50 protein-coding genes and 1 pseudogene (2 of these 51 cut by a window edge) are annotated in these 57,671 nt (G+C 61.1%); 21 read left to right on the forward strand and 30 right to left on the reverse strand.

Translation table 11 applies throughout. The annotated features are described in order from the left end of the window. The 4 genes from ACY8D3_RS12985 to ACY8D3_RS13000 all read left to right on the forward strand — a co-directional run. Positions 1-601, forward strand: the final stretch of a protein-coding gene (locus ACY8D3_RS12985; protein ID WP_462379186.1) for a pyridoxal phosphate-dependent aminotransferase. It extends 611 nt beyond the left edge of the window; 601 of the gene's 1,212 nt are visible here — the last part of the coding sequence; its start codon lies beyond the left edge, outside the window; its stop codon occupies positions 599-601. 18 nt (positions 602-619) lie between these two features. Continuing rightward, positions 620-1,042 (forward strand): hypothetical protein, encoded by a 423-nt coding sequence (locus ACY8D3_RS12990; RefSeq protein ID WP_462379187.1) that lies wholly within the window; start codon positions 620-622, stop codon positions 1,040-1,042. Between the two features lie 142 nt (positions 1,043-1,184). Continuing rightward, positions 1,185-2,057, forward strand: coding sequence for a protease HtpX (gene htpX, locus ACY8D3_RS12995; protein ID WP_462379188.1), 873 nt, complete (start codon positions 1,185-1,187; stop codon positions 2,055-2,057). An 82-nt stretch (positions 2,058-2,139) separates the two neighbouring features. Then, complete coding sequence (locus ACY8D3_RS13000) at positions 2,140-2,784, forward strand: DUF2959 family protein (protein WP_462379189.1); 645 nt, start codon at positions 2,140-2,142, stop codon at positions 2,782-2,784. 33 nt (positions 2,785-2,817) lie between these two features. Here the strand turns inward: ACY8D3_RS13000 and ACY8D3_RS13005 are convergent, their stop codons facing one another. Beyond that, on the reverse strand, positions 2,818-3,474 hold the full coding sequence (locus ACY8D3_RS13005) for a thiopurine S-methyltransferase (RefSeq protein ID WP_462379190.1): 657 nt from the start codon (positions 3,472-3,474) through the stop codon (positions 2,818-2,820). Between the two features lie 98 nt (positions 3,475-3,572). Between ACY8D3_RS13005 and ACY8D3_RS13010 the strand changes: the two genes are divergently transcribed. After that, the gene (locus ACY8D3_RS13010; protein WP_462379191.1) at positions 3,573-4,340 is read left to right on the forward strand and encodes a DODA-type extradiol aromatic ring-opening family dioxygenase; all 768 of its coding nucleotides are present in this window, start codon (positions 3,573-3,575) and stop codon (positions 4,338-4,340) included. A gap of 60 nt (positions 4,341-4,400) precedes the next feature. Here the strand turns inward: ACY8D3_RS13010 and ACY8D3_RS13015 are convergent, their stop codons facing one another. Further along, positions 4,401-4,742 carry a ribonuclease E inhibitor RraB gene (locus tag ACY8D3_RS13015; RefSeq protein ID WP_462379192.1) on the reverse strand — a complete coding sequence of 114 codons (342 nt, stop codon included), beginning with the start codon at positions 4,740-4,742 and terminating at the stop codon, positions 4,401-4,403. A 226-nt stretch (positions 4,743-4,968) separates the two neighbouring features. On the opposite strand from ACY8D3_RS13015, the gene ACY8D3_RS13020 reads away from it, so the two are divergent. Beyond that, on the forward strand, positions 4,969-5,865 hold the full coding sequence (locus tag ACY8D3_RS13020; RefSeq protein ID WP_462379193.1) for a DNA-3-methyladenine glycosylase family protein: 897 nt from the start codon (positions 4,969-4,971) through the stop codon (positions 5,863-5,865). A gap of 1 nt (position 5,866) precedes the next feature. Next, positions 5,867-6,346, forward strand: a complete 480-nt coding sequence (locus ACY8D3_RS13025) for a methylated-DNA--[protein]-cysteine S-methyltransferase (protein ID WP_462379194.1) — start codon at positions 5,867-5,869, stop codon at positions 6,344-6,346. Positions 6,347-6,467: 121 nt separating this feature from the next. On the opposite strand, the gene ACY8D3_RS13030 is transcribed toward ACY8D3_RS13025, so the two are convergent. The 12 genes from ACY8D3_RS13030 to mtnA form a co-directional block, all read right to left on the reverse strand. Continuing rightward, a complete protein-coding gene (locus ACY8D3_RS13030) occupies positions 6,468-6,659 on the reverse strand; it encodes a PLDc N-terminal domain-containing protein (protein WP_462379195.1) in 192 nt (63 codons plus the stop codon). Between the two features lie 51 nt (positions 6,660-6,710). Continuing rightward, positions 6,711-7,382, reverse strand: a complete 672-nt coding sequence (locus ACY8D3_RS13035) for a DNA-3-methyladenine glycosylase I (protein WP_462379196.1) — start codon at positions 7,380-7,382, stop codon at positions 6,711-6,713. 192 nt (positions 7,383-7,574) lie between these two features. Beyond that, on the reverse strand, positions 7,575-7,880 hold the full coding sequence (locus ACY8D3_RS13040; protein WP_462384372.1) for a ComEA family DNA-binding protein: 306 nt from the start codon (positions 7,878-7,880) through the stop codon (positions 7,575-7,577). A 222-nt stretch (positions 7,881-8,102) separates the two neighbouring features. Beyond that, positions 8,103-8,387 carry an integration host factor subunit beta gene (gene ihfB / locus ACY8D3_RS13045; protein WP_003243558.1) on the reverse strand — a complete coding sequence of 95 codons (285 nt, stop codon included), beginning with the start codon at positions 8,385-8,387 and terminating at the stop codon, positions 8,103-8,105. Positions 8,388-8,780: 393 nt separating this feature from the next. Then, a complete protein-coding gene (rpsA, locus tag ACY8D3_RS13050; RefSeq protein WP_462379197.1) occupies positions 8,781-10,460 on the reverse strand; it encodes a 30S ribosomal protein S1 in 1,680 nt (559 codons plus the stop codon). A 133-nt stretch (positions 10,461-10,593) separates the two neighbouring features. Then, positions 10,594-11,283 carry a (d)CMP kinase gene (gene cmk, locus ACY8D3_RS13055; protein WP_462379198.1) on the reverse strand — a complete coding sequence of 230 codons (690 nt, stop codon included), beginning with the start codon at positions 11,281-11,283 and terminating at the stop codon, positions 10,594-10,596. Further along, a complete protein-coding gene (locus ACY8D3_RS13060) occupies positions 11,280-13,520 on the reverse strand; it encodes a bifunctional prephenate dehydrogenase/3-phosphoshikimate 1-carboxyvinyltransferase (protein ID WP_462379199.1) in 2,241 nt (746 codons plus the stop codon). The genes cmk and ACY8D3_RS13060 overlap by 4 nt, the downstream gene beginning before the upstream one ends. After that, entirely contained in the window at positions 13,517-14,623 is a 1,107-nt protein-coding gene (hisC, locus tag ACY8D3_RS13065; RefSeq protein ID WP_462379200.1) for a histidinol-phosphate transaminase, read from the reverse strand. The genes ACY8D3_RS13060 and hisC overlap by 4 nt, the downstream gene beginning before the upstream one ends. Positions 14,624-14,779: 156 nt before the next feature. Beyond that, positions 14,780-15,877: a prephenate dehydratase gene (gene pheA / locus ACY8D3_RS13070; RefSeq protein WP_462379201.1), complete on the reverse strand. Its 1,098-nt coding sequence runs from the start codon at positions 15,875-15,877 to the stop codon at positions 14,780-14,782. A gap of 1 nt (position 15,878) precedes the next feature. Next, positions 15,879-16,961, reverse strand: coding sequence for a 3-phosphoserine/phosphohydroxythreonine transaminase (serC, locus tag ACY8D3_RS13075; protein ID WP_462379202.1), 1,083 nt, complete (start codon positions 16,959-16,961; stop codon positions 15,879-15,881). 112 nt (positions 16,962-17,073) lie between these two features. Next, positions 17,074-19,899 (reverse strand): DNA gyrase subunit A, encoded by a 2,826-nt coding sequence (gene gyrA / locus ACY8D3_RS13080; protein WP_462379203.1) that lies wholly within the window; start codon positions 19,897-19,899, stop codon positions 17,074-17,076. Between the two features lie 125 nt (positions 19,900-20,024). Then, a complete protein-coding gene (gene mtnA, locus ACY8D3_RS13085) occupies positions 20,025-21,098 on the reverse strand; it encodes an S-methyl-5-thioribose-1-phosphate isomerase (protein WP_462379204.1) in 1,074 nt (357 codons plus the stop codon). A gap of 108 nt (positions 21,099-21,206) precedes the next feature. Here mtnA and ACY8D3_RS13090 point away from each other — a divergent pair, with 108 nt between their 5' ends. The 5 genes from ACY8D3_RS13090 (at position 21,207) to ACY8D3_RS13110 (ending at position 25,881) form a co-directional block, all read left to right on the forward strand. Then, complete coding sequence (locus ACY8D3_RS13090) at positions 21,207-22,535, forward strand: TRZ/ATZ family hydrolase (RefSeq protein WP_462379205.1); 1,329 nt, start codon at positions 21,207-21,209, stop codon at positions 22,533-22,535. Between the two features lie 67 nt (positions 22,536-22,602). Then, positions 22,603-23,301, forward strand: coding sequence for a bifunctional 2-polyprenyl-6-hydroxyphenol methylase/3-demethylubiquinol 3-O-methyltransferase UbiG (gene ubiG, locus ACY8D3_RS13095; RefSeq protein ID WP_462379206.1), 699 nt, complete (start codon positions 22,603-22,605; stop codon positions 23,299-23,301). Further along, complete coding sequence (gene mupP / locus ACY8D3_RS13100; protein ID WP_462379207.1) at positions 23,301-23,972, forward strand: N-acetylmuramic acid 6-phosphate phosphatase MupP; 672 nt, start codon at positions 23,301-23,303, stop codon at positions 23,970-23,972. The genes ubiG and mupP overlap by 1 nt, the downstream gene beginning before the upstream one ends. Before the next feature lie 47 nt (positions 23,973-24,019). Further along, positions 24,020-24,757, forward strand: a complete 738-nt coding sequence (locus tag ACY8D3_RS13105) for a YciK family oxidoreductase (protein ID WP_462379208.1) — start codon at positions 24,020-24,022, stop codon at positions 24,755-24,757. Between the two features lie 191 nt (positions 24,758-24,948). Beyond that, positions 24,949-25,881: a GGDEF domain-containing protein gene (locus ACY8D3_RS13110; RefSeq protein ID WP_462379209.1), complete on the forward strand. Its 933-nt coding sequence runs from the start codon at positions 24,949-24,951 to the stop codon at positions 25,879-25,881. Between the two features lie 24 nt (positions 25,882-25,905). Here ACY8D3_RS13110 and rluB read toward each other — a convergent pair whose 3' ends face one another. The 4 genes and pseudogenes from rluB to ACY8D3_RS13130 form a co-directional block, all read right to left on the reverse strand. Further along, positions 25,906-27,042: a 23S rRNA pseudouridine(2605) synthase RluB gene (gene rluB, locus ACY8D3_RS13115; protein WP_462379210.1), complete on the reverse strand. Its 1,137-nt coding sequence runs from the start codon at positions 27,040-27,042 to the stop codon at positions 25,906-25,908. 92 nt (positions 27,043-27,134) lie between these two features. Continuing rightward, positions 27,135-27,785 (reverse strand): bifunctional 4-hydroxy-2-oxoglutarate aldolase/2-dehydro-3-deoxy-phosphogluconate aldolase, encoded by a 651-nt coding sequence (locus ACY8D3_RS13120; protein WP_462384373.1) that lies wholly within the window; start codon positions 27,783-27,785, stop codon positions 27,135-27,137. Positions 27,786-27,974: 189 nt separating this feature from the next. Then, positions 27,975-29,444 (reverse strand): glucose-6-phosphate dehydrogenase, encoded by a 1,470-nt coding sequence (gene zwf / locus ACY8D3_RS13125; RefSeq protein ID WP_462379211.1) that lies wholly within the window; start codon positions 29,442-29,444, stop codon positions 27,975-27,977. 282 nt (positions 29,445-29,726) lie between these two features. After that, positions 29,727-30,080, reverse strand: a pseudogene (locus ACY8D3_RS13130) (OmpA family protein); the annotation flags it as partial. Between the two features lie 429 nt (positions 30,081-30,509). On the opposite strand from ACY8D3_RS13130, the gene ACY8D3_RS13135 reads away from it, so the two are divergent. Continuing rightward, positions 30,510-31,007 (forward strand): DUF6231 family protein, encoded by a 498-nt coding sequence (locus tag ACY8D3_RS13135; RefSeq protein ID WP_462379212.1) that lies wholly within the window; start codon positions 30,510-30,512, stop codon positions 31,005-31,007. After that, positions 31,007-31,477, forward strand: a complete 471-nt coding sequence (locus tag ACY8D3_RS13140; RefSeq protein WP_462379213.1) for a YchJ family protein — start codon at positions 31,007-31,009, stop codon at positions 31,475-31,477. The genes ACY8D3_RS13135 and ACY8D3_RS13140 overlap by 1 nt, the downstream gene beginning before the upstream one ends. 15 nt (positions 31,478-31,492) lie before the next feature. On the opposite strand, the gene ACY8D3_RS13145 is transcribed toward ACY8D3_RS13140, so the two are convergent. Beyond that, entirely contained in the window at positions 31,493-32,014 is a 522-nt protein-coding gene (locus ACY8D3_RS13145) for a hypothetical protein (protein ID WP_462379214.1), read from the reverse strand. A gap of 127 nt (positions 32,015-32,141) precedes the next feature. Between ACY8D3_RS13145 and ACY8D3_RS13150 the strand changes: the two genes are divergently transcribed. The 4 genes from ACY8D3_RS13150 to ACY8D3_RS13165 all read left to right on the forward strand — a co-directional run bounded on the left by ACY8D3_RS13150 (position 32,142) and on the right by ACY8D3_RS13165 (position 36,247). Further along, positions 32,142-32,654 (forward strand): LEA/WHy family protein, encoded by a 513-nt coding sequence (locus tag ACY8D3_RS13150; RefSeq protein ID WP_462379215.1) that lies wholly within the window; start codon positions 32,142-32,144, stop codon positions 32,652-32,654. Beyond that, the gene (locus ACY8D3_RS13155; RefSeq protein ID WP_462379216.1) at positions 32,654-32,845 is read left to right on the forward strand and encodes an SEC-C metal-binding domain-containing protein; all 192 of its coding nucleotides are present in this window, start codon (positions 32,654-32,656) and stop codon (positions 32,843-32,845) included. The genes ACY8D3_RS13150 and ACY8D3_RS13155 overlap by 1 nt, the downstream gene beginning before the upstream one ends. Positions 32,846-32,963: 118 nt before the next feature. Beyond that, entirely contained in the window at positions 32,964-35,507 is a 2,544-nt protein-coding gene (locus tag ACY8D3_RS13160; protein WP_462379217.1) for a penicillin acylase family protein, read from the forward strand. A gap of 254 nt (positions 35,508-35,761) precedes the next feature. Beyond that, complete coding sequence (locus ACY8D3_RS13165) at positions 35,762-36,247, forward strand: thioesterase family protein (RefSeq protein ID WP_462379218.1); 486 nt, start codon at positions 35,762-35,764, stop codon at positions 36,245-36,247. A 50-nt stretch (positions 36,248-36,297) separates the two neighbouring features. Here ACY8D3_RS13165 and ACY8D3_RS13170 read toward each other — a convergent pair whose 3' ends face one another. Genes ACY8D3_RS13170 through ACY8D3_RS13200 form a run of 7 tightly spaced genes read right to left on the reverse strand, consistent with a single transcriptional unit; the run spans position 36,298 to position 46,730 of the window. After that, entirely contained in the window at positions 36,298-37,236 is a 939-nt protein-coding gene (locus ACY8D3_RS13170; RefSeq protein ID WP_462379219.1) for a peptidylprolyl isomerase, read from the reverse strand. An 11-nt stretch (positions 37,237-37,247) separates the two neighbouring features. Continuing rightward, positions 37,248-37,928 (reverse strand): respiratory nitrate reductase subunit gamma, encoded by a 681-nt coding sequence (gene narI, locus ACY8D3_RS13175; RefSeq protein ID WP_462379220.1) that lies wholly within the window; start codon positions 37,926-37,928, stop codon positions 37,248-37,250. Positions 37,929-37,931: 3 nt separating this feature from the next. Further along, positions 37,932-38,672 carry a nitrate reductase molybdenum cofactor assembly chaperone gene (narJ, locus tag ACY8D3_RS13180; RefSeq protein ID WP_462379221.1) on the reverse strand — a complete coding sequence of 247 codons (741 nt, stop codon included), beginning with the start codon at positions 38,670-38,672 and terminating at the stop codon, positions 37,932-37,934. A gap of 2 nt (positions 38,673-38,674) precedes the next feature. After that, the gene (gene narH / locus ACY8D3_RS13185; RefSeq protein WP_462384375.1) at positions 38,675-40,213 is read right to left on the reverse strand and encodes a nitrate reductase subunit beta; all 1,539 of its coding nucleotides are present in this window, start codon (positions 40,211-40,213) and stop codon (positions 38,675-38,677) included. A 10-nt stretch (positions 40,214-40,223) separates the two neighbouring features. Further along, the gene (locus ACY8D3_RS13190) at positions 40,224-43,985 is read right to left on the reverse strand and encodes a nitrate reductase subunit alpha (RefSeq protein WP_462379222.1); all 3,762 of its coding nucleotides are present in this window, start codon (positions 43,983-43,985) and stop codon (positions 40,224-40,226) included. A gap of 56 nt (positions 43,986-44,041) precedes the next feature. Beyond that, a complete protein-coding gene (locus ACY8D3_RS13195; protein WP_462379223.1) occupies positions 44,042-45,454 on the reverse strand; it encodes a NarK family nitrate/nitrite MFS transporter in 1,413 nt (470 codons plus the stop codon). A 4-nt stretch (positions 45,455-45,458) separates the two neighbouring features. Continuing rightward, complete coding sequence (locus ACY8D3_RS13200) at positions 45,459-46,730, reverse strand: MFS transporter (protein ID WP_462379224.1); 1,272 nt, start codon at positions 46,728-46,730, stop codon at positions 45,459-45,461. Between the two features lie 232 nt (positions 46,731-46,962). Here ACY8D3_RS13200 and ACY8D3_RS13205 point away from each other — a divergent pair, with 232 nt between their 5' ends. Together ACY8D3_RS13205 and narL are read left to right on the forward strand one after the other, a co-directional pair. Next, positions 46,963-48,792, forward strand: a complete 1,830-nt coding sequence (locus tag ACY8D3_RS13205; RefSeq protein WP_462379225.1) for an ATP-binding protein — start codon at positions 46,963-46,965, stop codon at positions 48,790-48,792. Then, positions 48,789-49,439 (forward strand): two-component system response regulator NarL, encoded by a 651-nt coding sequence (narL, locus tag ACY8D3_RS13210; RefSeq protein WP_462379226.1) that lies wholly within the window; start codon positions 48,789-48,791, stop codon positions 49,437-49,439. The genes ACY8D3_RS13205 and narL overlap by 4 nt, the downstream gene beginning before the upstream one ends. 8 nt (positions 49,440-49,447) lie before the next feature. Here narL and ACY8D3_RS13215 read toward each other — a convergent pair whose 3' ends face one another. From ACY8D3_RS13215 to nirB, 4 genes are read right to left on the reverse strand one after another with little or no spacing between them, the layout of a single operon-like run. Continuing rightward, a complete protein-coding gene (locus tag ACY8D3_RS13215; protein ID WP_462379228.1) occupies positions 49,448-51,172 on the reverse strand; it encodes a protein kinase domain-containing protein in 1,725 nt (574 codons plus the stop codon). Then, the gene (locus ACY8D3_RS13220; protein ID WP_462379229.1) at positions 51,172-52,383 is read right to left on the reverse strand and encodes a NarK family nitrate/nitrite MFS transporter; all 1,212 of its coding nucleotides are present in this window, start codon (positions 52,381-52,383) and stop codon (positions 51,172-51,174) included. The genes ACY8D3_RS13215 and ACY8D3_RS13220 overlap by 1 nt, the downstream gene beginning before the upstream one ends. A 35-nt stretch (positions 52,384-52,418) precedes the next feature. Continuing rightward, entirely contained in the window at positions 52,419-52,781 is a 363-nt protein-coding gene (nirD, locus tag ACY8D3_RS13225) for a nitrite reductase small subunit NirD (RefSeq protein ID WP_462379230.1), read from the reverse strand. After that, entirely contained in the window at positions 52,781-55,342 is a 2,562-nt protein-coding gene (gene nirB, locus ACY8D3_RS13230) for a nitrite reductase large subunit NirB (protein ID WP_462379231.1), read from the reverse strand. Before nirB ends, nirD begins: the two co-directional genes overlap by 1 nt. 589 nt (positions 55,343-55,931) lie before the next feature. Between nirB and ACY8D3_RS13235 the strand changes: the two genes are divergently transcribed. After that, positions 55,932-57,671 carry the beginning of a molybdopterin-dependent oxidoreductase gene (locus ACY8D3_RS13235; RefSeq protein WP_462379232.1) on the forward strand. The gene runs 2,277 nt beyond the window's last position, so 1,740 of the gene's 4,017 nt are visible here — the first part of the coding sequence; it begins with the start codon at positions 55,932-55,934; its stop codon lies beyond the right edge, outside the window.

The raw sequence follows: 57,671 nt of genomic DNA on the forward strand, positions 1-57,671 counted from the left end.
CTCTGACGAGATCTACGACAAGATTCTCTATGACGACGCCGTCCACATCTCAACGGCCTCATTGGCGCCCGACGTCCTGTGCCTGACCTTCAATGGTCTGTCCAAGTCTTACCGCGTGGCGGGCTTCCGCTCCGGCTGGGTCGCCATTTCGGGGCCGAAGGCCCGTGCGCAAAGCTATATCGAGGGAATCGACATCCTCGCCAACATGCGCCTGTGTGCGAATGTGCCAGCGCAACATGCCATCCAGACCGCGCTGGGTGGCTATCAAAGCATCAATGACCTGGTACTGCCGCCGGGACGTTTGCTGGAGCAGCGCAACCGGACCTGGGAGCTGCTAAACGACATTCCTGGGATCAGCTGCGTCAAACCGATGGGCGCGCTTTATGCCTTCCCCCGCATTGATCCGAAGGTTTGCCCCATTACCAACGACGAGAAATTCGTGCTCGACTTGCTGCTTTCCGAAAAACTGCTGATTGTCCAGGGCACCGCCTTCAACTGGCCATGGCCCGACCATTTCCGAGTGGTGACGCTGCCGCGCGTCGATGATCTGGAAGTTGCCATCGGCCGAATCGGCAACTTCATGCGAACGTATCAGCAGTAACGTCGGCCCGGATAAGCCATGGACCTGCAGATCGATGATTTTTACAAGGACGTCGCCAGCGCACTGGTTCTCTTGTACCAGTCCTTTCCCCGCCGCGTTCCTGTTTATGTCGAAGATCTCATCGGCCGCGAACCGGTCGATGAATTCGGTCTACCCAGCAAGCGGCACCAAAGCTGCCTTGCGGCATTGCTCTGGCTCGCCGACGAGGGCTACCTGCGCTACGAGACGCGAATACACTACGAAGCACTCGACCAAGCCGTCCTGACGGAGCGAGCCGTGATTCGGCTCACCTCACTCGTCGGAGCTGACCTTCCTGCCGATGTGCCAGCAGGCGTCCATCGGGTACGCGGGAGTCTCGCTCATGCCCTGCGCGAAGCATTGGCCGCTCGCGACAGCGAGCGCATCGCCACTACCGCGAGATGTTTTCTGACGAAATCTTGAACTGCTTGCCAGCCTGCAGGCCCCGCGGTTGCCGCCATCAGGGGACATAGTTTGAAATAGTCGCCAGTTGAATCACACCCAGCCGAACCTTATATAGCCGGGCATACTAAACGCGTTCGAGTCCGTAGGAGATCGCAATTCCATGATGCGTATCGTGCTGTTCCTGGCCACCAACCTGGCTGTGCTGGTGATTGCCAGCATTACGTTGAAGTTGCTGGGTGTAGACCGTTTCACCGGCCAGAACCACGGAAGCCTGCTGGTCTTCTGTGCAGTCTTTGGCTTCGCCGGCTCCTTCGTTTCGCTGTTCCTCTCCAAGTGGATGGCGAAGATGAGCACTGGCACTCAGATCATCACCCAGCCGCGCACTCGCCACGAACAATGGCTCGTCCAAACCGTTGCCGAGCTGTCGCGCGAAGCCGGCATCAAGATGCCCGAAGTGGGTATCTTCCCGGCGTATGAGTCGAACGCATTCGCCACTGGCTGGAACAAGAACGATGCACTGGTAGCCGTTAGCCAGGGATTGCTGGAGCGCTTTTCGCCGGACGAAGTCCGCGCCGTGCTCGCGCACGAAATCGGTCATGTTGCCAATGGCGACATGGTGACCCTGACGCTCATCCAAGGCGTGGTGAACACGTTCGTCATGTTCTTCGCACGTATCTTTGGCAATTTTGTGGATAAGGCGATTCTCAAGAACGAAGACGGCCACGGTATTGGCTACTTTGTTGCCACCATCTTCGCTGAGTTGGTACTGGGTATTCTGGCGAGCATCATCGTGATGTGGTTCTCGCGCAAACGCGAATTCCGCGCGGACGAAGCAGGTGCACAGCTGGCCGGCACCGGAGCGATGATTGCAGCGCTACAGCGCCTGCGCGCGGAACAAGGCGTCCCTGCGCAAATGCCGGACAGCCTGCAAGCCTTCGGCATCAACGGTACGCTCAAGAATGGTCTAGCCGGCCTGTTCATGAGCCACCCGCCCCTGGAAGAGCGCATCGAGGCGCTCCGTCGTCGCGGCTGACACCAGGCAGATGTGTAAGGGCGGCCTCGAGCCGCCCTTGTTTTTTTGTGGTCCAAGGAAAATCCGTCAGCTGAGATTTCTTATGCGCGCGTTTTCGATCGCCTTTCTTTTTCTGCTACTTACCGGATGCAAGAGCTTCTACTACGATGCGCTCGAACATACGGGCATTCATAAGCGTGACCTGCTGGTGCAACGTATTGAAAAGGTCCGCGACGCCCAGGCCGAAGCCCAGAAACAGTTCGAGACGACGCTACTTGAATACCGCAGCGTCGTCCTGTTTCAGAGCGGCGATCTGAATAAGCGGCAAGCACAATTGGAACAGGATTATCGGGCCGCCCAACTCAGGGCGCGTAACGTGCGCTACCACCTTCAAGGCGTCGACTCGGTAGCAGACGACCTCTTCGCTGAATGGAAGGCAGAGCTGAGAGACTACCGCAGTCCACAATTGCGGCAGGCCGCAGAAGGGGACTACGACAGGACGCGTCAGCAATACGAAGCACTACGCGAGCAATTGAATGGGACCGAGGCACGTTTCGAACCGCTGCTGGATCTCCTGGGCGATCAGATGCTCTCGCTTCGGCATAGCCTGAATGCGCGTGCCGTCTCTCAATCCAATGACGCTTACACGCGTCTGGAAGAGGACATGAAAAGCCTTTTCGAGGAGATGACACGTGCCAACAACCAGGCCGACATGTTCATCCGAAGGCTGCGTGATCGAACGACATGACTTGCCTCGGTTGCGGCAACGTGACCATGCGCACTAGTGACGTTTCAGGCGGTACACTCGCTCAATGAGGTGACTGACACCGGCATCGCGAAAGCGCTCGTTTCGATGCAGCATGTCGTCCTCCCGAAGCGTTTCCACTGTCCAGCCATGGCTGAAAAGCGCACGGACCTCTTCATCGGGCACGCAAAAAGGTGGCCCATCCTTCTGGTGCTGCGGATATTCGAGCGCGATGAGCAGACCTTGAGTGCCGGAACGCATAAGGTTGGTGAGATGTGAAACGTAGCGTTGACGCATCTCCATAGGCAGCGCGATGAGTGCCGCGCGATCATAGAAAGCTGTGATGGAGGCCGTGTCAGCAGGCGTCAGCTTGAAGAAGTCCCCACAGAGCAGACGCATCCGTTCCAAATCGAATGCTATGAAGTGCCCAGACTCATAGCGCTCCGCCTTGAGTTGGTTTTCGAACAAGAAATCATCAATCGCCTGCTCGGCGAGTTCGACACCGATTACAGAATGGCCTTGGTCCGCCAGCCATAGCATGTCCCGGCTCTTGCCACAGAGCGGCACGAACACTGATGCATCGCGTGAAAGCGCCAGGGTTGGCCAATAGGTTTGTAAATACTCGTTGATACGGCGCTGGTGAAAGCCTATCTGACGTTCTTCCCATCGTTTTTTCCAAAAACTAGCGTCCATAAATATCCCTGTATTCGATTATTCAGGTCGAAATAACGCGCTTAATCTTCCGTCAGAATCGATAGATCATCATGCCCTCGTTTCCCGGAGGCTCAACCATGCTACCCAGTGTCTTCATATCCCACGGCTCGCCCATGCTGGCGCTCGAGCCCGGCGAAAGTGGCCCGGCATTGCTGACGTTGGCGAACACCTTACCCCGTCCTCGCGCCGTTGTGGTGATGTCGGCCCACTGGGAGAGCCGCGGCATTCAGATCATGTCTTCACCATTACCTGCGACATGGCATGACTTTGGAGGATTTCCTCCTGCGCTCTATGCGCTGCAATACCCGGCGCCGGGCGAACCCGCCCTTGCTGCGACCGTGCAGACGCTTCTCCGCGCCGATGGGCTGGAGGCGGCACTGGATGCACGTCGTCCCTTGGACCATGGTGCCTGGGTACCACTTAGGCTGATGTACCCGAACGCCGATATTCCCACGATCGAAATATCATTGCCGAGTCAGAAGGGCCCGGCACTGGCATGGCGTATCGGTGCCGCGCTCGCGGAGTTGAGGAAGGATGGCGTATTGCTGATTGGTTCTGGCAGCATTACACACAACCTCGGGGAATTGGATCGGCAAGGGGCTGGCGGGGCTACGGCCCCTTGGGCTCTCGCCTTCAAGAACTGGGTCGTTGATCGCCTCGAAGCAGGTGACAGAGACGCCCTCTTTGATTATCGCCATCGAGCGCCTCATGCCGTGCGCAACCACCCGAGCGACGAGCACCTGTTACCCCTGTACTTCGCCATGGGCGCGGGTGGGGGCTTCGGGTTGGTCCATACGGGATTCACGCTCGGCGCGCTCGGCATGGACATTTACCGATTCGATTGAGGATTGGCTGGCTGAATAGCAAAAAGCACCCGGCTGGGTGCTCTTGAGGTTATGGAAAACCTATTCTGGAGGAACCGTGACCTCTTGCGTCACACCCCATCCGTCCAGAACGCCGCCGAGTGGCTCGACGACGGATTCCATGTCCTGCTCGAAATCGTCGATACCGACACGCGTCGCGTGCATCACTTTGCTGACCTGCAAATGCCAGGTACTGTCATCCCGCTCCGATACCTGCGCGTTCATTGACTCCCCCTTGAATCGGGTCGCGGCTTCCCTTGCGCATCCTTCATCAGGGAAGATCGCGAAGAAGTCGATCGGATGCACCCGTGTGAAGTCAAAACCGCCCTCCTTCATTCGGCGCAGTACGGTAACGCTGACATCATCTTGGAAGGCTGCACTCATGGAACTACCTCCTTTCAGGCGATGAATTCGGTGTCGTACCACTAGTTTAGTTCGCGCCCAGCGCACGCGGTTCCTTTCGGCGGAAGAACGTCGACATATCCAGATCCATGGCGGCACGGCCACGATGCTCCGGAAATCACGGCATGCGGTTCGGTCAAAACAATAGGTCAGTTTGAAGAGCAATATCGAAGCGCCGTGCGGCGATACCAGGAGTAACGTGAACGACATGACGCCAAACCGTTTCGTACTTCCCTATACCCCTCCCTTTCACTGGGCACAATTTCAGGCGTTCTTCGCGCTCCGCCTGCTGCCCGGCGTCGAAGCACTGGACGAGCGCGGCTATCGCCGTATCTATCGCCGCCAAGAGGGCGCTGGCTGGTTTGAGGTGAGCCCGGCTATCGAGCGATCCGAGCTGGTGCTGACCGTATACGGCGCGGAGACAGACAACCAATGGTTAAGGACGCACGTTCGGCATATGTTCGATCTCGATGTCGACCCGGACGTCATCCAACGTCACTTCGAGCGGGATGACACTATGGGTCCCCTAGTCAAGCGGAGCCCAGGTCTCCGCCTCCCTGCGGCGTTCGATCCCTTCGAACAGGCGGTGCGTGCCATTGTAGGACAGCAAATCAGCGTCAAGGCGGCGGTGACCATTACCGGTCGTATCGTGGAGCGGCTCGGTGAGCATGTCGATTCACCGCAAGGCATGCCCCATCGATTATTTCCAACAGCGTCGCAGATCGCCGACGGCGATCTTTCAAGCATTGGTATGCCTCAGAAACGCGCGGACGCCTTGCAGCGCTTTGCCCGAGGTATCGCTGAAGGCACATTGGATCTGAGTATCGACGACACGGCGGATGCGCTGGTCGAGCGCCTTTGCCAGCTCCAAGGGATCGGACCGTGGACAGCTCAGTACATTGCGCTTCGTGCGTTCGGTGCAAAGGATGCCTTTCCAGTATCCGATCTCGGCCTGCTGAAGGCGCCGGTCTGGGGAGACGGCGGGATTGACGCGCGAAGCCTGGCCGATCACGCCGAATCATGGCGGCCTTACCGCGCGTACGCGGCCATTCACCTTTGGCAGAACTATACGCCGGTGCCCCTGGGGTCGGCTTCGGTACAGTGACGTGTACTTTACCTATTACGAGAGCCCCGTCGGCCGCTTTCTATTGGTCCACAATGGCCACGCTTTGCTCGTTTGCAGTCCCGAGGGTTCGCGGTATCACCACGTTAGGGAAGATTGGAAATACGACCCGAACCCTCTGCTCGAAACCATCGAACAACTCGACGAATATTTCGAAGGAAAGCGCCAAGCTTTTAGCCTTTGCTGTGCGCCGCTAGCAGGCACCGCATTCCAACGTCTCGTCTGGCAAGCGGTCAGCGAGATCAGGTATGGCAGTACGGAGACGTACGGCGCGGTTGCGACCAGGATCGGCCGCCCGACCGCGGCCCGTGCAGTCGGTGCGGCCAATGGCAGGAACCCGTTGTGCCTTGTCGTACCGTGCCACCGCGTTATCGGATCGGCTGGATTACTGACGGGATATGCCGGCGGGATCGACCAGAAGACTGCGCTGCTAGCGCACGAGCGCGCAATACAACCGTTCTAGTTTTTCGCGAAGAGTCGTCGCGGGGGATCATGCAAGACTAGGCGCAGCATCACCGAGCGCAGGCGCTTTTCGCAAAAGCCTGGAGGAGACCGCCGTAAGCGGCGTCGGTCCCCTCCATCAATTACACTCGGGCGCGATTGCTACGCGGCCCCATTAGGGCCCAGATGATCAGTCCTATCACAGGCAGGATCACAATAAGCAGGACCCAGAGCACCTTCTTCCCGGTCTCGGCACTGCTACCTATCACATTGATGATCGCCCAGATATCCAGGGCCAAAATAATGAGCCCGAACAAACCGCCAAATGCATCCATAACGACCTCCTCGTCAGTACATACATTCGAACGCAGCCCCGCCGCCTGGGTTCAGTGGTTGACAGTATGTGCCAGCATCACCGAAAGCTGGCAGAGCGGACGGTTGCTTTGGGCATGCCAATGGTTGAACGCATCCTGCATCGCACTTAGCGTCTTCTGGCTCATCGTGAACTTGTCTATTACGCCTTGTGCCTTCAACGCGGCCGCAACGTCCGTAGTCGGAACAAATGTGTCCTTACCGACCATCCGCAAAAAGCGAGGTAGCGACAGCCCCCCGAGCTGATCGCCCTGACGTGCCAGCTCACGCCAAAGCGTTACGATTTGATCGGTAGGGTACTCGGCAATAAAGGCAGCGAAGCTTCCGTGGGTGCGCTGGATATCGAGGATCATCTGAGCATTGCGCGGCACGCTCCGCAATTTGCCCAAGTGCCGAATAAGCGCCGAGTTTTGCATCAGACGCTCGATATGGTCGCCACCCATCAGCGACACCTTTTCCGGATCGAACCCAAAGAAGGCCTTCTCGAACTCCGGCCACTTCGCGTCCACAAGGCTGTGTTTCAGTCCGGCCCGAAAGATCCGTAGCGTGAGCGTCGACAAGTAACGATCATCCGACATTGTCGCCAATGCCTTTTGAGACCGCGGTACAGGCAAACGTGCCTCTAGGGCCTTAACCGAGCCAAAACGGTTGACGCAGTACTCATACATCCACTGAAAATCGCGCATTCCACCTGCTCTTTACGGATTCAACACCCTTATATGACCCAAATCATGTGTGAAGGTCGACATCTCGGCAAACGGAGGGTTGTCACTCAAGACATCGGCCATGGGTGGAGGGTTTTATTCCTGTGCGAAGGTGAACAGTGGAATGAAAAAGCCGGTCCTGAGACCGGCTTTCTTGCTCTTAAAGCGCTGGTGTCACAGCTGCAGGCGGCTACGGTTCTTTTCGAGAATTGCCGCGCCAATGCCCTTCACTTCCAACAGTTCGTCTACAGATTGGAACGGGCCATGCTCGTCGCGATAGGCCACGATCGCTTTGGCTTTCGCTTCACCGACACCCGCCAGTTCGCGGTGCAACTTGTCCGCATCCGCTGAATTGAGGCTGACCATGGCAGCCTGCTCCGATTGAGCCGCGCTCGCGCCGGAGCCGGTTTCGTTGGCAACGCTCACAGCTGAAACGGACGCCAAAACAGAAAACACAACAGCGGAAATGTACTTGCGCATTTGGAAACTCCTTATTGATGTGATCACGGCTTTCCTGCCGCAACCGGACCATAACGCCGTGTCGGCGCGAGACAAAGGAGAAATCCGAGCAATCGGCGGGTTCGTGATGAGGGCCGCGGATCTGTCGTGCGCAACGCCCCACTTTCTTTGGGAAGAGGAAATAGAGAATAAAATCATCATCGGCCGCTTGGGCCGATGCAAGAGGACGTGGAGCGAAACGGACTATTCGTCCTCGTTCACCCGGTCACGTAGCTCTTTGCCAGGCTTGAAATGAGGAACGAACTTACCATCGAGACGGACAGACTGGCCCGTCTTTGGATTACGTCCAACACGGGGCGCTCGGTAGTGAAGCGAAAAGCTTCCGAACCCCCGGATCTCGATACGGTCGCCCGTCGCCAGCGCCTGAGACATCTGTTCCAGCATCGTTTTGATAGCCAGTTCGACATCCTTTGACGATAGCTGACCCTGGTGGGTGACGATGCGCTCGATCAACTCCGACTTGGTCATGATTTTCCTTTCTTTTTCAAGCGGCTAGACCAGTGTCCTAGGGTTTTAGCACGCCCGTTCCGTTTTGAATAGCCCTCATATTCATGACGTTGTTTCGACAATTTGACCCAGGCGCATGCGTCCTCCAGCAGTCACCAACCGGGGCTGCCCCTACCGAAAAGCACCCAAAGCAACACCGGTGACGTTCTGCTTCGACATATCGAGCAGATAAGGCGCATTACCAACCGGACCTACGGGCTCTCGCCAGGCGCGCCAAACCTAGCACGCCTCGAGCCTGAGGCCAGAAGGCGAGCCGCTACACTTACGTATCGTCGGCAGCGTCAGGTGTGTGTAAGAGACAGCAAAAAAGGGCGGCCGAAGTCGCCCTTTTTTCACGATGGAATCAGAACTGGATTAGTTCTGGTTCTCCATCTGAGCACGGATCAGATCACCAATGGTGGTCGGGCCCGTAGCTTCTACTTCCTGCTTACGCAGTTCTTTCATCGCGTCCTTCTCGTCATCAACGTCCTTGGACTTGATGGACAGGCTGATAACGCGAGACTTGCGGTCGATGCTGATGATCTTGGCTTCGACTTCTTCGCCTTCCTTCAGAACGTTACGCGCGTCTTCGATGCGGTCACGGCTGATTTCGGAGGCTTTCAGCGTTGCTTCGACTTCGTTACCCAGATCGATGATGGCGCCTTTGGCGTCAACTTCTTTCACGGTGCCACGAACGATAGTGCCTTTCTCGTTGAGGTTCGCGTAGTTGGAGAACGGATCGTCTTCCAGCTGCTTGATACCCAGGGAGATGCGCTCACGCTCCGGATCGACCGAGAGGATGACGGTGTCTAGCTCGTCGCCCTTCTTGAAGCGACGAACAGCTTCTTCGCCCACTTCGTTCCAGGAGATGTCGGACAGGTGAACCAGACCGTCGATGCCGCCTTCCAGGCCGATGAAGATACCGAAATCGGTGATCGACTTGATGGTGCCGGAAATACGATCGCCCTTGTTGAAACGGCCAGAGAAGTCTTCCCATGGGTTGGACTTGCACTGCTTGATGCCGAGGGAGATACGACGACGCTCTTCGTCGATGTCCAGAACCTGAACTTCCACTTCGTCGCCGACCTGAACGACCTTGGACGGGTGGATATTCTTGTTGGTCCAATCCATTTCGGAGACGTGGACCAGACCTTCAACGCCTTCTTCCAGCTCAGCGAAGCAGCCGTAGTCGGTCAGGTTGGTCACGCGCGCCATGACGCGGGTGCCTTCTGGGTAACGCGCCTTGATAGCAACCCATGGGTCTTCGCCCAGCTGCTTCAGGCCCAGCGAAACGCGGTTGCGCTCGCGGTCGAACTTGAGAACCTTGACGTCGATCTCGTCGCCAACATTGACGATCTCGGACGGGTGCTTGATGCGCTTCCAGGCCATGTCGGTGATGTGCAGCAGACCGTCGACACCGCCGAGGTCCACGAACGCACCGTAGTCGGTGAGGTTCTTGACGATACCCTTGACCTGCTGGCCTTCCTGCAGCGATTCCAGCAGCGCTTCGCGCTCGGCGCTGTTCTCGGCTTCCAGGACGCTACGACGGGAAACGACAACGTTGTTGCGCTTCTGATCGAGCTTGATGACCTTGAACTCGAGCTCTTTGCCTTCGAGGTGCGTGGTGTCGCGCACAGGGCGCACGTCGACCAGCGAACCCGGCAGGAACGCGCGGATGCCATTGACGTCGACGGTGAAACCGCCCTTGACCTTGCCGTTGATGACGCCCTTGACGACTTCTTCAGCAGCGAAAGCAGCTTCCAGAACGATCCAAGATTCAGCACGCTTGGCTTTTTCACGGGAGAGCTTGGTTTCACCGAAACCGTCTTCGACCGCGTCCAGCGCTACGTGAACCTCGTCACCCACCGCAATGGTCAGCTCGCCTTGTTCGTTGTAGAACTGCTCGACCGGGATGACGCCCTCGGACTTCAGACCTGCGTGGACGGTAACCCAGTCACCGTCGATGTCGACCACGATGCCGGTGATGATGGCACCCGGCTGCATGTCGAGGGATTTCAGGCTTTCTTCAAAAAGTTCTGCAAAGCTTTCGCTCATGTTGATTCCTGTAAGGCGGGCGGGGATTCGCCCTTCTCCGCATTCCAGCACTGCGGGTTCGTTTATGTAAAAAAAGGCCTGCGGGACTATGACTGGTCTCCCGCACGCCTCCTTGTCGGCCTTAAGTCAGGCACTATCCGGCGAGTCCGCGCTGCGTCACTTCGCCGAGAATTCTTTCCATTACCTGCTCGATGGACAGCGTCGTCGAATCGAGCTGTATGGCATCTTCTGCTGCTACCAGCGGCGCAACTGCCCGCTGAGAGTCTCGTTCGTCGCGTTGACGAATCTCCTCAAGAAGACTCGCGAGATTAACATCTTCGCCTTTGGCCTTCAACTGCTGGTAGCGCCGCCGGGCACGTTCGTCCGCGCTTGCCGTCAGGAATATCTTGAGCGGCGCGGACGGGAAAACGACCGTTCCCATGTCCCGTCCGTCGGCAACCAGCCCAGGCGGCTCGTGAAATGCCCGCTGACGCTGGAGCAAGGCGTCACGCACCGCTGGCAGTGCCGCGACCTGCGAAGCGCCAGCACCGACCTGCTCGTTGCGGATCGCCTGAGTCACGTCCTCACCTTCGAGCACGATGCTTTGCGTTCCGCCTTCTGCGCCAGACAGAAATTGCACATCCAGATGAGCGGCCAGGACCTTGAGGGCTTCTTCGTTAGTGAGATCTACTCCATGGTTCCGGGCCGCGAATGCGAGCAGACGGTAAAGGGCGCCGGAGTCAAGCAGGTTCCAACCCAACTGGCGAGCCAGCAGGCCGGCTACCGTGCCCTTGCCGGATCCGCTTGGTCCATCGATGGTAATGATGGGGGCCTGGCTGATCATGAAATCGATCCCTTCGAGACGCGCATTCCCGCCTGCGTAGCGAGCGTCAGGAAGTTCGGGAAAGAAGTCGCCACGTTAGCGCAGTCATGAATATGGATAGGCCCGGTCGCTCGCAGTGCGGCCACGCTGAACGCCATCGCGATGCGGTGATCACCATGACTATCCACACTGCCGCTGCCCAGGATCCCCCCCTCGATCACGATGCCGTCCGGCGTCGGCTCGGCCTGGATGCCCAACGCCTTTAAGCCATCGGCCATGACCTGGATACGATCGGACTCCTTCACGCGTAGCTCTTCCGCACCGCGAAGCACCGTACGGCCTTCGGCACACGATGCTGCAACGAAGAGCACTGGAAATTCGTCGATGGCGAGCGGTACCAACGCCTCGGGGATATCGATCCCGCTGAGCTTCGCATACTTGATGCGGATGTCCGCTACTGGCTCGCCGCCTACTTCGCGCTCGTTCTCCAGTGCAATGTCAGCGCCCATGAGGCGAAGGATATCGATCACGCCGGTACGGGTCGGGTTGATACCCACATGCTCCAGGAGCAGGTTCGAGCCTTCAGCGATGCTCGCAGCGACCATGAAGAACGCCGCGGACGAGATGTCAGCCGGCACTTCGATTTCGCTACTCTTCAAGCGATGGCCACCTTCGACAGTAGCGGTGCTGCCAACCACTTCGACCGGGTAGCCCAGCCCGTTCAGCATTCGCTCGGTATGGTCGCGCGTCGGCGCCGGTTCGGTGACCGACGTTTTGCCCTCCGCGTACAGCCCCGCCAGCAACAGCGAGGATTTCACCTGAGCGCTGGCCATCGGCATGTCGTAATGGATGCCCTTCAACCGCTGGCCGCCCTTAATCTTGAGCGGTGGACGCCCGTCCTGCCCGGTCTCGATGACCGCGCCCATCTCGCCGAGCGGCTTCGCGACACGATTCATCGGCCGCTTGGACAGCGACGCGTCGCCGGTCAACTCGGTATCGAAGGCTTGTGCCGCCAGTAGCCCAGACAGCAGACGCATGGACGTACCGGAATTACCGAGGTACAGCGGACCCGGTGGCGGTTTGAGCCCTTGCAGGCCTACGCCATGGATCGTTACACGGCCATGATGCGGTCCTTCAATCACGACCCCCATGTCACGAAAGGCCTGCAACGTCGCGAGTGCATCCTCGCCCTCTAGAAAGCCGGACACTTCGGTGGTCCCTTCCGCGAGGGAACCGAGCATGATGGAGCGGTGCGAAATGGACTTGTCGCCCGGTACACGGAGATGCCCAGTCACGGTTCCGCCCGGCTGCGCGATGAAAATCATGTCGTCGTTGGAATGCATGGTATCCACATAGGCTCTGCGAGCCAGAATCTTGCCGAAATGTTCACGGGCCACCCGAGCGCGCGTGAATACGCCCAGTAATGCGTGCCCATCCCCTGCGTCGACCGCCGCTCGCAATGCGTCCAGATCGTCGCGATAAGTGTCCAACACACGAAGCACGGCCTCGCGGTTGGCCAGAAAGATGTCATGCCACATGACAGGGTCGCTTCCTGCGATCCGGGTGAAATCGCGGAACCCGCCTGCCGCGTAGCGGAAGATTTCCAGATTTTCGTTACGTTTGGCGAGTGAGTCGACCAGATTGAATGCCAGCAGGTGAGGCAAATGGCTCGTTGCTGCCAACACCTGGTCGTGATGTTCAACCTCCATATGCTCGACATCTGCATCGAGTAGCTGCCAAAGCGTATCAATCAGCCCCAAGGCTTCCGGGTCGGTATCGGCTACGGGCGTAAGGATCACCTTGTGGCGCGCAAACAGATCTATCCTGGCCGCCTCCACACCGCTTTTCTCCGAGCCGGCAATCGGATGGCCCGGCACGAAACGAGTCGGCATGCAGCCGAACGCCTGGGTTGCGGCACGAACCACGTTGCCCTTGGCGCTGCCGACATCCGTGATCACCGCTTGCCCTAGATTCAATGCGGAGAGCGTGCTCAGCACCCGCTCCATCGCAAGGATGGGTACAGCCAACTGGATAACGTCAGCTCCGGCACAGGCGGCGGCCAAGTCGACTTCACAGCGGTCGACCACGCCTTGCTCGACGGCCTGGGCCCGGGAAGTGGCGTCGAGATCAACGCCTACAACTTCATCGAAACACCCTTGCGCCTTGATGCCCTTGGCGAACGACCCACCAATGAGGCCCAATCCTACAACAACGAGGCGGCCCAACCGGGACTTGGGCGAGTAGCGGGTAGACGTCACGAGCCAAGGACCTTGGCCAACGCCTCAAGGAAGCGAGCGTTCTCCTCAGGCAGACCAATGGACACCCGCAAGAAGGTCGGCAGGCCGTACCCCGCCACCGGCCGAACGATGACGCCTTCACGCAGCAAGGCTTCATATATAGGCGCAGCGTTGCGATCCATATCCACAGCCAGGAAATTCCCGCGCGACGGTATCCAGTCCAGGTCGAGCTTTCGAAGGCCCTCTTCAAGTTGACGCATGCCTTCGGCATTGGCGAGGCGGCTGCGCTGCAGATAGGCATCGTCCGCCAGGGCTGCACACGCCGCCGCCAGCGCCAGGCTGTTCACGTTGAACGGCTGTCGAACACGGTTGAGAACGTCCGCGATCTGCGGGGAGCTGATGGCATACCCAACACGCAGCGAGGCAAGCCCATAAGCTTTCGAGAAGGTCCGCGAAATCAGTAGATTCGGATGGTCCTGCAGATAGTCGAGACCGTCAGGGAGGTCCCCCGACGCGTATTCAATGTATGCCTCATCCAGGACCACCAGCACGTCGGGCGGCACGCGCGACAGGAAGGCATGCAAGGCGTTGGCCTCGAACCAGGTACCGGTTGGATTATTGGGGTTTGCGATGAATACGACGCGCGTATCGGCGTCGACCGCTGCCGCCATGGCGTCCAGGTCGTGCCCCCAGTTATGAGCCGGCACAGCACGGCCCTCGGCACCGATGGCCTGCGTGACCAACGGATACACCGCAAACGCGTGCTGGCTGAACACTGCATTGCAACCAGGTGCAAGGTAGGCACGCGCAGCCAGCTCCAGGATGTCGTTTGAACCGTTACCGAGCGTAATCTGGTCCAGCCCGACCCCGTAGCGGGTCGCCAAGGCTTGCTTGAGCTCGAAGCCATTGCCATCCGGGTAGCGGGTCAGCGATTGGAGCTCAGCCTGAACAGCAGCCAGCACATCAGGACTTGGGCCAAGCGGATTCTCATTACTGGCCAGCTTCACGATACGTTGGGGGTCAAGGCCCAGTTCGCGCGCCAACTCGTCAACCGGCTTGCCCGGGACGTAGGGCGAGAGCTTTTGCACGCCGGGAAGGGCTTTGGAAAGAAAATCGCTAGTCATTCTTCGCTCCACGTGCACCGTCCGGTGCGTACTCCTTGAGAACAGGGCCCGTTTGCTACTCCACTTGGCAAACGCCTCATCAGCAGCCCCTGCCGGTATCGGTCGATGCGTGCGTCCGGCGATTGGGCAATTCAACCGCCCATCCGCCGCAGGGGATCAGAGGACGGCCTTGGGATAGGAGCCAAGCACCTTCAGCGCCACCGCTTCCTGCTGGATCTTTTCCAGTACGTCCTTGATCAGCGGATCCTGATGATGACCAATGAAGTCGATGAAGAACACGTACGTCCACTTGCCGCTACGAGATGGCCGCGTTTCGATGCGCGTCAGGTCAATCCCATTGCTGTGGAACGGCACCAGGAGTTCATGAAGCGCGCCGGGCTTGTTGCGCATGGACACGATGATCGACGTCTTGTCATCCCCTATGGGGGGGACTTCCTGATTCCCGATAATAAGGAAGCGTGTCGAGTTATCAGGACGGTCTTCGATCTTCTCGAAGAGCGGCTGAAGGCCGTATAGGCTCGCCGCCATGTCGCCAGCGATCGCCGCGGAATTCCACTCGCTCTTCACGCGGCGCGCCGCATCCGCGTTGCTCGATACCGCTATACGCTCCACGCTTGGATAATGCGCATCGAGCCATTTGCGGCATTGAGCCAGGGACTGTGCATGGGAGTAAATCCGCGTGATGTGCTCGGTCTTGGTGGTTTCGCCCACCAGCAGGTGGTGGTGGATCCGCAGCTCGACTTCGCCGCAAATGACGAGGTCGTGTTCCAGAAAGCTGTCCAGGGTATGGTTCACAGCACCTTCGGTAGAATTCTCGACGGGCACGACGCCAAAATTCACAGCGCCAGCTGCCACTTCGCGGAACACCTCGTCGATCGCGGCCATGGGCTGGCTGACGACTGCCTGACCAAAGTGCTTGATCGTGGCAGCCTGGCTGAATGTACCTTCCGGGCCGAGATAAGCGACCTTCAGCGGCTGTTCAAGGGCCAGGCAGCAGGACATGATCTCGCGGAACAGCCGTGCCATTTCTTCATTGCTGAGCGGCCCCTGGTTGCGCTCCATGACCCGCTTGAGCACCTGCGCCTCACGTTCGGGGCGGTAGAACACCGCCTTCTCGCCTTCCGCGAGGCTGGCCATTTTCACCCGAGCCACATCCTGCGCGCAGCGAGCACGCTCGCTGATCAGCGAAAGGATCTTTTCATCGAGGCTGTCGATTCGGACACGCAAGGCCTGCAGCAGGTCGACGTCGCTCATGTCAGCCGTTCCCCTTCTCGAACTCCGCCATGTAGGTCACCAACGCCTCTACAGCATCCAGCCCAGTCGCGTTGTAGATCGAAGCACGCATCCCGCCAACGGAGCGGTGGCCCTTGAGATTCAGCAACCCGCGCGCATCCGCGCCAGCAAGAAACGCCTTGTCCAGACGCTCATCGGCAAGCCGGAAGGGTATGTTCATCCAGGAACGCGCCTTGGGATCGATCGGATTCGAATAGAAGTCGCTCGCATCGATGAAGCCGTAAAGGCGGTCTTTCTTCGCCCGGTTCCGCGCTTCCATCGTCGCCACACCGCCCTGCTCTTTCAGCCACTCGAAGACCAGGCCCGACAGGTACCAGGAATAGGTTGCCGGGGTGTTGTACATCGAGCCGTTGTCTGCCGATACCTTGTAGTCGAGCATGGTCGGGCAGACGCTGCGTGCATGCCCCAGCAGGTCTTCGCGCACGATAACCACGACCAGGCCAGAGGGCCCGATATTCTTCTGGGCGCCTGCGTAGATCATGCCGTAGCGAGAAACATCGATCTGGCGCGACAGAATGTCGGACGACATATCGACGACCAGAGGCGCGCTGCTCTGCGGAATCCAGTCGAACTGGACACCGCCAATCGTCTCGTTGGAGGCGAAATGAAGGTATGCCGCGCCATCGCTCAGCGCCCACTCATGCTGCTCAGGAATCGACTGGTAGTTAGACGCCTTACCACTTGCGGCGACGTTTATCTGGCCAAAGCGGCGACCTTCGTCGATTGCCTTGCGCGACCAGATGCCCGTGTCGACGTAGTCTGCGACCCCTGCCTCGGGAAGGAGGTTAAGCGGTATCTCAGCGAACTGCTGGCTCGCTCCGCCCTGCAGGAACAGCACCTTGTAATTGTCAGGTATCGCTAGCAGGTCGCGAAGGTCGCGCTCGGCCTTGTCCGCGATAGCTGTGTATTCATCGCTACGGTGGCTCATCTCCATGACCGAGAGACCACGCCCCTGATAATCCAGCATTTCCGCCTGCGCGCGCTCGAGTACGGCGGTAGGTAGCGCGGCCGGGCCAGCGCAGAAGTTATGGGCGCGTTTGCTCACAGCGATATTCTCTCGATTCAACATTATTCAGATCGCGACGGCGCTCACCCCCGCGAATGCTTCGTCACCTCTGACAGGCTCTACCGGCGCCAGACGCCGGTAGAGTGCTCCATCAGTCTTCGTCGCCGGTCGGAACGACGTCCGGTGAGACGTCTCCCTTCCCACCGAGCAGCTCGTCTTCAGACGGCTCACTGCTCTCGACGGGCATTTCGTGCGAAAGGGTCTCGTCGTCCAGTGTCGCTTCGATCTCTTCGAGGTCTCCCTCAACGGTCGGCTCCTGAACGCGCTCGAGACCTACCAGCTTCTCGCCTTTGCCCAGCTTGATCAACGTCACGCCCTGCGTGTTACGACCCAACGACGAGACGCCCGAGACAGAAGTACGCACAAGGGTACCCTGGTCGGAAATCAGCATGATCTCCTCGCCTTCCTGAACCTGGACGGCCCCGATGAGTTCGCCGTTACGCTCGTTGCAGACCATGGCGATCACACCCTGGCCGCCACGACCGCGACGTGGGAACTCCGGCAGAATGGTCCGCTTCCCGTAGCCATTGATACTCGCAGTGAGAATCTGCGCATCGGATTCCGGAATGAGCATGGAGATGATGCGCTGCCCTTCCGGCAGGCGCATACCCCGCACACCGCGTGCCGTACGGCCCATGGTGCGTACTTTGCTTTCCTTGAAGCGAATGACCTTGCCGCCATTGGAGAACATCATCACGTCCTGCGCGCCGTCGGTAATGGCCGCGGCAATCAGTGTGTCGCCTTCTTCCAGACGTAGTGCAATCAAGCCACTGGAGCGCGGACGACTGAACTGGATGAGCGGCGTCTTCTTGACAGTACCTTTTGCGGTCGCCATGAAGATATAATTGCCGGTTGGCTCATCCTGACCCTCGTCGGCGTCTTCGCCCTCCTCTCCCTCAGCAACTTCTTCGGCCTCTTCGACCTCGACCAGGCTGCCCTCGATCACGTCGTCATCGGCGGCTTCAGCACCTTCCGGCGCCTCACGCCGAACGGCTTCGAGATCAACCTGAAGAATCGCGGTAATCCGCTCCCCCTCGTCCAGCGGCAGGATATTTACCAGCGGACGACCGCGCGCGGCGCGGGAGGCTTCTGGAATCTCATAGGTCTTGAGCCAGTAGACCTTGCCCTTGCTGGAGAAGAGCAACAGCGTGTTATGGCTGTTGGCGACCAGAAGATGCTCGATGTAGTCCTCGTCCTTCACGCCGGTCGCGCTACGGCCGCGGCCGCCACGACGCTGAGCCTCGTATGCTGCCAGCGGCTGGGACTTGGCATAGCCACCATGCGAAATGGTGACGACACGCTCTTCCTCGGTAATGAGGTCGGCGATGGTCAGGTCGACCTGCGATGCCACGATCTCGGTACGACGCGCATCGCCGAACTCGGCCTTGATCTTTTCGAGCTCCTCGCGAATGACTTCCATCAGGCGCTCGGGGCTGGTCAGGATGCGAATCAGCTCACCGATCAGGTTCAGAATTTCCTGATACTCGCTGAGCAGCTTTTCGTGCTCCAGACCGGTCAGTCGGTGCAGACGCAGATCGAGAATCGCCTGGGCCTGCTCGGGCGACAGGTAGTATTTTCCATCGCGAAGACCGAACCGCTCATCGAGGCCCTCAGGGCGGCAGGAGTCGGCACCAGCGCGCTCGACCATGGCTTCCACGGCGGTGGATTCCCAAGCCGTCGCAATGAGACGCTCTTTTGCTTCGGCGGGTGTCGGCGAAGCCTTGATCAACTCGATAACCGGGTCGATGTTCGACAGCGCAACCGCCTGGCCTTCCAGCACGTGGCCACGCTCGCGCGCCTTGCGCAGCTCATAGACGGTACGACGCGTCACCACTTCACGGCGATGGCGTACGAACACTTCAAGCATGTCCTTCAGGTTCAGCGTACGAGGTTGGCCGTCGACAAGCGCCACTACGTTGATGCCGAACACGCTCTGAAGCTGCGTCTGCGCGTACAGATTATTGAGCACGACTTCCGGCGTTTCGCCACGGCGCAGCTCGATCACGACCCGCATGCCGTCCTTATCGGACTCGTCGCGGAGCTCGGTGATGCCTTCGATCTTCTTCTCTTTCACCAGCTCGGCGATCTTCTCGATCAACCGCGCCTTGTTGAGCTGATAGGGCAGCTCGGTGATAACGATCTGCTGACGTCCACCGACTTTGTCGATGTCTTCGATCTCGGCACGGGCGCGGATATAGATTCGCCCGCGGCCTGTCCGGTATGCCTCGATGATCCCAGCGCGGCCATTGATGATGCCCGCGGTCGGAAAATCCGGACCGGGGATGTACTGCATCAGCTCGTCGACAGTGAGATCAGCGTTGTCGATGAGCGCAAGGCATCCATCGATCACTTCGGAGAGGTTGTGGGGCGGAATGTTGGTTGCCATGCCCACAGCGATACCCGAGGATCCGTTGACCAGCAGGTTTGGAACCTTGGTCGGCAGTACGGCCGGGATCTTCAGGGAGCCATCGTAGTTGTCGACCCAGTCGACCGTTTCCTTGTCGAGGTCAGCCAACAGCTCGTGCGTCAGCTTGAACATCCGAACTTCGGTATATCGCATGGCCGCGGCGTTGTCGCCATCCACGGAACCGAAGTTACCCTGACCGTTCACGAGCATGTACCGCAGCGAGAACGGCTGCGCCATACGCACGATTGTGTCGTACACGGCAGAGTCGCCGTGCGGGTGGTATTTACCGATGACGTCACCGACCACACGCGCCGATTTCAGATACGGCTTGTTCCAGTCGTTGTTGAGCTCGCTCATTGCGTAGAGAACGCGACGGTGAACGGGCTTCAGGCCATCACGCGCGTCCGGCAACGCACGTCCAATGATCACGCTCATCGCGTAATCCAGATAGGACTGTTTCAGTTCGTCTTCGATATTGACCGGAAGGATTTCTTTGGCCAGTTCACCCATGGAAACCTGGTTCCTTATAAATCAGCGAGGTCGTGCGGAAAGCGCGCGATCATATCACAGCAGAGGCCTTTCGATCCGTAGCGACCGCTCAGCCCAGATGATGATCTGGCCAAGCGGCAGATGGCTCAATGCAATCGCTTGCGGCTCATCAGCGCAGCCATCTTCGTGGCATCGGGCCGCTCGACCACGCCTCGCTCCGTCACGATGACATCCACCAGATCGGCTGGTGTGATATCAAAGGCGGGGTTGAAGACAGGCACCTCGGGCGCGATGCGCTGGCCACCGACATGGAGCACCCGCGCGGGATCACCATCCTCGACCGTCAGGTCCTCACCACTTTCAGTATCGAGATCAATGGTCGAGCTCGCAGCGACGACCATGAAGCGAACGCCATGATGCATCGCTGTCACGGCCAGCTGATACGTACCGACCGGGTTGATGATGTCGCCATTGGCAAGGATTCGATCCGCTCCAACAATCACCCACGTGACCGCTGATTGCTTCATAAGCGGCGCAGCGGCCGAATCCGAAAGCAAATGGACGTCGAGCTTGTCGTGATGGAGCTCCCACGCAGCCAGGCGCGCGCCCTGCAAGTCGGGTCGTGTCTCTGCGACGTAGACCGCCCCAATCAAACCGGCCACATGGGCTGCCCTTATGACGCCTAGCCCAGTGCCAAACCCGCCGGTCGCGAGCGCGCCAGTGTCACCGAGTGTCATGAGATTCTGCGTCGCCGTCTGACGCTTGCGGATCATCTCGACGCCGAGCTGCGCCATGGTCAGATTGGCCTCGCGGTCACTCTGATGAATCGCGATCGCCTCGGCTTCGAGCGCGGCGGCGATCTCGCCATCCGACTTCAGCCGTGCCAGCCGATCGCGCATGCGGTTCACGGCCCAGCGCAGATTCACAAGCTCGGGCCGTACCTCGGCCAGGCGTTCCAAGTCCGCTTCGAGCGCCTCCCGCCACCCCTCGCTACCGGCCTGCTGACGCGCTGACAGCACGGCGCCGTACGCAGCCGCAATCCCAACGGACGAAGCGCCATCCACGACGCGATCCCGAATGGCTGCCAGTACCCCCGCGACGTCGGTACAGATCAACCAGACCGACCGGACCGGCAACTCGCGCTGGTCGAGCAGGCTTAGCTCCCCATCAGCCCACTCGACGGCCGTCACGTTCTCCGCCGCCAGCAACCGCTCGCGCATGCCTCACCCCGATGTCGCTCAAAAGGGTCCGATTATACGCGAGCGCCAGACTTCAAGCTTCAGCCTCTAGCCTTTACACTGCCCGCAACCCTTACGATCAGATACCCCATGCCCAAGCCTACGCCCGAGCCGTTCGATCTACTCGTTACGCCAACCTGGCTGGTTCCGGTCGAACCGGCCGGCGTCGTGCTCCGCAACCATGCCATCGGCGTACGGGAGGGGCGAATTGCAGCGATCGGCCCACGAGATGAGCTGATGCGTCAGGGGGCAATGGCCTTGACGGATTTGCCCGGCTGCTTGCTGGCCCCAGGGTTGATCAATGCGCACGGGCACGCGGCCATGACGCTTTTCCGGGGCATGGCCGATGACTTGCCGCTGATGACTTGGCTCAAAAAGCATATCTGGCCAGCTGAGTCCCGTTGGGTGGACGAACAGTTCGTCCATGACGGTACGGAGCTGGCCGTGGCCGAACAACTGCGTGGCGGCATCACGACCTTCTCGGATATGTACTTCTTTCCGAAGGTTGCGAGCGAGGTGGTCCATGCCGCGGGCATGCGCGCGCAAATCTGCGTGCCCGTGCTCGACTTTGCCGTCCCGGGTGCGCTGGACGCCGACGATGCCATCCGGCGCGGGCTTGAGCTGTTCGATGACCTGAAGCACCACCCGCGCCTGACGGTCGCGTTCGGACCGCATGCCCCCTATACCGTCAGCGACGACAAGCTTCAGAACATACTGATGCTGGCGGAAGAACTCGATGCATGCATCCAGATGCACGTTCACGAGACAGCATCCGAAGTCCGCGAGGCCGTGGATCGCAATGGTGAGCGCCCCCTCGCGCGCCTGTCTCGACTGGGCCTGCTCGGCCCCCGCTTCCAGGCCGTGCATGTCACACAGGTCAATGAAGACGACCTGTCGATGCTGATGGAAAGCAACAGCAGTGTGATTCACTGTCCGGAATCCAACCTCAAGCTGGCCAGCGGATTCTGCCCCGTAGAGCGCCTCTGGCAAGCGGGCATCAACGTTGCCGTCGGTACCGACGGCGCGGCCAGCAATAACGATCTGGATCTACTGGGTGAGATGCGCACGGCCGCACTGCTCGCCAAGGCCGTTGCCGGCTCGGCCACCGCCCTGGATGCGCACAGCGCGCTCCGAATGGCCACGCTCAATGGCGCCCGCGCCCTGGGCATCGAAGACTGTGTCGGTACGCTGGAAGTTGGCAAGTTCGCCGACATGGTCGCCATCGACATGACCGGCCTCGCTCAGCAGCCGCTTTATGACCCCCTTTCGCAGCTTATCTATGCAACGGGCCGTGACCGCGTGCGGGATGTCTGGGTCGCCGGCAAACACCTGCTGCATGATGGTCGGCTGCTGCGCATGGACGAAGAAAAACTGATCGCCACGGCGACGAACTGGGGCGAACGCATCGCCGGCTCGTGAGCCAAACCTTTCAAGCGGGCCGGCCAGCCGGTTGCGCACCATTTTTTATCCAATTCGAGAACACGCCATGAGCAACGTCGACCACGCCGAAATCGCCAAATTCGAAGCGCTCGCGCATCGCTGGTGGGACCGCGAAAGCGAGTTCAAGCCGCTGCATGAGATCAATCCGCTTCGCGTCAACTGGATCGATGAGCGAATCTCGCTTGCCGGTAAGCGCGTACTCGACGTAGGTTGCGGCGGTGGAATCCTGAGCGAGGCCATGGCTCAGCGTGGCGCGTCCGTCATGGGCATCGACATGGGCGAAGCCCCACTTTCCGTCGCTCAGCTTCATCAGCTCGAATCCGGCGTGCCGGTCGAGTATCGCCAGATCACCGCTGAGGCGCTGGCTGAGGAAATGCCCCAGCAATTCGACGTGGTGACCTGCCTCGAAATGCTCGAGCACGTGCCAGACCCGGCTTCAGTGATCCGCGCCTGCCATGCGATGGTCAAGCCCGGTGGACAGGTCTTCTTCTCCACCATCAACCGCAATCCGAAGTCCTACCTGTTCGCGATCATTGGTGCCGAATACGTGCTTCGGCTGCTGCCTCGCGGCACGCATGATTTCAAGAAATTCATCCGCCCGTCCGAGCTGGGTGCCTGGAGCCGTGCGGCGGGCCTCGAGATCAAGGACATGATCGGGCTGACCTATAACCCGATCACAAAGCATTACAAGCTTGAAGCGGACGTCGACGTAAATTACATGGTCCAGACGCAGAGGACGCTGTGATGCGGCTCGAGGCGGTTCTGTTCGACATGGACGGTACGTTGCTCGACACTGCGCCAGACTTCGTCGCCGTCATACAAGCGATGCGCGCGTCCCGCGATTTACCGCCAGTGCCGGAAAAAACCGTCCGCGACGTCGTCTCGGGTGGTGCGAAAGCGATGGTATCGAGTGCATTCGAGGTCGACCCGGCAAGCGATGAATTTGAATCGTTGCGTCTCGAATTTCTCGATCGGTACCAAAATGCGTGCGCGGTTCACTCTGCACTCTATGACGGGATGGCAGAAGTGCTGGCCGATATCGAGGCAGCCGGTCTCAAATGGGGCGTGGTGACGAACAAGCCCGTTCGCTTCGCCGAACCCATCATGCAGCGGTTGAATCTGGCTAAGCGCTCGGCCGTACTGGTGTGTCCGGATCACGTCGAGCGCAGCAAACCCGATCCCGAACCCATGGTGCTGGCGTGCAGCCAGCTGGGTGTTGCGCCAGAGACCGTTTTGTTCATCGGCGACGACCTGCGCGACGTGGAATCAGGCCGAGCAGCTGGAAGCCGGACCGTTGCCGTCACCTACGGCTACATCCACCCCGAAGACAATCCGAGAAGCTGGGGTGCAGATGCAGTCATCGACCATCCAAGCGAGCTACGCGCGCTGCTCGACCGCGCCGTCTGCGGATGTTGATCAAGCCATACTTTGAACAGTCACCCCCATTCGCCAACGAGGCCCCCGTGTTCGACTACATCGCCCCTGCCGACCTACTGAATGATCGTGTCATCCTGGTCACGGGTGCTGGCCGCGGGATCGGTGCTGCGGCCGCCATTGCCTTTGCCGAACACGGTGCCGAGGTCATTCTGCTAGGGCGTACTGCTGCAAATCTAGAGGAGGTAGCACGGCGAATCGAGGCCAACGGCCGCGCAAGGCCGATGGTGAACGTGATGGATCTGGAGCATGCAGGCGCCGATGACTACCGCGACCTGGTGCAGACTATAGAGCAACGCCACGGGCGGCTTGATGGCGTACTGCATAATGCATCCATACTCGGCCCGCGCAAGCGGGTGGAAGACACGCCGGTCGAGGCATTCGCACAGGTCATGGCTATAAATGTGAATGCCACCTACGCACTGGCACGCGCCACGCTGCCCCTCCTCCAACGCTCGTCGAGTGCTTCCGTGGTGTTCACATCCAGCAGCGTAGGCCGCAAGGGCCGCGCCGAATGGGGTAGCTACGCGATCTCCAAATTTGCAACGGAAGGCCTGATGCAAGTCTTGGCCGACGAATATCTGGCCGTCGAGATTCGCTTCAATAGCGTCAATCCCGGAGGTACACGCACCGCAATGCGAGCAGAAGCCTATCCAAACGAAGACCCTAATACGCGTCCCGCGCCTGAGTCGATCATGCCTATCTACCTCTATCTCATGGGACGCGACAGCGCTGAGATATCCGGCCAGGCGTTCGACGCGCAGTAAGCGACAGGATTACGGCACATCACATTGCTATCACTGCAGCTTTGCCGGCCGCTGCGCCTGAAAACCGGCAAAAGCTTGCCGTTCGCCGCATCCAAAAGTTCATAAACCGTTGGATTAACTAGACTTTATGGTGATGGCACGCTTCTAGCTTAACTGAAGCATCTTGGCCCATAGTGCCAGAGGCTTCCCTCATGGTTATCGCAAACAGCTCAAACACAATCGATTTCGACGCGGCTCGGCTGCGTCGCCTTGGCTTCAAGGACCGTCACTGCGTTACTGCACGTCCGGCTTCACTTTCGGAACTGCGGCGGATGCTCACTCTTCAACTGCAGACGAGCCTTGAGGCGGACCGGGTGTTGGCCCTGTTCTTCGACGCGGTACCGCGACTGGTTCCACTGGATGCGATGGCGTTCGCTCATCCTGCAAGCGATCTGCGGCTCGAACTGGGTCAGGGCGGCAGCCATACCGTCTCCTATCAGCTGAGCCATGAGAACAGCTATCTCGGTGAAGTTGTATTCCGACGTGAGTACCGGTTCACGTCAGAGGAGTTGGCTCAACTGGAATCATTGCTGGGCAGCCTGCTTTTCCCGCTGCGTAATGCCCTGCTCTACCGGACTGCGATCCGTAACGGCATGCGTGACTCACTCACCGGTACGGGCAACCGCGTCGCGATGGATCAGGCACTTCGCCGTGAGGTGGAACTGGCGCATCGTCATTCACACCCACTCTCGATTCTCATGGTCGACATCGATCACTTCAAACGTGTCAACGACACCTATGGACATGGCACCGGCGATGACGTCTTGAGAGCAGTGAGCGCTGCCATGACGAGCAATTTGCGCAATATCGACATGGTGTTCAGGTTCGGCGGAGAGGAGTTCCTGATCATAATGTCGAGCACCGACCAGGAAGCCGCAGCGCTGGTGGCTGAGCGCCTACGTGCAGCCGTTCACGGCCTGCAATTCTTCGTTAACGGCGCATCACTGAAGCTTTCGATCAGCGTAGGGAGTGCCATGCTCCAACCCATGGAAGCGATGGAGAGCCTGATCCGTCGAGCGGACGTGGCACTCTACGGTTCGAAACGCGGAGGCCGAAATCGCGTGACTGCAGCGCCGGTATTCTGACCGGCGCTGCAAATACTACGATTTTTACCGACGAGGCTTTTTGCCAAAACCTGGGCGTTGCCCATCGCTCGGCCCTTCGGTGCGCTTACCAGCGCCTGGACGGCCCTTAGGCGGCGTCCGCTCAGCGCGCGCATCGTCACGCACGATACGCGGTGCCTTGCGCACATCGCTGGGTCGCTCAGCAACCGGCGTTCCGCCAGAGCGCGAATTGCGCTCCTGACGCATCGGCTTACCGGCTTCGTCGCGCAGTACGCGTGACGGACGACGGCCTTCCTCGTCACGTGGCGCGGTGCGTTTGCGCCCTTCAGTAACGGGCTTTGCAGACTTGCGTTGCAGGCGATCCAAACGGTCACGCAGCTTGCCTTTCATTTCAGGCAGTGCCACGGGCTTCAGGCCAACCTCGGCGCTCAGGATGTCAATCTCGCCCTGATTCATTTCCCGCCAGCGCCCCATAGTCAGGTCCGAGGTCAGAAAGACGGGGCCAAAGCGAACGCGCTTCAGGCGGCTGACCACGACATCCTGCGATTCCCATAGCCGGCGGACCTCGCGGTTGCGTCCCTCCATGACCACGCAATGGAACCAGTGGTTGAAGCCTTCACCACCGGGTGCGCGCTGGATGTCGGAGAAGTTGGCCGGCCCGTCCTCGAGCATGACGCCTTTCTTGAGCAGCTCGACCATCTCGTCCGTTACCTCTCCACGTACACGCACGGCGTATTCGCGGTCCATCTGGTAGGACGGATGCATCAGCCGATTGGCCAGCTCGCCGTCGGTGGTGAACAGGAGCAGGCCAGTCGTGTTGATGTCCAGCCGACCGATATTGATCCAGCGTCCGGATCTGAGCCGCGGCAAGCGCTCGAAAACCGTTGGCCGGCCTTCTGGATCGTTCCGCGTGCAAACCTCGCCTTCCGGCTTGTTATAGATAAGGACGCGGCGAACGGCCTCGGAGGCCTCCTCGCGCTTCAGCAATTTGCCGTCGACACTGATGGCATCGTGCGTATCCACGCGCTGCCCCAGTGTAGCGACGACGCCGTTTACGGTGACCCGCCCGGCGCTGATCCAGCCTTCGATGTCACGGCGCGAGCCCATACCCAGGCGGGCAAGGACCTTCTGTAACTTTTCGCCGTGGGCGACGTGGGTTTCCTGCGATTCGATATCGGTCATTCTGGCACCTCCCGGTGTGCGGATTGAATGAAAAGGGGGCGCATCATACGCTCAGCCGCTGCAGTGAAGAAGCGGCATGAGCGACGATACGATCACTGGCGTTCGGCATCAAACGCAGCCAGCGCCTTACGGCAGGTCTGTGTGACTCGCTCCCAGTCCTGCGCCTTGATCCAGGCGCTGTCCAGCATCCAGGTGCCGCCCACGCACATGACGTTCGACTGCGCGAGATAAGACTTCAGATTATCCGGCGATACGCCGCCCGTTGGGCAGAAACGCAATTCGCTGAACGGTGCGGCGAAGGCTTTGAGTGCGGCCACGCCTCCACTCACTTCCGCTGGAAAGAGCTTGAAGCGCCGATAGCCCATGCCATAGCCAAGCATCAGGTCCGATGCAGAACTCGCACCCGGCAACATCGGGATAGCGCTATCCGCCCCGGCCTGCAACATCTCGGCAGTGCAGCCTGGAGTAACCACGAACTGGGCACCTGCCTGCTCTACAGCGGCCAGCATCGTCAGATCGAGTACCGTACCGGCGCCGACACACAGGTCAGGACGCTCTTCTCGCAATTGCCGAATCGCCGTCAGACCATGGGGGGTGCGCAACGTGATTTCCAACGTACGCAGACCACCCGCCGCCAATGCGTCAGCCATCGGAAGGATGTCTTCTTCGCGCGGAATCGTGATCACAGGAAGGATGCGAGCGCGGGTGCAGATCGAATCCAGCAGCGCCGTTTTTTCTTGCATGTTCATAGTATGAAGCTCCGGGCCTTGCGGGCGTGCATGGCTATCGATGGAGTAGTAATAGGCCGGCCTTGGCATGGACCATCGCACCGTACCCTGTATCTGGCAACGCGCTAGCCGCCGCCGGTTGCTACTGTAGCGTCGGTGATCTCGCGTGTCGCCGTTTGGAGCATGCCGATCGCGGAAGATTCCTTACATGTCGCCATACCAGGACCTGCCGTCACGGATGATGAGCGCGACCGACGAGACAGGACCCCAAGTCCCGGCTGCGTATGGCTTGGGCAGGTCACCCTGGCGCTTCCAGCCGGCGATGAGCTGATCGCACCACATCCACGCGTGTTCCACTTCGTCCTTGCGGACGAACAGGTACTGGTTGCCCTGCATCACTTCAAGCAGAAGGCGCTCGTACGCATCAGGGATCCGAGCACTCTTGTACGTGTCCGAGAAATTCAGCTGCAACGGACCGCTTCGCAGGTGCATGCCCTTATCCAGACCCTGGTCCTTGGTCATGACCTGAAGCGAGATGCCCTCGTCAGGCTGGAGCCGAATGATCAGCTTGTTGCTGATGAGCGACCGTTGCTCGGGCGCGAAGATGTAGAACGGTGGCTCCTTGAAGTGAATGACGATCTGCGACAGCTTCTGCGGCATCCGCTTGCCGGTACGCAAGTAGAACGGCACGCCCGACCAACGCCAGTTTCGAATTTCGGCACGTAGCGCGATGAATGTCTCGGTGCCGCTCTGCGTATTGGAATTCTCTTCATCGAGATAGCCAGGGACCGGTTTGCCATCGCTGCTACCCGCCGTGTATTGGCCGCGGACGGTGTACCGCGTCAACTGCTCTTCGGTAATGGGGGCAAGCGCCTTCAGCACCTTCACCTTCTCGTCCCGAATGCTGTCTGCGCTGAGATCGCTTGGCGGATCCATTGCAACGAGACAAAGCAACTGCAGCAGGTGGTTCTGAACCATGTCGCGCAATTGACCGGCCTGATCGAAGTAGCCCCAGCGGCCTTCGATTCCCACCTTTTCCGCGACCGTAATTTCAACGTGCGTAATGTGGTACTGGTTCCACTGACTCTCGAATAGGCTGTTCGCAAAACGCAGCGCGATAAGGTTCTGGACAGTTTCCTTGCCCAGGTAATGGTCGATCCGGTAGATGCTCGTTTCGGGGAAATGCTGAGCAACGGCATCGTTGATGACCCGCGAGGATTCCAGATCGTGACCGATCGGCTTCTCCAATACCACGCGGGTCCTGTCGACCAGACCCTGAGCGGCAAGATTCGCAGAAATATCGCCAAACACCGCGGCGGGCGTAGCGAAATAGGCGATGTGCGTTTCTTCGTCCGCCAGCAGCCCAACGAGGGGTTCGAAGCTGGCACTGTCGCGAAAATCCATCTGGACATAAGTGAGGCGGCCCAGAAAGCGCGCCACCGTATCGGCATTCAGGTTCTTCTCAGCCACATGGCGTTGCAGGGCCTGCTCGATGTTCGCCAGGTAGTTCGGTAGCTCCATTGCCTCGCGCGCCAACGCCAGAATGCGCGTGTCGGGATGGATCAGGTTGGCTAGGTCGAGGTGATAGAGCGCGGGAAACAACTTGCGCATGGCGAGGTCGCCAGTAGCGCCGAACAGACTCAAGGTGCATCGATTAACGGAGGTGCCCAACATACGTGATCTTCACCCATTCAACGGTGGGCTGCCGGAAGCAGCGTGTGATGACTTCGCTCGCCGGCATTCACCTGCGAAGTCCTTCGAATTCAAGGCATGACAATCTAGCCACGCGAATGTGTCTATTCCAAGCATAGCGTGCCCAGGTGCATTGCGTGCGCTGCTGGAAGGATGAAGGTTATCCCATCGATCCGTAACCGACTCCTACCTTTTGGCCCTGGATCTTTCCCCAAATGAAAAAGCCGGGCACAAGGCCCGGCTTTTTCGGTACGAAACCGCCGCTTATGGCTGAGCTTCGACTTCAGCTTCAACGCGACGGTTGATCGCGCGGCCCTGCTCGGTCGCGTTGTCAGCAACCGGGCGGGTCTCACCGTAGCCAACCGAGTTTACACGGCTACCATTAATGCCGTACTGGTTGACCAGAACGTCACGAACGGCGTTCGCACGGCGCTCGGACAGGCGCTGGTTGTAAGCGTCAGTACCGATGGAGTCAGTGTGGCCCTCAACAACGGTGGTGGTTTGCGGATACTGGCTCATGAAATCGGCAAGCGCCTTGATGTCTGCCTGGCTTTCAGGCTTGACGGCAGCGCGGTCGAAGTCGAACTTGACGTCCAGTTCTACACGAACGGGCTGGGCAGGCTCTTCCATCACGGGCGCCGGTGCCGGCTCGCTAACGGTCTCTTGGACCATCACGACTTCTTCCTGGCCCTGACCGTGAACCCAGCAATAACCACCCGCGGTCACGGCGGCGATCAGGCCACCCCAGCCGGCGTAAGCGCTGTTTTCGATAGCGCCGATCGCCGCACCCGTGACGCCACCGACAGCGGCGCAAACAGGCCAGTCAGACTTCTGTACGCCGGCGCAGCCGGTCAGTACACCGGTTGCTACAACAAGCGGAACTGCTTTCCATATCATTTTCACGGGTGGAGTCTCCTAGGTTGGTCGGATCGGGCCGACGGCCTTCTTATGGTGCCGTTGATATGTTCTTCTTCTGGCTTGGGGCGAATGGCCCTCTGCCACCGAACGTCAAGACTTAGTGTATACCGTTTATCCAGAGGTTCCACGATGGAAGCCAGCTTTTCACAACATTCGCCGCAACGCGCAATCGCTTCGCTGCTGGAACAAACGCAACCGGCGCGCGCGCTGTATGTCGGACGTACCGTCATGCCTGCGGTAGAGGCTTATCGGTTGGCACATCCTGACCGCACCGTGGCCTGCGCCAGCCCCGGCCCACTTCCGCCTGAGTTCGCCGGGCAGCGATTCGACCTTGCCCTCTTCGGTGACTGTCTGGAGCATCTGGACAAGCGCGAGGGCCAGCGTTTGGTCGGCGGCGTCCGCAACCTGAATGCAAGCCGCATCGCCGTGCTCATCGACCTCGACGCCAGTGATTGGCGCGACACGGATTTCTTCGCCCTGGCGCTTCAGGTAAACGGTCGCTTCCAACGAAACGAGCAAGCGCTGACGCTGTTCGGCTACGATCTGCTCGAATATAAACAAGCGCCAGACTGGCTCAATGCCAAGTTCTGGGCCAACCCGGAGAATTTTGGGAAGTACTGGTGGTAATGATGAGCCCATCCTGTCCGTGCGGTAGCGGCGCCCTGCTCGATGCGTGCTGTGGGCGTTATCACGCCGGCACGCCCGCACCAAGTGCCGAACACCTCATGCGCTCGCGCTACAGCGCTTATGCACTCGGCCTGACTGACTACATCGTCTCGACAACGGTGCCCACGCAGCAAGCATCGCTGGACCGTGACGGCATCGCGCAGTGGAGCGCGTCCAGTACCTGGCTCGGCTTGAGTGTGGACGGCCAAGAGACCTTCGCTGGCCAGCCGGAGCACGCATTCGTCACCTTTACCGTGCGTTGGCACGACAGCGGCGGTGAACACGCCCATGAAGAGCGTTCAGCGTTCGTACAGAACGACGGCCGCTGGTTCTTCATTGACCCCACCGTGCCGTTACAGGCCGGCCGCAACGATCCCTGCCCCTGCGGTAGCGAGCGAAAGTTCAAGAAGTGCTGCGCACCATTCGTTTGACTGGGAGGTTGCAGCTCAGAGCACCTTGAGGTGGGATACGTCCGGCGCCTCGGGCGCTGCCGCAGCGGGGGCCTGCCCCATATCGGAACCGACAGGTGCCAGTGTGAGCCCGGACAGATCGATCTTTGGCGCAACGGGAAGAGGTTTGGAGTCCTGTAGATCGCTGCCTACCTCCGCCAGGCCAAAGTCAGGCGCCTGGACGTCCGCGAACGCTGCCATGTACTCGTCCCGAGGGGCGACCCGCAATGCACCGCTCGATGGCGATGGCGATTCGACGGACGGAGCGTTTGCCTGAGGCATAGGTACCACCGGCTCGATCACGGCAACCTCTACACGCGCTCCGGCGCGCGCCATGACGGCGCGATACTTTTCGGCCGCCGCCTCGTCCAGCCCGGTCTTGAGGACGCGGCGCCCGGCGAAGAGCGCTTCAACCCTCGCGGCGTCTATCTGGAAGAGACGGGCCAGGTTCGCCCTGACTAAGGCCGGGTCGGCGTTGGGCTGCAGTTCACCCTTGAAGACGATTTCAAACGCTCGCATGACCTTCCTCGTCATCGAATTGTCGGACGTTCAGCCGAGTATGAACGGATTGCCGGCAATGCCCCAAGCCGATTGCGGCCCAGCGGTGCATATAGGACACTGAATCGCAAAAATGAAGAGGACGCGCATGACTACGTACGGACGCACCGCCCACTCCCTGCGGCTTATCCTGTGCATCGCACTGGCAAGCCTGACGGCAGGCTGCTCGTCGTGGTTCCGCAGCGACTTCAAGGACCCGGATCTGCATCTCAAGGATGTCGAGATCGTAAAGGCCCGCCTGCTTGAACAGGAACTGCTTCTCACCTTTCACATCGACAACCCGAATGACATGGCGCTGCCGGTACGCGGTATGGCCTATGACATCCAGCTCAACGGCGTTCAGTTGGCCGAGGGCGAGTCCAGCGCCTGGTTCAAGGTACCGGCGCGCGGCGGAAAGGACTTCCAGGTGCCCGTCCATACCAACCTTTGGCAGCACCTGAAATACATCGGAAAACTGCTCGAGACACCCGACAAGCCCATTGCCTATGAGTTGCGAGGCCAAGTGAAGACCGGCTTTTTCTTCGGCTTGTTCGGACGTGAGGTGCACGTTTTGCGCAAGGGCGAGATAATCCCCGGCGACTACATCCCGGAGCGACCTTAATGTCCCAGCAACCCCATGTTCACGGCCCAGACTGCAACCACGATCACGACCATGATCACGGGCACGTCCATGGCCCACACTGCAACCACGGCCCGCAGGAGCCAATTCGCAACCCGCTCAAGCAGGTCGGCCGTAACGACCCGTGCCCCTGCGGCAGCGACAAGAAATTCAAGAAGTGCCATGGTGCCTGACGCCCGGCCAGACTGATCCCAAGAGCCGACCGATCGTCGGCATTCGCCCGGCGTCACACCGGGCGCTTTCATAACGCCTATCCTCTTCGCTCGCCCTCTCCCTGAAGGAGTTCGATGCATGCCGTCGTGTTCGTTTCGCCCCCTTGCCTGGCTCGGCCTGGGCGCGGGTCTCTCTGCCGCGTTAACCCTGACCGGTTGCCAAGGCCTGCTCGATAGCCGCTACAAGGACAGTGTCGCGCCAACCGAAGGCGTGATGCGCATCCAGGGGGTCGGGGAACGGGCAGATGTCCGGCGCAACGCGCTGGGCATGCCGCTGATCGAGGCGCCGAACTTTCACGATGCCCTCTTTGCGCTCGGCTACATACATGCCAGCGATCGACTGAGCCAGATGGTCGGCATGCGTGCACTCGCGCAGGGGCGCCTGGCGGAGACAGCCGGGCCGGGCGTGCTTGAAGTGGATCGCTTCATGCGCACCATCGACCTGCGCAGCAGCGCGGACGTCATCTACCGAAATGCCTCACCCCGGCTAAAGCAATTCTTCGAGGTGTATGCCCGTGGCGTGAACGCGTACATCTTCCGCTACCGAGACAAGTTGCCCATGGACCTGGCCCGGTCCGGGCAGCCTGTCGAATACTGGAAGCCTGAAGACAGTGCGCTCATTTTCGCGCTGGTCAACTTCGGCCTCTCCACCAACCTGCGTGAGGAAATCGCCTCGCTTACGCTTGCCCAGAAGGTGGGCAGCGACAAGCTCGCATGGCTGATGCCTATCTACCCGGACGAGCCCCTGCCGTTCGACGAAGCGGAAAAGCTCAAAGGTCTTAATCTACGCGGCAACGTTGCGGGGCTCGAGGCACTCGACTCGACCCTGGCGGCCCTGGGCGACCTGCACATGTCTGGCGTCGCAGCCTCCAACAACTGGGCATTCGCGCCCAGCCACACACGCAGCGGCCGAAGCCTGTTCGCCAATGACACCCACCTCCCACTCGCCATGCCGTCGCTGTGGAACTTCGTCCAGATCCGTTCGCCGCAATACCAGGCGGCTGGCGTATCCGTTGCCGGTATCCCTGCAGTGGTTGCCGGCTACAACGGCAAGCTTGCCTGGGGCATGACCATGGTGATGGGCGACAACCAGGACGTGTACCTGGAACAGGTCAAGCGCGAGAACGGCCGCCTGCTGTACCTCGCGGACGGTAAATGGCAGCCAGCACGAGAGCGTCAGGAGACCTACATCATCAAGGGCCAGCGCCCGGTCCGCGAGCCTGTGTATGAGACACGCAACGGTCCGCTGCTCAACGCCGCGCTGGGCGAGCGCAAGAACGGCCTGCAGCCGTTGCCGCTGCAAAGCGTGTACGGGCTGGCCCTGCGTACTGTCCAGGGCGAAGCGGACCAGTCCCTGGATGCCCTGTTCAACCTCAGCCGGGCGAAAAATGTCGATCAGGCGTTCGACTCTGCGCGCGAGGTACGCGCCATCGCGCTCAACCTCGTCTTTGCAGACGCCCAGCACATCGGCTGGCAGGTCAGCGGGCGTTACCCGAACCGCAAGGACGGCCGTGGACTTGTCCCTTCACCCGGCTGGACGGATCGCTACGGCTGGGACGGTTACGCCGAGCCCATGCTCCACCCTTACGATCAGGACCCTCCCCAGGGTTGGCTCGGTACCGCCAATCACCGCACCGTCAAAGGCGGCTACGGCGTCCAGCTATCCAACTCGTGGTACTACCCCGAGCGCGCAGAACGAATGGCCGAGCTGGCCCTGCGTGGCAAGCAGGACACCCGCAGCACCATCGCCATGCAGTACGACCAGACCACACCGTTCGCCGCCAAGCTGAAGGCGATGTTTGAGGATCCCGGCATGGCGGGACCGCTGCGCGCCGCGATCGATGCCCTGGCGGGGCCGCAACGCGAGCAGGCCCGGGAAGCGCTCAAGCGCCTGCTGGCCTTCGATGGCCGCATGAGTGCAGATTCGGCCGACGCGGCCGTCTATAGCGCCTTCCTTCAGGAAAGCGCCAAACAGACTTTCCTCGACGAACTAGGTCCCGAAGACAGTCCCGCTTGGAAGGCCTTCGTCGAGATGGCGGATTTGTCCTACTCGGCTCAGGCGGATCATCTGCTCGGGCGCGTCGACAGTCCGTTCTGGAACGACGTCCGCACGCCTGAGCAGGAAGACAAGCCCACCATCATGGCCCGCAGCCTGGCGGCCAGCATCGACTACCTGGAAGCCAACCTGGGCGGCGACCGGAATGCCTGGCGCTGGGGTCGTCTGCACCAGTACCGTTGGACGAGCGAGGCTACGCGACTGGCCCCTTATCTCGACGCGGGCGAGCGCACGGCCGTCGGCGCCATCCAGGGCTATCTGGACCGTGGGCCGTATCAGGCCGGCGGGGATCACGGCACGCTGAATGCGGCCGCCTATCATTGGGGCAGCGGCTTCGATACCTGGCTCGTGCCGGCCATGCGCATCATCGTCGACTTCGGCCGTGACGAGCCGATGATGGGCGTAAACAGCTCTGGCCAGTCGGGCAATCCGGCGAGCCCTCACTATGACGATGGCATCCAGGCCTGGATGAAGGCCGAATACATGAGCTTCCCGTTTAAACCGGCAGGCATGGATCAAGTCTACGGCAATCGCCGCCTGACACTTCTTCCCGCGGCGGCGCGCTAAGGCGATGACGCGCCCTTCGGGGCGCCTCATCCTGGCCAGTCTTCCACCGACGCCACCCTGCTACAAATTTCCTTTCCAGCTGAATTCACCGCCAGGGTCCGAACGCCGTGGTGTTCGCTTGCATGTGGGTGGGTTTCAGCGCTACAAACGCTCTAAAACGACGGTTGTCTGACGAAAAGACCCCAAGTTACGTGCGCCACTTGCTATCTTTTCAAAAGCGTCAAATAAAAGACTCGGCAACAGGAGTACAGATCGTGGCCCGCATAGCGCTGGACATTCCGTCCGACCAACTTTTCTACAAGACACGCCAGACCGTGCGCAGCACCGATATCAATGGCAGCGGCCACTTGGGCAACCAGGCAATGATCTCCATGATTTCCGAGGCGCGTACCCGTTTCATGTTCTATTACGGCATCCGTGAAAGTTCGGAAGAAGTCGGCACCATGGTCACCGACCTCGCCACCGTCTACAAAGCCGAAGCCTTCGTGCGCGATCGGCTGCTGTTCGAAATCGGCCTGATGGACCTGAACAAATACGGCGGGGACATCATCTTCCGCATCACACGTCCGGAAACCGAAACCCTCATTGCCCTGGCCAAGTGCGGCTTCGTTTTCTACAATTACAAGGAACGCCACATCGAGCCGATGCCGAAGGGGTTCCATCGCAACTTCCCAAAGGTCAACTGGGTGGATGATGCTGACCGCACCGACGTGCGGGCGTCCATCGCATCGAACAGCTGAGGTGATCCTTCGGCACGGCGGCGATGCTCGATCTGCGCCGTGCCGAAGGCTTATTGCACCAGGGGCGATGCCGCCCCTTCCATTGCGATACCTTCAATGCGCGCGGCGCCGACCAGCGTACTGATATAGCCCGCAACGGCGCGACGCCAGACCGTACCGTTCAACTCCTCCCGGATGGATTCCCGGACCGCCTCGAGCGGTAGCGCCTGCCCTTCGATTCGCTGATCCACGATCACCACATGCACACCGTACCGACTCTCCAACGGACGCTCGCACAGGCCCTCTGGCAGGCGGAACAGCTGCCGCTCGAATTCGGGTACCGTCTGCCCCTTGCTAAGCTGTCCCAGCACGCCGCCCTGCCGCCTCGAAGGGCAATCCGAACCCACGGCGGCAAGCGCTTCGAAGGAGGCTCCAGAACACAGCGCGTCGATCAGTTCGCGGGCCTGTTCCATCGCGGTACTCCGTTCGAGCGCATCATCGGGTGCACATGCCAGCAGGATGTGTCGAGCAGCGACCAGCGGTGCCGTCCGAAAGCGCTGCGGATTAGCCTCGTAGACCCGCGCTATTGCCGCATCGTCCGCCTGCGGCACGGCGACTTCTCGCTCGATCAACCGCCGAGTGATCGCTTCCTCGCCGACCTCTGGCGTACCGCTTTCCACAGCGATGCCAAGCGCTTCCGCACGCTGGCGAAGCAGTTCCCGAACCACCAGAGCCGTTACCGCCTGATAGGCCGCGGCGTGACGATCATCAGCCGGATGGTACTGAAGCTCTGCGGCAATCGCTTCGCCCGGTATCTCCACACCGTTGACCCGGACAACTGGCCAATCGTCCTCGCTGCGCGCTATGACGGCGGTCGGGCCGCGATCGGTCGGGCCGCGATCGGTCGGGCCGTGCTCGGTTGGGCCAGCCACGCGCGGGCCGGGATCATCCGGTCTCGCCCGATCCCTTTCCTGGCACCGGCCACCTGCATTTCCACATGAACAAGCCATGGCGCACCTCCTCAGCCGCGTTGCCGGACGATCTGGTAGCGCCGGCCCAGGTACCAGATCGGTGCGCTGAGCATGTGAACCAGACGGGTGAACGGGAACAGCACGAACAGCGTCAGCCCCAGCAGGATGTGCGTCTTGTAGATAAGGCCGGTTTCGGCGATGGACTCGACCGCCGCATAGGGCCGGAAGGTTGCGATGTCCTGGGCCCATGCGCCGAGCAGCATCATGGTCGCGCCGTCCAGATGTTCGGTGGACGTGACGATGGTCGCGAGGCCAAGCACCAGCTGCACCAGCAGCACGATGAGCACCAGGATGTCCGAAACACTGGAATTGCGCCGAACACGCGGGTCCGTCAGGCGCCGCCAGGTGAGCATAGAGAGGCCGATCAGGGCGAGGAAGCCAAAGAACCCGCCGCTCACCATGGCTACCAGCTGCTTGTTGCCGCTGCTGATCAGGTGTTCATACAGCCAGTGAGGCGTTAACAACCCCACCAGGTGTCCCGCAAAGATGAACATCACGCCGATATGGAACAGGTTGCTGGCGACGCGCATCTTGCCCGGGCTCAGCATCTGGCTCGACCCTGTTTTCCACGTGTATTGGGACAGATCGAAGCGCGCCCAGGAGCCAACGATCAGGATGGTCGTGGCGATGTACGGGTACACGCCAAACAGCAGGAAATTCAGCTTATCCATGACTCACCTCCGAGCCGGCGCGGCGGCCGGTGCGTGATCGAAATCAACCCAGTGCAGCGGCACAGGGATTTCCTCGCGGGCCTTGCGCGGCTGGCTGACTTCACTTCCACAACCGCCCTGCCCTTCGCCTTGCAGGAACGTGACCTGCTCTTCTTCCCAAAGCCGATCCATGGCCTCCAGCGAATCGTCCCGCTGCTCGGCTGCTACGGCCGGACGCACCCGGCCCACCGCCTCGCCCACGGACTCACCTGCCATTTGCAGCAGTGCCTGGAAGGCGGCCGCATAGCGGCTGTGGCGTTCTTCGAGACGTGCTGCCAGCAGTGCCAACAGATGGGCGATATCGGCGATGCCCTCCCGTGCAACGGCTGACTCTCGCGTGGACAAAAACTCCAGATACAGCGGGATATAGTCGGGCAACTCCTTGAGCGCGATGGCAAAGCCTGCGGCCTCGTATTGGGCCATCAGATCGACCATCGCCTGCCCACGGTCTCGGGACTCGCCATGCACGTGCTCGAACAGCAGCAAGGACAGGTGCCGGCCCTTGTCGAACAGTTCGCTGTAGCGCTCCTGGGCGTCCATGAGGTCCTGCCCGGTCAACTCATCAAGCAGCGCCAGCAGCGCCGCCCGGCGATCCCGACTGATCTCCCGCGCGTCCCGGATCGCCTGGGCGAGTTCGTCGCGTCCTTCGACGATCGTCTCGTCCGGGTACGCCAACAACAGCGAAATGACGTTGAGAATACGCATGATCATTCCTCCCAGAGCTGCACGGTCTTGATGACGTCGCGCTGCGTCGCCTTGCGGGCGCCGAACATGTTGAGGCCGGACTGACCACTGCAGCCGCTGCCGAAACTGAAGCCACAGCCGGAACGCTCGGCGAACGCGTCGCTCGAGGCCTCCTCGCGGTGGGCACTGGGAATGACGTAGCGGTCCTCGTAGTTGGCAATGGCCAGATAGCGGTACATGTCCTCGACCTGCGCTTCGGACAGCCCGACCGACTCCAGTACCGCAAGATCCTGAATGCCCTCGACCTGCTGGGCGCGCTTATAAGCTCGCATGGCCAGGAGCCGCTTCAGAGCGAGCTTCACGGGGCGTTCGTCACCGGCGGTCAGCAGGTTGGCGAGGTAGCGCACCGGAATGCGCAGGCTATCGACGTCCGGCAACACGCCAGCCATGTCCACATGCCCGGACGCCGCCGCGTTCTGGATCGGGGAAAGTGGCGGCACGTACCACACCATCGGCAGCGTGCGGTACTCCGGGTGCAGCGGAAGCGCGAGCTTCCAGTCGACCGCCAGTTTGTAGACGGGTGAAGCCTGGGCCGCGAAGATCACGGAGTCATCGATGCCGTCGCGGCGGGCCTGGGCGATCACGTCGGGATCGTTCGGATCAAGGAAGATGCCGAGCTGTTTTTCATACAAATCGCCATCGTGCTCGGTCGCGGCCACCTCGTGGATACGATCGGCGTCATACAGCAACACGCCCAGGTAGCGGATCCGGCCCACGCATGTCTCGGAGCAGACCGTCGGCATGCCTGCCTCGATTCGCGGATAGCAGAAGATGCACTTCTCGGATTTTCCGCTTTTCCAGTTGTAGTAGATCTTCTTGTATGGGCAGCCGCTGACACACATGCGCCAGCCGCGGCACTTTTCCTGGTCGATGAGAACGATGCCGTCCTCCTCGCGCTTGTAGATCGCGCCGCTCGGGCAGGAAGCCGCGCAGGCCGGGTTCAGGCAGTGCTCGCACAGGCGCGGCAGGTACATCATGAACGTGTTTTCGTACTCGCCGTAGATGTCGGCCTGGACCTTGTCGAAGTTCTGGTCCTTGCGCCGCTTGGCGAATTCGCCCCCGAGGATCTCTTCCCAGTTCGGGCCCCATTCGATCTTTTCCATCCGCTGGCCCGAGATAGCCGAGCGCGGGCGCGCCACGGGCTGGTGCTTGCCCAGCGGCGCGGTGTGCAGGTTCTGGTAATCGAAATCGAATGGCTCGTAATAGTCGTCGATCGTAGGAAGGTCCGGGTTGGCAAAAATGTTCGCCAGGATCCTGAATTTGCCGCCGATGCGTGGGTTGATGGAGCCATCGCTATTGCGTACCCAGCCACCCTTCCACTTGTTCTGGTTCTCCCATTCCTTCGGATAGCCGATGCCCGGCTTGGTCTCCACGTTATTGAACCAGGCGTATTCCATGCCTTCGCGGCTGGTCCAGACGTTCTTGCAGGTCACCGAGCAGGTGTGGCAACCGATGCACTTGTCCAGATTCAGAACCATGCCGACTTGCGAACGAATTTTCATGGCCAGTTCCTCACTCGATATCTTGGGGCAGCGGACGCGGAAGCGCGTCGCCATCGGGGCCGTCGAGCCAGTCGACCTTGTCCATCTTGCGCACCACGACGAATTCATCGCGGTTGCAGCCAACGGTCCCGTAGTAGTTGAAGCCGTAACTCTGCTGGGCGTAGCCACCGATCATGTGGGTGGGCTTGAGCACCACACGGGTCACCGAGTTGTGGTGGCCGCCGCGGTTGCCCGTGGTCTCCGAGCCCGGCACGTTCACGATGCGTTCCTGGGCGTGGTACATGATCACCATGCCCTCCTTGATGCGCTGGCTGACCACCGCACGGGCGGTGAGCGCGCCGTTGGCGTTGAAGGCTTCGATCCAGTCGTTGTCGACAATGCCGGCTTTCTTCGCGTCCGCTTCGGATAGCCACACGATCGGCCCACCGCGGCTCAGCGTGAGCATCAGCAGGTTGTCGGTGTAGGTGCTGTGGATGCCCCACTTCTGGTGTGGCGTGATCCAGTTGAGGACGATCTCGGTGTTGCCGTTGGGCTTTTTGCCCTTCACGTAGCCGATCGAGCGGGTATTCACCGGCGGCCGATAACTCATCAGTTGCTCACCAAAGGCCTGCATCCAGGGATGGTCCTGGTAGAACTGCTGGCGACCGGTGATCGTGCGCCATGGAATGAACTCATGGACGTTGGTGTAGCCCGCGTTGTAGCTGACGTGCTCGCTCTCGATGCCGGACCAGGTCGGGCTCGAAATGATCTTGCGCGGCTGCGCCTGGATATCGCGGAAGCGGATCGTCTCGTGCTCGGAGGAACGCGCCAGATGCGTGTGGTCGCGACCGGTCATCTTCGACAGGGCATCCCATGCCTTCACCGCGACGTGGCCATTGGTTTCCGGGGCGAGTGACAGAATCACCTCGGCCGCATCGATGGCCGATTCGATCTTGGGCCGACCATGGCTCACACCGTCCTCGCGCACCCGATAGTTGAGGTCGCCGAGCTGCCTGACCTCATCCTGGGTGTTCCAATTGATGCCCTTGCCGCCATTGCCCAGCGTGTCCAGCAACGGGCCGAGCGAGGTGAACTTGCGATAGGTGTTCGGGTAGTCGCGCTCGATGACCATCATGTTCGGACAGTTCTTGCCGGGTTGCGGGGTTTCGCCGGCGGTCTTCCAGTCCAGCCCACCGAAGGGTTGTGCCAATTCCCCGGGCGTATCGTGATGCATGGGCTGCGTGACGAAATCCTGCTCCACGCCCAGGTGGCCTTCGGCGAGCCTGGAGAAGTGGCGCGCGATGCCCTTGTAGATCTCCCAGTCGGACCGGGACTCCCAGGCCGGATCGATGGCGGCGGAAAGCGGGTGGATGAACGGGTGCATGTCGGACGTGTTCATGTCGTCCTTCTCGTACCAGGTGGCGGTCGGCAGGACGATGTCCGAGTAGACGCAGGTGGACGACATGCGGAAGTCCAGGGTAGTGACCAGATCGAGCTTGCCGATCGCGCCCTCCTCGACCCACTCGGCCTCGGTTGGCTTGAAGCCGTCCGCACGCTTGCCGAGATCCTCGTTCATTACACCGTTGCGGGTGCCCAGCAGGTACTTGAGCATGTACTCATGCCCCTTGCCGGAGCTGCCCAGCAGGTTCGAACGCCAGATGAACATGTTGCGCGGGAAGTTGGCCGGGTTATCCGGCTGTTCACATGCAAAGCGCAACGTGCCGTCTTCGAGCGACCTGAGCACGTAATCCTTCGGCTCCTGGCCGGCCGCCCTGGCATCACGGGCGATCTGCAGCGGGTTACGGTTGAGCTGCGGTGCACTCGGCAGCCAACCGGCACGCTCGGCCCGGATGTTGTAGTCGAGCATGTGCTCGGGGAATTCGGATTTGTCCGCCAGCGGGGAAAGCACTTCGTGAGCACTCATCTTTTCGTGGCGCCACTGCGAACTGTGGTTGTAGAAGAAACTGGTGCCGTTCATCTGGCGTGGCGGGCGGTGCCAGTCCAGGCCGAACGCCAGCGGCAGCCAGCCGGTCTGGGGCCGCAGCTTCTCCTGGCCCACGTAGTGCGCCCAACCCCCACCGCTCTTGCCGATGCAGCCACACAACATGAGCATGTTCACCGCGCCGCGGTAGTTCATGTCCATGTGGTACCAGTGGTTCACGGCCGCACCGATGATGATCATCGAGCGCCCTTCGGTCTTGTCGGCGTTATCGGCGAATTCACGCGCCACGCGGATAGCCTTCTCGCGGCTCACGCCCGTAATGCGCTCCTGCCAGGCCGGTGTGCCCGGCACATCGGCATCGTCATAGCCCTGGGCGACGTTTGCTCCGCCCAATCCACGATCAATGGCCAGGCTGCCGGCCATGAGGTCGAACACGGTCGCGACACGCACCTGGCTGCCGTCCGCGAGGGTCAGGTTACGAACCGGGACGCGGCGATACTGGATCTCATCGCCCGCCACATGCTGGAAGTGCTCGTGGGTCTGGCCGCCGAAATAGGGGAAAGCGACTTCAGCCACATTGCCGTCATCGATCAGGCTGAGCGATAGATCGACTTCACGCCCTGCTCCGCCCTCGCGGGCCTCGATATTCCACTTGCCGCTTTCACCCCAGCGATAGCCGATCGAGCCTTGTGGCGAAACGAGCTCGCCCGTGATGCCGTCGACGGCAATGGTTTTCCATTCGGGGTTGTTGGCCTGGCCGAGGTTTTCGGTGAGGTCCGACGCCCGCAGGAAGCGCTCGGGCCGAGTGCCCTGCTCAAAATCGCCAAGCACGACGAGCATCGGCAGGTCGGTGTAGCGCTTGGCGTAGTCCCGGAAATAGGCGCTGGGCTTGTCGAGGTGAAACTCCTTGAAGATCACGTGGCTGAAGGCCAGCGCGAGGGCCGCATCCGTACCCTGCTTGGGGTTGAGCCACAGGTCGGTGAGCTTGGCGACTTCCGCGTAGTCCGGCGTGATGGCGACGGTTTTCGTGCCCTTGTAGCGCACCTCGGTGAAGAAGTGCGCGTCGGGTGTGCGCGTCTGCGGAACGTTGGAGCCCCAGGCGATGATGTAGTTGGAGTTGTACCAGTCAGCCGATTCCGGCACGTCGGTCTGCTCGCCCCACACTTGCGGCGACGCGGGCGGCAGGTCGCAATACCAGTCATAGAAGGAAAGGCATACGCCGCCAATGAGCGACAGGTAGCGGCTGCCGGCGGCGTAGCTGACCATCGACATTGCCGGGATGGGCGAAAAGCCGATGACCCGGTCCGGACCGTGCGTCTTCACGGTGTAGACGTTGGCCGCCGCAATGATCTCGTTTACCTCGTCCCAGCTCGAACGGATAAAGCCGCCCAGGCCACGCGCGCTCTTGTAGGACTCGGCCTTGACCGGATCCTCGACGATGCTGGCCCAGGCCTCCACGGGCGCCAGGGTGCGCCGGGCCTCACGCCACAGCTTGAGCAGCGGCTTGCGCACCTTCGGGTATTTCAGCCGGTTGGCGCTGTAGATGTACCAACTGTAGCTGGCGCCTCGTGGGCAGCCGCGAGGCTCGTGGTTCGGCAGATCCGCGCGGGTGCGTGGATAGTCGGTCTGCTGGGTCTCCCACGTGATCAGTCCGTTCTTGACGTAGATCTTCCAGGAGCAGGAACCGGTGCAGTTCACACCGTGGGTGGAGCGCACGATCTTGTCGTACTGCCAGCGGGAACGGTAGACGTTTTCCCAGTCGCGGGATTCGCTGCGTGTCTCGCCGTGGCCTTCGGCGAACTCACCCTGCTTCTTCTTGAAAAAGCGCAGTTGGTCGAGCAGGTGGCTCATGGTTTATCTCCTCTGCCGGTCACGCCGGCTGGGTGCATCAGGCTTTATCGAAAGGGTCAGCAACGCACTTCGGCGCCGCGCCGTGCGTACCACCACCAGGTCACGGCGACACAGGTGGCGTAGTAGGCGATGAACACGTACAGGGCACCCTCGGCGCTGCCGGACATGGCGAGCGAGGTGCCGAATGACTGGGGAATGAAGAAGCCGCCGAATGCGCCGATCGCTGAGCTGAAACCGACGACCGCGGCTGACTCCTTGCCGGCTTCGCGCGCGGCGTGCTCGGGGTTGACCTCGCCGCGCTCGGCACGGCGGGACCACTGGGTCCGGAAGATCACCGGGATCATGCGGAAGGTGGAGCCGTTGCCGACGCCTGCGAAGAAGAACAGCGCGATGAACGTCGCCAGAAAGCCCCAGAAGTTGCCGCTGCTTGCTTCGCCCGGCAGAAAGGCCATCACGACGAAGATCAGTGCGCCCATGACGACGTAATTCCACAGGCTGATCACGGCACCGCCAAACCGGTCCGCCAGCCAACCGCCCAGCGGACGGCTGAGCGCCCCCACGAGTGGGCCGATGAAGGCATACGTCAGCGGATTGATGTCAGGGAACTGCGTCTTGCTCAGCATTGAAAAGCCTGCCGAGAAGCCGATGAAGGAACCGAAGGTGCCTACGTACAGCCAGCACATCAGCCAGTTGTGCTTGCGCTTGAAGATCACCGCCTGCTCGCGGAACGACGCGCGGGCACACGCCAGGTCGTTCATGCCGAACCAAGCCGCGGCAGCCAGCACGATGATCAGCGGCGCCCAGACCAGGCTCGCGTTCTGCAGCCAGATCAGGCCGCCTTCGGCGGTGTGCTGCGCCGCTCCACCGAATGGGCCATAGAGACTGAAGCCCGCCACCAGCGGCGCGACGAACTGGAGCAGTGAGACGCCCAGGTTGCCGAGACCTGCGTTCAGGCCAAGGGCCGTGCCCTGTTGATCCTTCGGATAGAAGAAGCTGATGTTGGACATGCTCGAGGCGAAGTTGCCGCCACCCACGCCGCACAGCAGCGCGATCACGAGAAAGGTCCAGTACGGCGTTTGAGGATTCTGCACTGCAAGGCCGAGCCACACGCACGGTACCAGCAGCGCCAGCGTGCTGAGCGCCGTCCAGCGCCGCCCGCCGAACACCGGTACGGCGAACGAGAAGAAGATGCGCAAGGTCGCACCGGACAGCGACGGCACCGCGGCTAACAGGAACAGCTGATCATTACTGAAGGTGAAGCCGGCGCTATTCAGGCGTACCGCAACGACGCTGAACAGCACCCAGACCGAGAACGCCACCATCAGGGCGGGAATCGAAATCCAGAGATTTCGGCGCGCGACGCGGTGCCCGACGGATTGCCAGAACGCGGTGTCCTCGGGACGCCAGTCCTCGATCACGCCCCGTGGAAGCGGTGCGGAAAGCCTGTCAGCGGCTTTGGCAGTGGCCATGATGTCATTCCCCTTTGGAGACGAGAGAAGAAGTGGCGCCTGCGGCTCGACCGAGAACGGGAGTGCGGCGGATTTCGCTGACGTACATCCAGATCAGTGATACCCACACCACGCCGTACAGGAGCATGAAGCAGGAAGAGCGCACGCCCGTGAGATCCACGAGGGCGCCGAAGAGGATCGGTAGCACGAACCCGCCCAGGCCGCCGGCGAGCCCGACGATCCCGGAGATCACACCCATGTGAGCCGGGTAGTCGTCCGCGATGTACTTGAAGACCGAGGCTTTGCCAAAGGCGAACGCGATGCCAATGACGAACATCAGTGCGGTGAAGACCCACACGTTCAAGCCAATGTGGAAGCGCCAGGGGCCGTTCACGGTGGCAATGGTCAGTTCGGTTGGCGGGTACGAGAGCAGGAACAGGCAGACCCAGCTCACCCAGAGCACCCACCAGGTCACGCACTGGGCGCCCCAGCGATCCGACATCCAGCCGCCAACCGCGCGCAGCACACCGCCCGGCAGCGAGAAGCAGGCGGCCAGCAGCGCGGCGCTCTGCAGGGTCAGCCCGTATTCCGCCACGTAGTACTGCGTCATCCACAGCGCCAGCGCGACATAGCCACCGAACACGATCGAGTAGTACTGGCAGTAGCGCCAGACGGCCGGATCACGCAGCATCGCCAGCTGCTGGCGAAGACCGACGCTGGACGCAGTGCGATGGGCCTTGTTTTCGCTGGTCAGGAACCAGAACGCCACGGCGATGATGAACAGCGCGGCCGAATAGAGCTTGGGCACCATCTGCCAACTGGCCGCGGCCACGATGGCGGGTGCAGTGAACTTGGTCAGCGCCGAGCCCGCATTACCGGCGCCGAATATCCCCATGGCCAGTCCCTGGCTGCCCTTGTCGAACCAGCGCGCAACGTAGGCGATCCCCACGGAGAAGGATCCACCTGCCAGGCCGACGAACAACCCGAGTACGAGGAAGTGCCAATACTGTGTGGCTTCGCCGACCAGATAAATCGGTAGCACGCACGCCAGCATCAGCACGGTGAACACGAGCCGACCACCGAACCGATCGGTCAACATGCCGAGCGGCAACCGCACGAGCGATCCTGTCAGCACCGGGGTCGCTGCCAGCAGACCGAATTCGGTTTCGTTCAAGCCCAGCATGATCTTGATCGGCACACCGAGGACCGCGAACATCATCCACACCATGAAGCAGGTCGTGAACGCTGCGGTGCTCATGCCCAATACAAGAGACTGGCGGGATGTGAATGTGGCCATGTTGATCGCTCCGGATCTGCATCTGGCCTGCACACTAGGCTGCTGCGAGTGACGTCTCTTGACCTGCATCAAGCCGGCGGCCGAGCGCAACGGGCACCCTGTACCGCGTCTACCTCCAAAGAGGTAGCCGACTCCCGCCCATAAAACTTCTACAAATCAATGGTTTAAATGAATATCACTGCCCCGCGTCAGGCCTCGCCCGAAAAGCCGACTCTTTGGAGGTAGTGGCGTTATGAAGCGCTGGTACGAGGGTTCTCTGCTGGTCCGCGCCGGGCTCGCGGTCAGTATCATCACCCTGCTGGCCCTGGTGAGCGCGGTCACGGGTGTACTCATCGCATGGCTGAGCGCTGGCGAGGCCGCCGCGATCAACGCGGCAGGATCATTGCGCATGCAAACCTATCGCTTGAGCTGGCAGCTCGACCGGGAGGCGGCGCCGGATCATATCCAGGCCATGAAAGACAGGTTCGAGCAACGGCTGCTGGGGCCCGAACTCACCGCGGTGCTGGACGATGAAGACAACAGGCTCGATCAGGCCTATCGTGCACTTGTCGATCGCTGGACAACACAACTCGCGCCCGCGCTGGCCTCCCAGGATGCGGCGACCTTTCTGGGCAACGCCGACGATTTCGTCACACAGCTGGACGAATTCGTACTCCAGCTCCAGCAACGCAGCGAACGAAAACGGGCCTGGCAACAGATGGTCCAGGGCACCACGCTTGTGATCACAATCGTCGTGCTTCTGGTAGGCCTGCATCAGCTGCGCTACGGCGTGCTCATGCCCATGCGTGAGCTGCTGCGTAGCCTGACAAGGTTCCGCGAAGGCGACTTGACGACACGCGTCACGCATCGCTCGCCGGACGAGCTGGGGCACGTCGCAGGGGGCTTCAACGCAATGGCCGACGCCATCGAGGAATCGCACCGCACGCTCGAGCAGCGTGTCGCGCAAGAGACCGAGCGCCTTTCCCGTGCGAATGCGGCGCTACAACTGCTGTACCGCAGCAGCCGGCATATCGCGACGCAGCCCGCTACAGCGGAGTCGATCGAAGCCATGCTCGACAACTTTCAGCGCAGCCTGTCTGGCTTGGCTTTGACACTGTGCCTGCATGGCGACGGCGCCGCGTCCACCGATACATCGATTGCAATCCAGGGGCGCAAACGGCGGACCTGCCCGCCAGATGCCTGCGAATCCTGCCCGACCCACGCCAGGCGACAGGTCGTCTGCCAGGTCTCCAGCCAGCAGCACGCCATGGGCGAACTCGCAGCCCGTTTCGATGATGGTCACGTGCCCGAGTCCTGGGAAACCGAGCTCATCCAGGCGTTGGCGGACCTCATCGGTACGGCATTGTCGCTTGAACGTCGCCGCTTGCAGGAGCATCAACTCGTACTCTTCGAGGAACGCGCCATCATCGCCCGCGAGCTTCACGATTCGCTGGCGCAGGCGCTTTCGTACATGAAGCTGCAGGTCAGCCGCCTGCAAACCCTGATGCGCCGCGGCGCAAATGCCGAGACGCTGCAGCCGGTCACTGACGAAATCCGAGATGGCCTCAACGATGCCTATCGGCAGCTGCGCGAACTGCTTGTCACCTTCCGCCTGAAGATCCGAGAGGGTGGTTTCCATCAGGCCCTCGCCGAAACGATCGACGAGTTCGCACGCCGTGCCGACTTCACGCTTGATACCCGCATTCGCCCCTTTGCGTTCTCGCTCTCGGCGGCCGAAGAAATCCACGTACTGCAGATTGCGCGCGAAGCCCTCTCGAACTGTGTGCGGCACGCCGGCGCCTCAACGGTTCGGGTGAGCCTTCAACCGACCGAGTCCGGGCTCGAACTGGTGATCGAAGACGACGGTGCAGGCCTCCCGCCGGCCATCGACGCGCAACATCATCACGGCCTGTCCATCATGCGCGAACGCGCCCGCAACCTGGACGGCAACCTCGCTATCGAGCCCTCCACTCCAAGGGGTACACGTGTACGGCTGACGTTCAGGCCACGCTTTCTGGCCGCTCATGAATCCTCGCCCGATAGCACGACGCCTTTCACCCAGCTCTCACAGGAGCCACGATGACCGACACCCTGCACACCCTCCTGCTCGTCGATGACCATCCACTCATGCGTCGCGGCATCCGTCAGCTGCTCGAACTGGAGGAAGGCATCACCGTATGTGGGGAAGCAAGCGACGGTGAGCATGCCCTTGCCTGTGTTGCCGAACTGGATCCTGATCTGGTGCTGCTGGACAACAACATGGCCCACCTCAACGGTATCGAGACGCTGAAGCGGCTTCGCCAACAGGGCTACCTGGGCAAGGTGTTGATGTTCACCGTGTCGGACGCCGAAGAAGACGTCCGTGATGCGCTGCGAAACGGTGCCGATGGCTACCTGCTCAAGGACATGGAACCCGAGCGACTCGTCAGCGAGGTCCAGGCGGCCCTGGCTGGGGAAATGGTGATCAGCCCGTCACTGGCGAAGGTATTGGCGCAGGGCCTGCGAACCACTGGCGGCGCCGGCCCGGGGACGCCTTCTGCGGCCGACCTCACCGAACGTGAGCGTCAGGTGCTGAAAATGGTGGTGAATGGCCTGAGCAACAAACTGATCGGAGACCGCCTCGGCATCACCGAAGGCACCGTGAAAGTCCACATGAAGAACCTGCTGCAAAAGCTGAATCTGCGCTCACGGGTAGAAGCCGCCGTCTGGGCGCTCGAACACCTGAACTGACGCGTTGCTCAGCGCCCAAATGAATACAGCAGCCACACGAGCACCACGAGGTTGCCGCACAGGGAAAGCGCGGCAATGGCCTGCCAGGTCTTGAGCGGCTCACGCTGCATCAGCGGCCGCGGCCCGGCAAGGGCTCGACGCTCACCTTTTTCCAGTTCGAGCAGCGCCTCTTCTGCCGTTTCGAAGCGGCGCGCCGGCTCTACTTCGATACAGCGGCAAAGCCAGGCATCCAGCCACGGTGGCGCATCGGCGCGGTGACGCAGGCAACTCGACGGCGGACCGAAGTGCGGGCGCTGGAAGGGCTCCAGCTCCCCATAGGGGTAATGCCCGGTAAGCAGGCGATACAGGGTGATGCCGACAGCGAACAGGTCATGGCCCGCAGTCGGCGGTTCGCCTCGATACCGCTCCGGCGCGATATAGGTCGGCGTCCCCGCCAAGCCGTCGTCAGTCTGTGAAAGGCCTGGGCAATAGACGAGCCCGAAGTCCAGCAACCGCAGCTCACCGTCATGACCGCGGTGGAGGTTTTCCGGTTTGATGTCGCGATGCACGAGATTGCGCCGGTGAAGCTGACCGACCGCCTTCAGCAGCCGGGTGGCGCAGTCGAACCACTCCGATAGCCCCAGGGGGCCCTCTTCGGCCAACTGCTCCGCCAAGGTTCGACCCTCATATTCACGTTGCACGTAGTAGAGGTAGCTGGAATGCCCGGCGGCGGGCGTCTGCGCGAATGCGCGCCCGGAAACGCGGCGCAGAAACCAGGCTTCCATCGATAACGCCTGCATCGCATCCAGATCATCGGCCCGTGACGCGGGCAGGGTTTTCAACAGCCAGCGCTGACCATGTGCGTCGGTGACCCGGTAGCGTAGCGATTGGCGGGATTCGCCCAGAGCCTCAAGGACCTGCCAGCCATCGATGCTCTGGCCGGCATGCAGCTGCGGTGGCAAGGGCAGCACGTCGGCTGCGGCCCAGGGATCATCGGGTACGGCCTCGATACGCAGGACGATCGCGCTCGCATTGTCCTGGCTGCCGGCGACCCCGGCCGCGTCGACCAATAGTCTTGCCTTCGACGTCAGATCCGTTTCGCTCGCCATGACGTCCGCGATTACGGCTTCGTCCAGCACCGCCCAGACGCCGTCACTGAGGAGGACGAAGCCCTCCCCCTCAATGAGGGTTTCTTCCTGATAATCCACCACCAGATGCGCTTCCAGCCCCATGGCACGTGTCAATACGTGCTCCATGCCAGGCTGCCGCCAGACGTGGTCTTGTGTGAGCTGCTGCAATCCGTCCGGCCCCCAGCGATAGGCCCGACAATCGCCCACGTGGGCGACGGTCAAACGCCTTCCCCGAAGGACCAGTGTCGTAAGCGTCGTGAGCAGGCCGCCCTCGGCGGAGTGTCCGCGCAGCCAGCGATTCTGGGCGCCGAGCAGCCGCTCCAGCGACTGGGAGACCGTCCAGGTCTCTGGCGTGGCGTAATAGTCGGTCGCCACCGACTGGACGGTCGCATGCGCAGCCAGCCGGCCATCGGCGCAGCCGCTGACACCATCGGCAACGGCGAAAAGCAGGCCCTTCGTCGCAACCAGCCCGTCTGCCGGAATCACAACTCGGATTGCATCCTGATTTTCGCTGCGCGGCCCTGCGCACGTGGCTTCGCCGTAGCTCACCCGGAGGTGGCGACTCGGCTTCGCCTCGCTAGCAGACGTCTGGGACGTCCCCTCGTCCAGTGCCTGTGCACGCATCAAACGCGGGCTGCTGTGACCGCGGCGCTACCCCAGGTGGTCCGCCACCGGCGCTTGACCCCAACGAGGCCGAACCAGGCCAGTACGCACATCGCCGCGAACATCCACAGCCCGAATTGATAGTCACCCGTCGCCTGCTTGACCGCACCGAGCCCCGCCGTGAGGGCGAAACCACCGACACCGCCGGCCATGCCGATGAGGCCCGTCATCACACCGATTTCCTTGCGAAACCGCTGCGGCACGAGTTGGAACACCGAACCGTTGCCTGCGCCCAGGCAGAGCATCGCTACCACAAACAAGGCCAGCGCTGCGATCGCGCTCGGCAGGTTGAAGCCGACCATGGCGATGCAGATCGCCGCCACCATGTACATCGCCAGCAGTGCCTTGATCCCGCCGATGCGGTCCGCCAGCGCGCCGCCGAGCGGCCGCATGAGGCTCCCGCCGAACACGCACGCGGCCGTGTAATAGCCCGCCTTCACCGGGTCGAGTGCGTACTGGTCATGAAAATAGCCTGGCAACGTGCTGGCCAGCCCCAGGAAACCGCCAAAGGTCACGCTGTAGAAGAACATGAACCACCACGCATCCTTGTCACCCAAGGCCCGGGCGTAGTCCTTTGCGGTCTTCGGCGCGGGACGCTGAGGGGCATTCTTCGCACAGGTCACGAAGATCACCAAGGTCAGCAACAACGGGATCAAGGCGAAGCCGAACACGTTGCTCCAGCCGAACGCGGCGGCCAACAGCGGTGCCAGCAACGCGGCGAACACGGTACCGGAGTTGCCCGCGCCGGCGATGCCCATCGCCTTGCCCTGGTGTTCGGCCGGATACCACTGCGATGCCATGGGCAACGCCACCGCGAACGAGGCACCGGCGAAGCCGAGGAACACACCGAGCAGCAGCGTTTGCTCATAGGTATGCACACCGTTTATCCAAGCCACGGTCAACGCTGCGATAACCAATACCTGGCCGACGATTCCCGCCGACTTGGGCGAGTAGCGATCGGCGAAATAGCCCAGCACCAGCCGGAACACGGCGCCTGCCAGGATGGGCGTGGCGACCATGAAGCCACGCTGCTGGGTCGTCAGCCCCAGATCGGTCGCGATCTGCACCGCCATCGGGCCCAGCAGGTACCAGACCATGAAGCTCAAGTCGAAATACAGAAACGCCGCGAATAACGTCGGGGCATGGCCGGCTTTCCAGAAACTCGTATTCATTGCATCACCTCGATCCGTGGGTAATCGAAACCTGATCAGCCGAATGCCACTTCCACCTGGCCGTCCACCAACCGTGCGGGCCAGACCTGCAGGCGCTGGGCGGGGTCTTCCAGGCAGCTGCCATCACGCAGGCGGAAATGCTGTTTGTAGAGGGGTGCTGCGACCATCAGGTCGCCAAGCAGATGGCCGATCAGTCCGCGGCCGATGATGTTGGCGCCGGAACGCGGATCACGGTTCTCCAGGGCGAACACAGGCTGGTCGGCGTTGCGTGGCAGATAGAAGAGCGCGACCTGCACACCATCGATGCGGGCGACCACGCCGGAGTTGGCAACGAGGTCTTCGCGACGGCAAACGGACTGCCATGCCAGGGGTTCGGGCTTACGGGCGAGCATGTTCATCAGACGGCCTCCTCGGCGACGGGTACGAGCTTGAGTTCGTGTGCATTCGCCGGGCGGCGCTGTCCGCGCTCGCTGACGAAATGGATGTCAGGGTCACTGCCCTTGTCGTTGACGAAGGTCCGGAAGCGCTTGAGCTTCTCCGGGTCCTTCAAGGCATTGGCCCACTCGCACTCGTAGCGATCCACCACGAGTTGCATCTGGGCTTCCAGTTCAGCGCCAATCCCGAGGCTGTCGTCGACGACCACGGCCTTGAGGTAGTCCAGCCCGCCCTCGAGCGATTCGCGCCATACCGAGGTGCGCTGCAATTTGTCTGCCGTACGGATGTAAAACATCAGGACGCGATCGATGTACCGGATAAGCGTGGCGTCATCGAGATCGGTCGCGAACAGCTCGGCGTGCCGCGGCCGCATGCCGCCATTGCCACAGACATAGAGGTTCCAGCCGCTCTCCGTCGCGATAACGCCGATGTCCTTGCTCTGCGCCTCGGCGCACTCGCGGGTGCAGCCACTGACCGCGAACTTCAATTTGTGCGGTGCACGCAGGCCCTTGTAGCGATCCTCGATATGCAGCGCCATGGCCACGCTGTCCTGAACGCCGTAGCGGCACCAGGTGCTGCCGACACAGGACTTCACCGTGCGGGTCGACTTGCCGTACGCATGCCCTGTTTCGAAGCCTGCATCAATGAGCTCCGCCCAGATATCGGGCAATTCGTGCAACTGCGCACCAAACAGATCGATCCGCTGGCCGCCGGTGATCTTGGTATACAGGTCATATTTCTTGGCGACGGCACCGATGGCGATGAGCTTGTCGGGCGTGATCTCACCGCCCGGAATGCGCGGGACCACCGAGTACGTCCCGTTTTTCTGCATGTTGGCCATGAACGTGTCGTTGGTGTCCTGCAGCGGGACCAGCGATGGCTCCATGATCGGGCGGTTCCAGCACGATGCCAGGATCGATCCCACCACCGGCTTGCAGATATCGCAGCCCACATGGCCGTTGCCGTGCTTGGCCAGCAGTTCGTCGAACGTTTCGATGCCTTCGACGCGTACCAGGTGATACAGCGCCTGGCGGGTATGGGCGAAGTGTTCGCACAGACTCTTGTCGACTTCGACGCCACGCGCCGTCAGCTCATGCTCGAAGACCTGCTTGAGCAATGCCGAACAGCCGCCGCAGCCTGTCCCGGCCTTGGTGCAGGATTTGATGCCAGCCAGGTCGCTGCAGCCCTTGTCGATCGCCGAGCAAATGGAGGCCTTGGTGACGTTGTGGCACGAGCAGATGGTTGCCGTCGCCGGTAGCGCGTCCACACCGAGCGCGGGGGCGGCCTCACTGCGCGGGAGAATCAGGCTCGCCGGGTCGGTCGGGAGGGCAATGCCGTTCTGTACGTATTGCAGCAGCGTGTCGTAGTAGCTGTTGTCCCCCACCAGTACGGCGCCCAACGCGGTCTTGCCGTCCGCGGCAACCACTAGGCGGCGATAGCTCGCCGTGGCTTCGTCGATGAAGCGATAACTGCGTGCACCGGGCGTCGTGGCGTGCGCATCACCGATCGAACCGACGTCAACTCCGAGCAACTTGAGTTTGGTGGACATGTCCGCACCGGTGAACGGTTCGGCGGCCTGACCACACAAGCGCGCTGCCACGCTGCGCGCCATTTGATAACCCGGCGCGACGAGGCCGAAGACGCTGCCATTCCAGACCGCACACTCGCCGATCGCGAAGACATGCGGGTCGCTGGCTTGGCAGCTGTTGTCGATAACGATCCCGCCGCGCGCGCCCACTTCAAGCCCTGCCTGGCGTGCCAGCGCGTCTTGAGGCCGAATACCCGCCGAGAAGACGATCAGGTCCGTCTCGAGAAACTCATCGCCGGCAAAATTCATGCGGTAGCGGTATTCGCTGCCTTCGCTGATCGATGACGTTGCCTTAGACAGATGCACGCTCACGCCGAGGGCCTCGATCTGCGCCTTGAGCGCAAGGCCGCCATGATCATCCAGCTGAACCGGCATCAGGCGCGGCGCAAATTCCACTACATGCGCTTCGAGTCCAAGTGACTTCAGGGCATTAGCGGCCTCCAGCCCGAGCAGCCCGCCACCCACCACAACGCCGCGTCGCGCGCCCCTGGCCGCAGCGCGGATCTGGTCCAGATCATCCAGTGTCCGGTAGACCAGACGCGCATTCCCGGTAGCCCCGTCGATGGGCGGCACGAACGGATAGGAGCCCGTCGCCAATACCAGCTCGTCGTAGCCCATGACCCCATTCGCGGTGGTGACCGTCCGCGCGGCAAGGTCGATCCCGTCTACCGGGGTAGCGAGGTGCAGGTGCACATTTGCCGTGCGGTAAAGCGCAACATCGCCCATGGCCAGCGACTCGGCATCCCGCCCACCGAAATACTCGGAGAGGTGGACGCGGTCGTACGCACGCAGGGGTTCTTCGCCGAACACATGGATCTGGAAGCGAAGATGCGCGCCGTAGGCCACGAGTTGCTCAACGCAGTGGTGCCCGACCATGCCATTACCCACCACGACAAGGGTGGGCAGTGCATTGGGAGTGGCGAGGTGATGAGTCATGGGAACCTCGGCTTAGCCATTCTCGGTTTTTCAAAAGCAAAAAAAGGCGCCCGGACCGTTTGCGGTCCAGGCGCCTTTGCCTGTTCTGTCTTAGCGATGTGGTTAGCCGGCGTCGCAGTGGATCCGGCTACGCCAACGGCTTTGCACCCGCCGTGCCAGAACCCGGAATAACCGGATTCGATTGGCTACAGCCCGCGCGATCCGTCGCGTCCGAAAGGCACTCATCCACAGCTCGTTAGCACAGCAGCCCCCGATGCAAGGCTTCCAAACCGTGCATGGGCCCGCTTGGCTGCACCAAAGCCGATCAAATTTGATCCTTCAGATGCATTCCGTCCCACATGTGATTGCGCGCTCAAGCAGGCGCCGGTCGTGGCTGAAAGGGACCGAGGCCTAAAGCGAACACGGCTGGCACAGCCTTTGCGAGGACGTTGAGGCAGCGATTCCCAATGGATCGCCCCGTACGACAAAGGCGCCGTCCCACATCCGTTTAACAACGGAACGTGGCTGGCGCCTTTTTTGTGGGCGCAAATCCGGAGTTACGGCGGCCAGCCTGCCGTGTTGAACCCGCCATCACGTTTGGAAGATCGGTATGACGAGAACGGTGAACAGCGTATGTCCCTACTGCGGTGTCGGTTGCGGCATTGTCATGACGGTCAAGGACGGGCGCGTCATCAAGGTCGAAGGTGACAAGGGGCATCCCGGCAACCGGGGCCGGCTGTGTACCAAGGGCAGCAGCTGCCACCAACCCATTGCCCACGAGGGCCGCCTCGACCGGGCCTACCTACGTCGTGACCGCCACACGGACCCGACACCGCTGGCGCTGGATCAGGCCATCACTGAAACGGCCGCACGACTTCGCGGCATCATTGACACCCACGGGCCCGATGCGGTCGCGCTCTACGTGTCAGGCCAGATGTCACTGGAGGCGCAGTACCTGGCCAACAAACTGGCAAAAGGCTTCATTGGCACCAACCAGATCGAATCCAATTCCCGGTTGTGTATGGCCAGCGCGGGTACGGGCTACAAGCTGTCGCTGGGCAGCGACGCCCCGCCCGGCTCGTACGATGATTTCGACAAGGCGGACCTGTTCCTGGTCAGCGGCGCAAACATGGCGGACTGTCACCCCATCCTCTATCTGCGAATTATGGACCGGGTGAAAGCGGGCGCCCGGCTGATCGTTGTCGATCCGCGCCGAACCGCGACCGCCGAGAAGGCTGATCTCTATTTGCCCATTCGGCCGGGCACCGATCTGGCCCTGCTCAATGGCCTTCTCTATTTGCTGCATGCGAACGGGCACTGTGATGCGGATTTCATCGCGCAACACACGGAAGGCTGGGCGGAAATGCCGGATTTTCTGGCGGACTACACTCCGGCCAGAGTCGCAGCGATAACTGGCATCAGTGAGGCGGACCTGAACCAGGCAGCGGTATGGATCGGCGAAGCCGGTGACTGGATGAGCTGTTGGACCATGGGCCTCAACCAAAGCACGCATGGCACCTGGAACACCAATGCGCTGTGCAACCTTCATCTGGCAACCGGGGCCATCTGCCGGCCAGGCAGCGGGCCGTTCTCGCTGACCGGCCAGCCCAACGCAATGGGTGGACGCGACATGGGCTACATGGGGCCGGGGCTTCCGGGCCAACGCTCGGTGCTCAGCAGCGTCGATCGCGAATTCGTGGAGGGCATGTGGGGCGTCGCGCCAGGCACATTGCACACACGCGTCGGCGGCGGCACGGTCGCCCTGTTTGAAGACATGCGCGCCGGGCGGATCAAAGCCTGCTGGATCATCTGCACCAACCCGGTCGCAAGCGTGCCAAACCGCGAGACCGTGATCGAAGCGCTCCAGCGCGCCGAGCTGGTGATTGCCCAGGATGCGTACCTGGATACCGAAACCAACCGCTACGCCGACATCCTGCTGCCCGCCGCACTGTGGGCCGAAGCCGATGGCGTGATGATCAACTCCGAGCGCAACGTCGCCCTGACACCGCAAGCGGTCGACGCACCTGGCGAGGCCTTGGCGGACTGGCAGCTGATTGCCCGAGTCGCCAAGGCCATGGGCTTTCCCGGCTTCGACCATGCATCCGCTGCTGACGTCTTCGACGAGATCCGGGGCTTCTGGAACCCAGGGACGGGCTACGACATGCGCGGCATCAGCCACGCCCGGCTCCGTAATGGCCCGGTGCAGTGGCCATGCGGCCCTAAGGACACGGCCGACCGCCACCCCATTCGCTACCTGGCGGACAGCACAAGCCAGATCGTGCGGCTGTATGGACAAGGCGATGCGCCGCGTATCGTCTTCGCCACATCGAGCGGCAAGGCGCAGTTTTTC

It is taken from the genome of Pseudomonas sp. Marseille-QA0892, from assembly GCF_054950135.1.

Coding starts and splice junctions, on each gene's coding strand:
- gyrA (WP_462379203.1), bottom strand. CDS start 19,899: ATGGGTGAACTGGCCAAAGAAATCCTTCCGGTCAATATCGAAGACGAA.
- ACY8D3_RS13145 (WP_462379214.1), bottom strand. CDS start 32,014: ATGCGAGCGTTTGAAATCGTCTTCAAGGGTGAACTGCAGCCCAACGCC.
- ACY8D3_RS13135 (WP_462379212.1), top strand. CDS start 30,510: ATGGAAGCCAGCTTTTCACAACATTCGCCGCAACGCGCAATCGCTTCG.
- ubiG (WP_462379206.1), top strand. CDS start 22,603: ATGAGCAACGTCGACCACGCCGAAATCGCCAAATTCGAAGCGCTCGCG.
- narJ (WP_462379221.1), bottom strand. CDS start 38,672: ATGCGTATTCTCAACGTCATTTCGCTGTTGTTGGCGTACCCGGACGAG.
- ACY8D3_RS13015 (WP_462379192.1), bottom strand. CDS start 4,742: ATGAGTGCAGCCTTCCAAGATGATGTCAGCGTTACCGTACTGCGCCGA.
- ACY8D3_RS13110 (WP_462379209.1), top strand. CDS start 24,949: ATGGTTATCGCAAACAGCTCAAACACAATCGATTTCGACGCGGCTCGG.
- narI (WP_462379220.1), bottom strand. CDS start 37,928: ATGGATAAGCTGAATTTCCTGCTGTTTGGCGTGTACCCGTACATCGCC.
- rpsA (WP_462379197.1), bottom strand. CDS start 10,460: ATGAGCGAAAGCTTTGCAGAACTTTTTGAAGAAAGCCTGAAATCCCTC.
- ACY8D3_RS13190 (WP_462379222.1), bottom strand. CDS start 43,985: ATGAGCCACCTGCTCGACCAACTGCGCTTTTTCAAGAAGAAGCAGGGT.
- ACY8D3_RS13200 (WP_462379224.1), bottom strand. CDS start 46,730: ATGGCCACATTCACATCCCGCCAGTCTCTTGTATTGGGCATGAGCACC.
- ACY8D3_RS13005 (WP_462379190.1), bottom strand. CDS start 3,474: ATGGACGCTAGTTTTTGGAAAAAACGATGGGAAGAACGTCAGATAGGC.
- nirB (WP_462379231.1), bottom strand. CDS start 55,342: ATGACTCATCACCTCGCCACTCCCAATGCACTGCCCACCCTTGTCGTG.
- ACY8D3_RS12990 (WP_462379187.1), top strand. CDS start 620: ATGGACCTGCAGATCGATGATTTTTACAAGGACGTCGCCAGCGCACTG.
- htpX (WP_462379188.1), top strand. CDS start 1,185: ATGATGCGTATCGTGCTGTTCCTGGCCACCAACCTGGCTGTGCTGGTG.
- nirD (WP_462379230.1), bottom strand. CDS start 52,781: ATGAACATGCTCGCCCGTAAGCCCGAACCCCTGGCATGGCAGTCCGTT.
- ACY8D3_RS13090 (WP_462379205.1), top strand. CDS start 21,207: ATGCCCAAGCCTACGCCCGAGCCGTTCGATCTACTCGTTACGCCAACC.
- mupP (WP_462379207.1), top strand. CDS start 23,301: ATGCGGCTCGAGGCGGTTCTGTTCGACATGGACGGTACGTTGCTCGAC.
- ACY8D3_RS13000 (WP_462379189.1), top strand. CDS start 2,140: ATGCGCGCGTTTTCGATCGCCTTTCTTTTTCTGCTACTTACCGGATGC.
- ACY8D3_RS13205 (WP_462379225.1), top strand. CDS start 46,963: ATGAAGCGCTGGTACGAGGGTTCTCTGCTGGTCCGCGCCGGGCTCGCG.
- ACY8D3_RS13010 (WP_462379191.1), top strand. CDS start 3,573: ATGCTACCCAGTGTCTTCATATCCCACGGCTCGCCCATGCTGGCGCTC.
- ACY8D3_RS13140 (WP_462379213.1), top strand. CDS start 31,007: ATGATGAGCCCATCCTGTCCGTGCGGTAGCGGCGCCCTGCTCGATGCG.
- ACY8D3_RS13160 (WP_462379217.1), top strand. CDS start 32,964: ATGCCGTCGTGTTCGTTTCGCCCCCTTGCCTGGCTCGGCCTGGGCGCG.
- ACY8D3_RS13020 (WP_462379193.1), top strand. CDS start 4,969: ATGACGCCAAACCGTTTCGTACTTCCCTATACCCCTCCCTTTCACTGG.
- ACY8D3_RS13035 (WP_462379196.1), bottom strand. CDS start 7,382: ATGCGCGATTTTCAGTGGATGTATGAGTACTGCGTCAACCGTTTTGGC.
- hisC (WP_462379200.1), bottom strand. CDS start 14,623: ATGACTAGCGATTTTCTTTCCAAAGCCCTTCCCGGCGTGCAAAAGCTC.
- ACY8D3_RS13170 (WP_462379219.1), bottom strand. CDS start 37,236: ATGGCTTGTTCATGTGGAAATGCAGGTGGCCGGTGCCAGGAAAGGGAT.
- mtnA (WP_462379204.1), bottom strand. CDS start 21,098: ATGCGCGAGCGGTTGCTGGCGGCGGAGAACGTGACGGCCGTCGAGTGG.
- ACY8D3_RS13120 (WP_462384373.1), bottom strand. CDS start 27,785: ATGCAAGAAAAAACGGCGCTGCTGGATTCGATCTGCACCCGCGCTCGC.
- rluB (WP_462379210.1), bottom strand. CDS start 27,042: ATGACCGATATCGAATCGCAGGAAACCCACGTCGCCCACGGCGAAAAG.
- cmk (WP_462379198.1), bottom strand. CDS start 11,283: ATGATCAGCCAGGCCCCCATCATTACCATCGATGGACCAAGCGGATCC.
- narL (WP_462379226.1), top strand. CDS start 48,789: ATGACCGACACCCTGCACACCCTCCTGCTCGTCGATGACCATCCACTC.
- pheA (WP_462379201.1), bottom strand. CDS start 15,877: ATGAGCGACGTCGACCTGCTGCAGGCCTTGCGTGTCCGAATCGACAGC.
- ACY8D3_RS13215 (WP_462379228.1), bottom strand. CDS start 51,172: ATGCGTGCACAGGCACTGGACGAGGGGACGTCCCAGACGTCTGCTAGC.
- zwf (WP_462379211.1), bottom strand. CDS start 29,444: ATGTTGGGCACCTCCGTTAATCGATGCACCTTGAGTCTGTTCGGCGCT.
- ACY8D3_RS13155 (WP_462379216.1), top strand. CDS start 32,654: ATGTCCCAGCAACCCCATGTTCACGGCCCAGACTGCAACCACGATCAC.
- ACY8D3_RS13150 (WP_462379215.1), top strand. CDS start 32,142: ATGACTACGTACGGACGCACCGCCCACTCCCTGCGGCTTATCCTGTGC.
- ACY8D3_RS13030 (WP_462379195.1), bottom strand. CDS start 6,659: ATGGATGCATTTGGCGGTTTGTTCGGGCTCATTATTTTGGCCCTGGAT.
- ihfB (WP_003243558.1), bottom strand. CDS start 8,387: ATGACCAAGTCGGAGTTGATCGAGCGCATCGTCACCCACCAGGGTCAG.
- ACY8D3_RS13195 (WP_462379223.1), bottom strand. CDS start 45,454: ATGGCCACTGCCAAAGCCGCTGACAGGCTTTCCGCACCGCTTCCACGG.
- ACY8D3_RS13220 (WP_462379229.1), bottom strand. CDS start 52,383: ATGAATACGAGTTTCTGGAAAGCCGGCCATGCCCCGACGTTATTCGCG.
- narH (WP_462384375.1), bottom strand. CDS start 40,213: ATGAAAATTCGTTCGCAAGTCGGCATGGTTCTGAATCTGGACAAGTGC.
- ACY8D3_RS13040 (WP_462384372.1), bottom strand. CDS start 7,880: ATGCGCAAGTACATTTCCGCTGTTGTGTTTTCTGTTTTGGCGTCCGTT.